The organism is Advenella faeciporci (genome assembly GCF_014652395.1).
GTDB lineage: Bacteria > Pseudomonadota > Gammaproteobacteria > Burkholderiales > Burkholderiaceae_B > Advenella > Advenella faeciporci.
On record NZ_BMYS01000002.1, the window covers coordinates 57,504 to 115,174 of the forward strand.

Annotated in this window: 52 protein-coding genes (2 of these 52 cut by a window edge); 28 read left to right on the forward strand and 24 right to left on the reverse strand. The window is 47.2% G+C overall.

Going from position 1 to position 57,671, the window contains the following annotated elements:
• The 3 genes in view from IE074_RS02100 to IE074_RS02110 are tightly spaced (at most 32 nt apart) and all read right to left on the reverse strand, a layout consistent with a single transcriptional unit that may run on beyond the window.
• Positions 1-1,299: the 5' portion of a tripartite tricarboxylate transporter permease gene (locus IE074_RS02100; RefSeq protein ID WP_189383790.1), read on the reverse strand. Its footprint begins 189 nt before the window's first position; only the first 1,299 of its 1,488 coding nucleotides appear in the window; it begins with the start codon at positions 1,297-1,299; its stop codon lies off the left edge, out of view.
• A gap of 32 nt (positions 1,300-1,331) precedes the next feature.
• Positions 1,332-1,847, reverse strand: coding sequence for a tripartite tricarboxylate transporter TctB family protein (locus IE074_RS02105; protein ID WP_229793855.1), 516 nt, complete (start codon positions 1,845-1,847; stop codon positions 1,332-1,334).
• Positions 1,837-2,790 (reverse strand): Bug family tripartite tricarboxylate transporter substrate binding protein, encoded by a 954-nt coding sequence (locus tag IE074_RS02110; protein WP_189383792.1) that lies wholly within the window; start codon positions 2,788-2,790, stop codon positions 1,837-1,839. Before IE074_RS02110 ends, IE074_RS02105 begins: the two co-directional genes overlap by 11 nt.
• A 179-nt stretch (positions 2,791-2,969) precedes the next feature.
• Here IE074_RS02110 and eco point away from each other — a divergent pair, with 179 nt between their 5' ends.
• Complete coding sequence (eco, locus tag IE074_RS02115; RefSeq protein WP_229793856.1) at positions 2,970-3,449, forward strand: serine protease inhibitor ecotin; 480 nt, start codon at positions 2,970-2,972, stop codon at positions 3,447-3,449.
• A 212-nt stretch (positions 3,450-3,661) separates the two neighbouring features.
• On the opposite strand, the gene IE074_RS02120 is transcribed toward eco, so the two are convergent.
• The gene (locus IE074_RS02120) at positions 3,662-4,789 is read right to left on the reverse strand and encodes an AI-2E family transporter (protein ID WP_189383793.1); all 1,128 of its coding nucleotides are present in this window, start codon (positions 4,787-4,789) and stop codon (positions 3,662-3,664) included.
• A gap of 192 nt (positions 4,790-4,981) precedes the next feature.
• Here IE074_RS02120 and IE074_RS02125 point away from each other — a divergent pair, with 192 nt between their 5' ends.
• The 4 genes from IE074_RS02125 to IE074_RS02140 all read left to right on the forward strand — a co-directional run bounded on the left by IE074_RS02125 (position 4,982) and on the right by IE074_RS02140 (position 10,719).
• Positions 4,982-5,584, forward strand: coding sequence for a transglycosylase SLT domain-containing protein (locus IE074_RS02125; RefSeq protein WP_189383794.1), 603 nt, complete (start codon positions 4,982-4,984; stop codon positions 5,582-5,584).
• A 196-nt stretch (positions 5,585-5,780) separates the two neighbouring features.
• On the forward strand, positions 5,781-6,776 hold the full coding sequence (locus IE074_RS02130; protein ID WP_189383795.1) for a TAXI family TRAP transporter solute-binding subunit: 996 nt from the start codon (positions 5,781-5,783) through the stop codon (positions 6,774-6,776).
• Between the two features lie 92 nt (positions 6,777-6,868).
• Positions 6,869-9,502, forward strand: a complete 2,634-nt coding sequence (locus tag IE074_RS02135; RefSeq protein ID WP_189383796.1) for a TRAP transporter permease — start codon at positions 6,869-6,871, stop codon at positions 9,500-9,502.
• Between the two features lie 185 nt (positions 9,503-9,687).
• A complete protein-coding gene (locus IE074_RS02140) occupies positions 9,688-10,719 on the forward strand; it encodes an NADP-dependent oxidoreductase (RefSeq protein WP_373297746.1) in 1,032 nt (343 codons plus the stop codon).
• 97 nt (positions 10,720-10,816) lie between these two features.
• Here the strand turns inward: IE074_RS02140 and lexA are convergent, their stop codons facing one another.
• Both lexA and IE074_RS02150 read right to left on the reverse strand, forming a co-directional pair.
• Positions 10,817-11,473: a transcriptional repressor LexA gene (lexA, locus tag IE074_RS02145; protein WP_189383797.1), complete on the reverse strand. Its 657-nt coding sequence runs from the start codon at positions 11,471-11,473 to the stop codon at positions 10,817-10,819.
• Positions 11,474-11,553: 80 nt separating this feature from the next.
• Positions 11,554-12,753: an amino acid aminotransferase gene (locus IE074_RS02150; protein ID WP_189383798.1), complete on the reverse strand. Its 1,200-nt coding sequence runs from the start codon at positions 12,751-12,753 to the stop codon at positions 11,554-11,556.
• Positions 12,754-12,852: 99 nt separating this feature from the next.
• On the opposite strand from IE074_RS02150, the gene uvrB reads away from it, so the two are divergent.
• Positions 12,853-14,874, forward strand: a complete 2,022-nt coding sequence (uvrB, locus tag IE074_RS02155; protein ID WP_189383799.1) for an excinuclease ABC subunit UvrB — start codon at positions 12,853-12,855, stop codon at positions 14,872-14,874.
• Positions 14,875-14,960: 86 nt separating this feature from the next.
• On the opposite strand, the gene norR is transcribed toward uvrB, so the two are convergent.
• A complete protein-coding gene (norR, locus tag IE074_RS02160; protein ID WP_189383800.1) occupies positions 14,961-16,502 on the reverse strand; it encodes a nitric oxide reductase transcriptional regulator NorR in 1,542 nt (513 codons plus the stop codon).
• A 152-nt stretch (positions 16,503-16,654) separates the two neighbouring features.
• Between norR and IE074_RS02165 the strand changes: the two genes are divergently transcribed.
• The 4 genes from IE074_RS02165 to IE074_RS02180 all read left to right on the forward strand — a co-directional run bounded on the left by IE074_RS02165 (position 16,655) and on the right by IE074_RS02180 (position 21,560).
• A complete protein-coding gene (locus tag IE074_RS02165) occupies positions 16,655-17,167 on the forward strand; it encodes a hemerythrin domain-containing protein (RefSeq protein ID WP_229793857.1) in 513 nt (170 codons plus the stop codon).
• Between the two features lie 71 nt (positions 17,168-17,238).
• The gene (locus IE074_RS02170) at positions 17,239-19,512 is read left to right on the forward strand and encodes a nitric-oxide reductase large subunit (protein WP_189383801.1); all 2,274 of its coding nucleotides are present in this window, start codon (positions 17,239-17,241) and stop codon (positions 19,510-19,512) included.
• A gap of 184 nt (positions 19,513-19,696) precedes the next feature.
• Positions 19,697-20,926, forward strand: coding sequence for a serine/threonine transporter SstT (gene sstT, locus IE074_RS02175; protein WP_189383802.1), 1,230 nt, complete (start codon positions 19,697-19,699; stop codon positions 20,924-20,926).
• 136 nt (positions 20,927-21,062) lie between these two features.
• Positions 21,063-21,560 carry a hypothetical protein gene (locus tag IE074_RS02180; RefSeq protein ID WP_189383803.1) on the forward strand — a complete coding sequence of 166 codons (498 nt, stop codon included), beginning with the start codon at positions 21,063-21,065 and terminating at the stop codon, positions 21,558-21,560.
• 5 nt (positions 21,561-21,565) lie between these two features.
• On the opposite strand, the gene IE074_RS02185 is transcribed toward IE074_RS02180, so the two are convergent.
• Entirely contained in the window at positions 21,566-22,474 is a 909-nt protein-coding gene (locus IE074_RS02185; RefSeq protein ID WP_189383804.1) for a recombination-associated protein RdgC, read from the reverse strand.
• A gap of 355 nt (positions 22,475-22,829) precedes the next feature.
• On the opposite strand from IE074_RS02185, the gene recA reads away from it, so the two are divergent.
• Both recA and recX read left to right on the forward strand, forming a co-directional pair.
• Positions 22,830-23,894: a recombinase RecA gene (recA, locus tag IE074_RS02190; RefSeq protein ID WP_189383805.1), complete on the forward strand. Its 1,065-nt coding sequence runs from the start codon at positions 22,830-22,832 to the stop codon at positions 23,892-23,894.
• A 73-nt stretch (positions 23,895-23,967) separates the two neighbouring features.
• Positions 23,968-24,663 carry a recombination regulator RecX gene (gene recX, locus IE074_RS02195; RefSeq protein WP_189383806.1) on the forward strand — a complete coding sequence of 232 codons (696 nt, stop codon included), beginning with the start codon at positions 23,968-23,970 and terminating at the stop codon, positions 24,661-24,663.
• A gap of 62 nt (positions 24,664-24,725) precedes the next feature.
• On the opposite strand, the gene argH is transcribed toward recX, so the two are convergent.
• Positions 24,726-26,141, reverse strand: a complete 1,416-nt coding sequence (argH, locus tag IE074_RS02200; RefSeq protein WP_189383807.1) for an argininosuccinate lyase — start codon at positions 26,139-26,141, stop codon at positions 24,726-24,728.
• A gap of 131 nt (positions 26,142-26,272) precedes the next feature.
• On the opposite strand from argH, the gene IE074_RS02205 reads away from it, so the two are divergent.
• Positions 26,273-27,949 carry an NAD+ synthase gene (locus tag IE074_RS02205; RefSeq protein ID WP_189383808.1) on the forward strand — a complete coding sequence of 559 codons (1,677 nt, stop codon included), beginning with the start codon at positions 26,273-26,275 and terminating at the stop codon, positions 27,947-27,949.
• Positions 27,950-28,016: 67 nt separating this feature from the next.
• Positions 28,017-28,355 carry a P-II family nitrogen regulator gene (locus IE074_RS02210; protein WP_169294486.1) on the forward strand — a complete coding sequence of 113 codons (339 nt, stop codon included), beginning with the start codon at positions 28,017-28,019 and terminating at the stop codon, positions 28,353-28,355.
• A gap of 36 nt (positions 28,356-28,391) precedes the next feature.
• Here IE074_RS02210 and IE074_RS02215 read toward each other — a convergent pair whose 3' ends face one another.
• Positions 28,392-28,976 carry a chorismate--pyruvate lyase family protein gene (locus IE074_RS02215; protein ID WP_189383809.1) on the reverse strand — a complete coding sequence of 195 codons (585 nt, stop codon included), beginning with the start codon at positions 28,974-28,976 and terminating at the stop codon, positions 28,392-28,394.
• Between the two features lie 86 nt (positions 28,977-29,062).
• Here IE074_RS02215 and IE074_RS02220 point away from each other — a divergent pair, with 86 nt between their 5' ends.
• Together IE074_RS02220 and IE074_RS02225 are read left to right on the forward strand one after the other, a co-directional pair.
• Entirely contained in the window at positions 29,063-29,788 is a 726-nt protein-coding gene (locus IE074_RS02220) for a pseudouridine synthase (protein ID WP_189383810.1), read from the forward strand.
• Positions 29,789-29,805: 17 nt separating this feature from the next.
• Positions 29,806-30,366: a SecDF P1 head subdomain-containing protein gene (locus tag IE074_RS02225; RefSeq protein WP_189383811.1), complete on the forward strand. Its 561-nt coding sequence runs from the start codon at positions 29,806-29,808 to the stop codon at positions 30,364-30,366.
• Between the two features lie 107 nt (positions 30,367-30,473).
• Here IE074_RS02225 and xth read toward each other — a convergent pair whose 3' ends face one another.
• Positions 30,474-31,247, reverse strand: a complete 774-nt coding sequence (gene xth / locus IE074_RS02230; RefSeq protein WP_189383812.1) for an exodeoxyribonuclease III — start codon at positions 31,245-31,247, stop codon at positions 30,474-30,476.
• 103 nt (positions 31,248-31,350) lie between these two features.
• Between xth and IE074_RS02235 the strand changes: the two genes are divergently transcribed.
• From IE074_RS02235 to IE074_RS02280, 10 genes are all read left to right on the forward strand, one after another.
• Entirely contained in the window at positions 31,351-32,532 is a 1,182-nt protein-coding gene (locus IE074_RS02235) for an acetyl-CoA C-acyltransferase family protein (protein WP_189383813.1), read from the forward strand.
• Positions 32,532-33,311 carry a spermidine synthase gene (locus IE074_RS02240; protein WP_189383814.1) on the forward strand — a complete coding sequence of 260 codons (780 nt, stop codon included), beginning with the start codon at positions 32,532-32,534 and terminating at the stop codon, positions 33,309-33,311. Before IE074_RS02235 ends, IE074_RS02240 begins: the two co-directional genes overlap by 1 nt.
• Before the next feature lie 92 nt (positions 33,312-33,403).
• Complete coding sequence (locus tag IE074_RS02245) at positions 33,404-34,375, forward strand: ABC transporter substrate-binding protein (protein WP_189383815.1); 972 nt, start codon at positions 33,404-33,406, stop codon at positions 34,373-34,375.
• 110 nt (positions 34,376-34,485) lie between these two features.
• Positions 34,486-35,373, forward strand: coding sequence for an ABC transporter permease (locus tag IE074_RS02250; RefSeq protein ID WP_189383816.1), 888 nt, complete (start codon positions 34,486-34,488; stop codon positions 35,371-35,373).
• A 4-nt stretch (positions 35,374-35,377) separates the two neighbouring features.
• Positions 35,378-36,172 carry an ABC transporter ATP-binding protein gene (locus tag IE074_RS02255; RefSeq protein ID WP_189383817.1) on the forward strand — a complete coding sequence of 265 codons (795 nt, stop codon included), beginning with the start codon at positions 35,378-35,380 and terminating at the stop codon, positions 36,170-36,172.
• Between the two features lie 280 nt (positions 36,173-36,452).
• A complete protein-coding gene (locus tag IE074_RS02260; protein ID WP_189383818.1) occupies positions 36,453-37,655 on the forward strand; it encodes an efflux RND transporter periplasmic adaptor subunit in 1,203 nt (400 codons plus the stop codon).
• 8 nt (positions 37,656-37,663) lie between these two features.
• Positions 37,664-40,921, forward strand: coding sequence for a multidrug efflux RND transporter permease subunit (locus tag IE074_RS02265; protein ID WP_189383819.1), 3,258 nt, complete (start codon positions 37,664-37,666; stop codon positions 40,919-40,921).
• On the forward strand, positions 40,918-42,366 hold the full coding sequence (locus IE074_RS02270; RefSeq protein ID WP_189383820.1) for an efflux transporter outer membrane subunit: 1,449 nt from the start codon (positions 40,918-40,920) through the stop codon (positions 42,364-42,366). Before IE074_RS02265 ends, IE074_RS02270 begins: the two co-directional genes overlap by 4 nt.
• A 19-nt stretch (positions 42,367-42,385) precedes the next feature.
• On the forward strand, positions 42,386-43,096 hold the full coding sequence (locus IE074_RS02275; RefSeq protein ID WP_189383821.1) for a pyridoxine 5'-phosphate synthase: 711 nt from the start codon (positions 42,386-42,388) through the stop codon (positions 43,094-43,096).
• Positions 43,097-43,134: 38 nt separating this feature from the next.
• Positions 43,135-43,722 carry a nitroreductase family protein gene (locus IE074_RS02280; protein ID WP_189383822.1) on the forward strand — a complete coding sequence of 196 codons (588 nt, stop codon included), beginning with the start codon at positions 43,135-43,137 and terminating at the stop codon, positions 43,720-43,722.
• Between the two features lie 153 nt (positions 43,723-43,875).
• On the opposite strand, the gene IE074_RS02285 is transcribed toward IE074_RS02280, so the two are convergent.
• The 8 genes from IE074_RS02285 to IE074_RS02320 all read right to left on the reverse strand — a co-directional run bounded on the left by IE074_RS02285 (position 43,876) and on the right by IE074_RS02320 (position 53,792).
• The gene (locus IE074_RS02285; RefSeq protein WP_189383823.1) at positions 43,876-46,257 is read right to left on the reverse strand and encodes a DUF3772 domain-containing protein; all 2,382 of its coding nucleotides are present in this window, start codon (positions 46,255-46,257) and stop codon (positions 43,876-43,878) included.
• 18 nt (positions 46,258-46,275) lie between these two features.
• Positions 46,276-46,590, reverse strand: a complete 315-nt coding sequence (gene mnhG, locus IE074_RS02290) for a monovalent cation/H(+) antiporter subunit G (protein WP_189383824.1) — start codon at positions 46,588-46,590, stop codon at positions 46,276-46,278.
• Positions 46,587-46,868, reverse strand: coding sequence for a K+/H+ antiporter subunit F (locus IE074_RS02295; RefSeq protein WP_189383825.1), 282 nt, complete (start codon positions 46,866-46,868; stop codon positions 46,587-46,589). The genes mnhG and IE074_RS02295 overlap by 4 nt, the downstream gene beginning before the upstream one ends.
• Positions 46,865-47,353: a Na+/H+ antiporter subunit E gene (locus tag IE074_RS02300; RefSeq protein WP_189383826.1), complete on the reverse strand. Its 489-nt coding sequence runs from the start codon at positions 47,351-47,353 to the stop codon at positions 46,865-46,867. Before IE074_RS02300 ends, IE074_RS02295 begins: the two co-directional genes overlap by 4 nt.
• On the reverse strand, positions 47,353-48,990 hold the full coding sequence (locus tag IE074_RS02305) for a monovalent cation/H+ antiporter subunit D (RefSeq protein WP_189383827.1): 1,638 nt from the start codon (positions 48,988-48,990) through the stop codon (positions 47,353-47,355). The genes IE074_RS02300 and IE074_RS02305 overlap by 1 nt, the downstream gene beginning before the upstream one ends.
• On the reverse strand, positions 48,987-49,331 hold the full coding sequence (locus IE074_RS02310) for a Na+/H+ antiporter subunit C (protein WP_189383828.1): 345 nt from the start codon (positions 49,329-49,331) through the stop codon (positions 48,987-48,989). Before IE074_RS02310 ends, IE074_RS02305 begins: the two co-directional genes overlap by 4 nt.
• Positions 49,332-52,259 carry a monovalent cation/H+ antiporter subunit A gene (locus tag IE074_RS02315; protein ID WP_189383829.1) on the reverse strand — a complete coding sequence of 976 codons (2,928 nt, stop codon included), beginning with the start codon at positions 52,257-52,259 and terminating at the stop codon, positions 49,332-49,334. It lies immediately after the preceding gene.
• A 216-nt stretch (positions 52,260-52,475) separates the two neighbouring features.
• The gene (locus tag IE074_RS02320; RefSeq protein ID WP_189383830.1) at positions 52,476-53,792 is read right to left on the reverse strand and encodes an anti-sigma factor domain-containing protein; all 1,317 of its coding nucleotides are present in this window, start codon (positions 53,790-53,792) and stop codon (positions 52,476-52,478) included.
• Positions 53,793-53,865: 73 nt separating this feature from the next.
• Between IE074_RS02320 and IE074_RS02325 the strand changes: the two genes are divergently transcribed.
• The gene (locus IE074_RS02325) at positions 53,866-54,657 is read left to right on the forward strand and encodes an SDR family oxidoreductase (protein WP_189383831.1); all 792 of its coding nucleotides are present in this window, start codon (positions 53,866-53,868) and stop codon (positions 54,655-54,657) included.
• Here the strand turns inward: IE074_RS02325 and IE074_RS02330 are convergent.
• Genes IE074_RS02330 through IE074_RS02340 form a run of 3 tightly spaced genes read right to left on the reverse strand, consistent with a single transcriptional unit; the run spans position 54,643 to position 56,424 of the window.
• Positions 54,643-55,647, reverse strand: coding sequence for a Bug family tripartite tricarboxylate transporter substrate binding protein (locus IE074_RS02330; protein WP_229793858.1), 1,005 nt, complete (start codon positions 55,645-55,647; stop codon positions 54,643-54,645). The two genes, IE074_RS02325 and IE074_RS02330, sit on opposite strands and share 15 nt — an antisense overlap.
• Before the next feature lie 34 nt (positions 55,648-55,681).
• Complete coding sequence (locus IE074_RS02335) at positions 55,682-56,014, reverse strand: hypothetical protein (RefSeq protein ID WP_189383833.1); 333 nt, start codon at positions 56,012-56,014, stop codon at positions 55,682-55,684.
• Complete coding sequence (locus tag IE074_RS02340) at positions 56,011-56,424, reverse strand: hypothetical protein (protein ID WP_229793859.1); 414 nt, start codon at positions 56,422-56,424, stop codon at positions 56,011-56,013. The genes IE074_RS02335 and IE074_RS02340 overlap by 4 nt, the downstream gene beginning before the upstream one ends.
• Before the next feature lie 135 nt (positions 56,425-56,559).
• On the opposite strand from IE074_RS02340, the gene IE074_RS02345 reads away from it, so the two are divergent.
• Complete coding sequence (locus tag IE074_RS02345) at positions 56,560-57,192, forward strand: M23 family metallopeptidase (protein WP_189383834.1); 633 nt, start codon at positions 56,560-56,562, stop codon at positions 57,190-57,192.
• Positions 57,193-57,202: 10 nt separating this feature from the next.
• On the opposite strand, the gene IE074_RS02350 is transcribed toward IE074_RS02345, so the two are convergent.
• The gene (locus IE074_RS02350; protein WP_189383835.1) at positions 57,203-57,400 is read right to left on the reverse strand and encodes a YgaP family membrane protein; all 198 of its coding nucleotides are present in this window, start codon (positions 57,398-57,400) and stop codon (positions 57,203-57,205) included.
• An 81-nt stretch (positions 57,401-57,481) separates the two neighbouring features.
• Positions 57,482-57,671, reverse strand: partial view of an ArsR/SmtB family transcription factor gene (locus IE074_RS02355; protein ID WP_189383836.1) — the 3' portion only. The gene runs 140 nt beyond the window's last position; the window shows 190 of its 330 coding nt (coding positions 141-330); its start codon lies off the right edge, out of view; it ends in the stop codon at positions 57,482-57,484.

Here is a 57,671-nt window from a genome sequence, read left to right on the forward strand (position 1 = left end):
GGGGAAATCATAAACCCGCATGACATAACCCATTAAACCGATAAAGGCCATGCTTGCCAGGTCAAAAACAGAGCCTGATACTCCCCAAATGCCAATCATGGCAAAAATGAGAATGCCGGCATATAACTGTGGTTTCGGAATGAGCAGGAGTTTGACCCAAATCCCAATGAGCGGCAGGTTAAGTACCAGCAACATGACGTTTCCAATATACAGCGAGGCAATCAGGCCCCAGATAAGCTCGGGATTACTGGTAAACAAAAAAGGCCCGGGCTGCAAGCCAAAATTCTGGAAAGCTGCCAGTAATATTGCTGCGGTGGCAGAGGTTGGCAATCCCAGGGTGAGCAATGGAACCAGAACGCCAGCCGCTGCCGCATTATTGGCTGCTTCGGGGCCCGCAACGCCTTCAATAGCACCCTTGCCAAATTCATCTTTGTGTTTGGACAGGTTTTTTTCAAGGGTATAAGACAGCATGGTAGGTATTTCAGAGCCGCCACCAGGTAGCGCACCCATTGGAAAACCAATCGCACTACCACGAATCCATGGCATAAAAGAGCGTTTCCAGTCGGATTTGCTCATCCACATTCCGCCCTTGACGGAAATAATTTCATCGTTCCTGTTCCTGTAGCGGCTGGCAACGTAAATAATTTCGCCCACAGCGAAAAGGGAGACCAGAACAACGGTAAGTTCCATGCCATCCAGCAAGTCTGCAAATCCGAAAGTCATACGTGGCTGACCGGTCATGTTGTCAATACCGATGACACCAAAGGCAAGTCCAATGAACAGGGAAATAAAGCCACGGACCCTGGAGCTGCCCATTACTACAGCCACCGAGGTAAAGGCCAGAATGGTCAAGGCAAAATAATCGGCTGGCTTGAAATAAAAAGCCAGTTCGGCAACATACGGAGCCGCAAAAGTAAGGGCAATCGTGGCTAGCGTGCCTGCAACAAAAGAGCCAATGGCCGCAGTGGCCAGTGCTGCGGCTCCTCTTCCTGCCCTGGCCATTTTATTTCCTTCCAGGGCGGTCATCATGGAGCCGGCTTCACCGGGAGTATTAATTAAAATAGAGGTGGTGGACCCTCCATACATGGCACCATACAATACGCCGGCAAACATAATGAAGGCGGACACCGGTCCAACCGAAACCGTAACCGGTAAGAGCAGGGCGATGGTCAGGGCAGGGCCAATACCAGGCAAAATACCAATGGCGGTGCCAAGTGTAGAGCCTACCAGTGCCCAAAACAAATTGGTAGGGGTAAGGGCAACGTCAAACCCTTGCAGCAGTAAACCCAGTGTATCCATATTTAACTTGAATTATTAATGTAGCAGGAGAATCAAATGCCCAGCAAGGGAATAAAATCTCCCAGCTGAAGCCCAAGCAGGCTAAACAAATACCAACTGGCTGAGCCAAGTATGAAGCCGACGAGCAGGTTCAGTACAATCTGTTTTGAACCAAAAGCCAGCGTTACCAGGGTGAATGACACCATGGCAGTAATGGGAAGTCCCAAAAGCTCAATAATGAAAACCGGTACAAAGGCAGCAGCCAGTGCGATGAAAAACGCCCGTTTATCCATGGGCGTGTCGCCCTCGGCATTTTCTGTATCCTGGGGTTCGAATTTCTCACCACGTGCTATTTGTATAAGCAACAACAAGCCAAGCAGGATCAATCCGATACCTGTTGCGGTCACAAACAGGCCGGGCCCAATGGCGGAGTATCGGGCAGTGTTGGCAAGCTCGTTGGCCGCGTACAGGCAAATAGCACCCATTAGCACAACAACCAGCCCCAGCCACCAGGGTTTTGCCGGTGGCCGGGGTGTTGTATGAGAAGATGTAGCGGTTTTATTGGGCAAGTCCGGCATCCTTCAGGATGGTATTGATACGCTCGCTTTCGCTTTTTATGAAATCACCAAACTCGGCACCTGCCAGGAAAAACTGGTCCCAGCCCTGAGTTTGCATTACCTGTTTCCATTCAGCGCTGTTATTGAGTTGAGTGAAGCGATCCACCCAAAGTTTGTAATTTTCCTCTGGCATCTCGGGGGCACCCAGAATACCACGCCAGTTTGCAATTTCAACATCGAAACCGACTTCCTTGAAAGTGGGCACTTCCAGACCTTCCATGCGTTGTGCCGAGGTGATGCCCAGGATTTTTACCCGATTCGATTTCGCAAACTGCTGAAATTCTGAAATGCCGGAAATGCCAGCCTTGAGGGTACCGTTGACAATGCCGGTAACGGTATCGGCACCGCCGGCCTGAGGAATATAATTCAGATCTTTTACAGGCACGTTACCCGCCTGTGCCAGCAAGGCCAGGGCGATATGATCAACGCCGCCGGCAGAGCCACCGCCTACCGGTGTACCACCCGGGTTTTCTTTGAGTGCTTTCACAAAATCACCCAGATTCTCGTAGGGGGCATCGGGGCGTACGGCAATAACCAGATATTCGGCGGTTAAACGGGCGACTGGCTTGAATTTATTCAGGTCTATGGGTGATTTGTTTAGGGTTATGGCACCTACGGTAATAGCACCAAAAACGGCCAGCGCATTGGCTTTTCCGGTTTGTGAGTTTTGGAATTCTGCCAGACCAATGGTGCCGCCTGCACCGCCTTTATTGGTAAAGTTCACGGGGCCGGTATAAATGCCTGCCTTGTTCATGGCGCTAAACGCCTGGCGACCGGTACCATCCCAGCCGCCACCCGGGTTGGCGGGTAGCATTACACTAACCTGCGCATAGGCAGCACTGCTGAACATGACTGCAGCGGTAAATAGGGTACGCAAAAAATTGTTTCGTTTCATGTCTGCTCCAGTAAATGTGGATTATTGTTTGTTACGCTTTTCAGGCTAGAATAGGTTGAAGCTATTTCTTTGTCAATAAGGGTTAAACAGATAAACCCGCAGATAACCCCGGCGATTGGATTGTCCTGATCGCCATTTATTTTGTAATTGAAAAATCCAACAACAGGTGAACCTTGAATATGAGTAATCTTAAACTGTTTAATTTGTTTTTTTGTATGGGGATGATCGCGTTTAATGTTAACGCAGCCAGCCTGGATCCTAAAGTGCCTTATCCGGCAGCCAAGCCTGACCAGTTACGGCAAGTCATTGATCTTCCTGCCGTTCCAGAGGAAGAAAACATGAAAGTGCAATTGATAGTGGGAAAGACTTTAAAGGTTGACTGCAACCGGCATGTTTTTGGTGGAGAACTGAAAGAGCATAATCTTGAAGGATGGGGTTATCCTTATTACAGCATTGAAGCGTTAAATGGCCCCATGGCAACTATGATGGCTTGTCCGGATCAGGACCTGACAGAACAGTTTGTCCAGCTTGGTGGCAATGACTTTTTGCTTGACTACAATAGCCGCCTGCCAATTGTGGTTTACACACCGGCTGACGTGGAAGTGAAGTATCGCATCTGGCAGGCAGGCGATAAAGTGGAAACAGCCACTAAAGAATAGTCCTCAGGTAATAGCCGCTGGCATTATCTCTGCCACTTGATATAGACCTGATTCAGATTTATCAAGCGTCATCGTAAAATCCCGGTTTTAAAGGGTATCGCAAAGGGGTTTTGGCGACACCCTTTTTAGGGCAGTCAGAACCTCATAGTGATTGTGTGTTTTTATTGAACAGGTAACCCTGTTTTAAGGGACAATGGACAACAGGCAATACCCTAATGACGCTCTTCATTTTCAGGTGTCGACGCTGCCGGACTTTCCGGTTCTTTATCAGGGTCGGGTGATAAATCAAGGGAAGAAGGGAAAAGATCCCAGCATGCCATAAAGAGTGCGGCCAGCAAAGGGCCAATAACGAAGCCGTTAGGACCAAAGACCGTCAGGCCGCCAATCGTGGAAATCAGGATGACATAATCGGGCAGTTTTGTATCTTTTCCAACCAGTAAAGGCCTAAGCACATTATCGGTAAGACCAATTACCAGTACCCCAAACAGTATGAGGGTTATACCATGCCAGGTTTCGCCGGTGACAAGAAAATAAATAGACACTGGAAGCCAAATGATGGCGGCGCCAATAGCAGGCAATAAGGACAGGAAACCCATGATGGTTCCCCACAATAAAGAACCCTGAATGCCCAGCACACTGAAAATGAACCCACCCAATGCACCCTGGGTGGCTGCAACCAGGATATTTCCTTTTACAGTTGCTTTGACGACAGTGGCAAATTTGTTGAACAAATGTTGTTTTTGATCGTGCCCAAGGGGAATCATGGATTTGATTTTTCGCACCAGGTAGCCGCCATCCCTGAGCAGGAAAAACAGCAAATACAGCATGATGCCGAATGTGATCAGGAATTGAAAGGTGTCCTGGCCAATATTCAGGGCCTGGTTGGCCAGAAATTTACTGGCCTGCGCCGCCGCTTCAGTCAGTTTCTCCCGCAGACCGAAAAGACTGTGAATTTCGTAACGATCAAGGATATCTTTAAGGAAAGGGGGAAGGTTTTGAATGATTTGTTCAAAATACAGCCCCAGATTAAGTTCACCGGATTGAACTCTTTGATATAACAGAGAAATTTCTTTTATTAGAGAGGTGGTGATGGCAATGAGCGGAATGATGACCAATAGCAATGCAATAACCAGGGTAACCAGTGCTGCTGTATTGGGGGCCTTGGGTATTTTTTTAAGGAGCCATAAGTTAAGAGGCCTGAACAGTACACTGAAAATGACTGCCCAGAAAATGGCGCTGTAATAGGGCAAGAGTAACCATATAAAGCCAATGGAAACCGCAGTCAGCAAAATAAGGAAAAAGTGATATTGGGTACTGTTTTTATTTTGAATTGGCGACATTGTGTTTCCGTACTATAACGGGTTGATAAGTAGTCAAAGAAGAAAGCATTTTTCAAAGCCCACTAAAAATGCCAGTATAGTTGATTTTCCGTATTTTTCCATAAGGTGAGGCAGATGGTCAGCATGCATCTATTGCTTTACAATAATTATAATTATTATGTATTGCTCTATCACAGGAAAGTATTGGATACCATGAGGGGTTTAACAAAAAACAGCATTTCAAAAACCGGCATTTCGTCATTGTTTTTATTGCTGCTGTCGGCGTGCAGTACCACACCGCCAGCCAACCCGGAGAATATCTGTGAGATTTTCCGGGAAAAGCCGTCATGGCACGAAGCTGCGCTCTCTACCAAAGAGAAGTGGGGAGTGCCGGTTCATGTTCCCATGGCCATGATGTATCAGGAATCCACTTTTCGTCACGATGCCAGGCCGCCCAAAAATTATGTGCTTGGTATTATTCCCTGGGGCAGGGTAAGCTCTGCCTTCGGTTATGCCCAGGCAAAAGATGAAGTATGGAGCGATTATCGTAAAGAATCCAATCGCTGGAGTCCAGACCGTGATGATTTTTCAGACGCCCTTGATTTTATGGGCTGGTATATGAGTAAGGCCCAAAAGGTAAACGGTGTTTCCAAGTGGGACGCCTATGCCCAATACCTGAATTATCATGAGGGCTGGACCGGTTACCGCAACGGTAGCCACCAAAGTAAAAGATGGCTCCTTAATACGGCACAAAAAGTCAAAGACAGGGCATCACGGTACAGTGCCCAGTATGCGGCCTGTGCAGCTGGTTTATAAATTTAATGATGAACCTGTTCCCTTACCCGAATAGTTTGAACTTGATTAGTTTATAGTTAGCTGAATTTGTCTGGTTTTGTGTGATAGATAAGGGTTTATTAGTGTTTCCCTGAGTGATTAAGCCGTGATATTCGTGTACTATCAGGCAAATGGTTAGTATTTAGCCATTGTATTCAACATATAGCGGGGACAATTCATGAATAAACTTTTGAAAAAATCTTTAAGCAAACGCTTTGCCCTGTCAGCCAGTGCGCTGACATTGTTTTCTGTTATTGCCGCTCCGGGGGCAGCAATTGCCCAGCAAAAATTTGTCAGTATCGGTACGGGTGGTGTCACGGGTGTGTATTATGCTGCAGGTGGTGCCATTTGCCGACTGGTCAATAAAGACCGCGCCGATCATGGCTTGCGTTGCTCCGTAGAGTCAACCGGTGGTTCGGTCTTTAACGTCAATACGATTAAAGCGGGCGAACTGGACTTGGGCGTTGTGCAATCTGACGTTGGTTACAATGCCTACAAAGGCGAGGGTCAGTTCAAGGAGCCTTTTGAAAAACTGCGTTCAGTGTTTTCCATTCATCCAGAGCCGTTTACGATTCTTGCCCGCAAAGAAGCCAATATCAAGTCATTTGATGACCTGAAGGGTAAACGTTTTAACGTCGGCAACCCAGGTTCGGGTACACGTGCGTCCATGGAGCAGTTGCTTAAGGCAAAGGGCCTGGACATGACGTTCTTTTCGCTTGCCTCGGAGTTGCGACCCGATGAGCACGGTTCGGCACTGTGTGACGGCAAAATTGACGGTTTCTTTTATGGCGTAGGTCACCCTTCAGCAAATATCCAGGATCCAACCACAACTTGCGGTGCGCAATTGGTTCCCATTACCGGCCCCGAGGTTGATAAACTGGTTGAAGCCAATCCATACTACGCCAAGGTTTCCATTCCGGGTGGTCTTTATCAAAATAACCCTGACCCAACTGAAACCTATGGTGTATTGGCTACCTTCGTAAGTTCTGCCGATGTTCCCGAAGAGTCAGTGTATAACGTGGTCAAAGCCGTGTTTGACAACTTCGAGGACTTCAAAAAACTGCACCCGGCACTGGCGCATCTTAATAAAGAAGACATGGTTAAAAACGGTCTGTCTGCCCCTTTGCATCCTGGCGCTGAAAAATACTACAAAGAAAAAGGCCTGATCAAGTAATAATAATATTGTTTTTTAAGGTCACTGGTCTGGAATTTATCTTTAGAGCATTCCAACAGTGACCTTTTGTTGTATATAAATGAAGGGAAATTATGAGTACTGATATAGACGCAAAAAAAAATGCAGCACTCGAACAAATGGTCGCCGATGTTGACAGAGGTGGACGACATGTGGGCGGTGTTGCGGGTGGTGTACTGGCCGTTGGTGCGCTTATATGGTCATTTTTTCAGCTATGGTACTCTTCACCATTGCCATTTACATTCAATTTCGCTATTTTCAACGATACCGAAGCTCGTTCAATTCACTTGGGTATTGCCATATTTCTTGGTTATCTGGCCTACCCATTCAATAAAAAAGCATCCAATTACATGCCTTGGTACGATTGGGTATTTGCCATTATGGGCGGTTTTTGCGGTGCCTATCTTTATTTGTTTTATAACCAGTTGGCTATGCGCCCTGGTTTGCCAACCACGGTAGATGTGGTCTCTGCAAGTATTGGCCTGCTCCTGTTGCTGGAAGTGACCCGTCGTGCCTTGGGTGCGCCGATGACTATTTTGGGTGCGGTTTTTCTGCTGTATGTTTTTTTAGGTCCGTACCTGCCCGATGTCCTGGCCCACAGAGGAGCATCGGTAGAACGGTTGGCGTCACACATGTGGCTAACCACTGAAGGCGTTTTCGGGGTCGCGCTGGGCGTATCGGTTTCATACATTTTCATTTTTGTATTATTGGGCTCTTTGCTTGACCGCTGTGGCGCCGGCAACTATATGATGCAGGTGTCATTTGCCTTGCTGGGTCATTTACGTGGTGGCCCGGCCAAAGTGGCTGTGGTGTCATCGGCGGTTAACGGTATCGTGTCGGCGTCTTCTGTTGCGAATGTGGTAACCGGGGGTATTTTTACCATTCCGCTTATGAAAAAATCAGGTTATGGGGGGATTCGTGCCGGTGCTATTGAGACCGCCTCTTCCGTTAACGGCCAAATCATGCCACCGGTAATGGGAGCTGCTGCTTTCCTGATGATTGAATATGTCGGCATTCCTTATACCGATGTCATTAAACATGCACTTTTGCCAGCCAGTATTTCCTATGTGGCCCTGTTTTATATCGTTCACCTTGAAGCCCTGAAATTGGGTATTGAACCCATGATGAGTGCGGGCAAGCCTAAAACCGTCACGCAAAAACTGGCCGGGTGGGGTTTGGGTATTTCGGGAACACTTATCGTTATGGGCCTGGTTTACTGGATCGGCGTGGGTGTACAGCAAATAGCCGGCGCTGCCGCCATCTGGATTCTGCTTGGCCTGTTGCTGGCACTGTATGTTTGGCTTTTGCGCATTACCGCCTCACATCCCGATTTGCCAACGGAAATTGATATTGCCAATCCGGTCAGGCCGGAAGCATGGCCAACAGTGCGTGCGGGCCTGTATTTCCTGATTCCTATCGGTATTTTGGTTTGGTGCCTTAGCGTAGAACAGCTTTCAGCAGGCTTATCTGCTTTCTATGCAAGTATGTCAATGATCTTCCAGATGCTCACTCAGCATCCGATTATTGCCTGGTTCCGCAAGAAAAACCTTTCCTCCGCTGCCAAACAGGGGGTTTCAGAAACCCTGACCGGCCTAGAGGAAGGCGCTCGTAACATGATTGGTATTGCCATTGCCTGCGGTACCGCCGGGTTAATTGTGGGGGCTATTACCTTAACCGGTCTGGGACTGCGCATGACGGCTTTTGTAGAGCTGGTTTCTATGGGTAATGTGCTGGTCATGCTGTTCTTTACCGCTGCGGTTTGCCTGATCCTGGGATTAGGGATGCCAACCACGGCAAATTACATTTTGATGGCCACCCTGATGGCACCGGTTGTGGTTGAACTGGGCGCGCAAAATGGCATTATCATCCCGTTAATTGCCGTGCATATGTTTGTGTTTTATTTTGGCATTATGGCCGATATTACACCACCGGTAGGTTTGGCCACCTTTGCCGCGGCAGCCATTTCAGGGGAAGACCCGCTTAAAACAGGGGTTATGGGGGTTATCTATGCCATGCGTACCGTCATTTTGCCTTTTATCTTTATCTTTAATCCCCTGATTTTGTTAATTGGTATCGGAAGTGCGTGGGAGCTCATTCTGGTGGTTTTTGGTGCAACGCTGGCTTCGCTTACTTTTGCAGCGGCAACCATGTTCTGGTTCAGGATTAAATGCACCTGGATAGAAGTAATTTTGCTTCTGCTGGCTACTTTCCTGTTGTTCAGGCCCGATTGGTTCATGAATAAACTGGCTGATGAGTATGTATCGCGTCCCGTGACAGAACTCTATACGGTAGCGGCAGATCTGCCTGAGTCCACCCGGTTTGTGGCCGTTCTGCAGGGCTTCAGTATTGAAGGCGATGAAATTGTCAAAACAGTGGCGGTCAATTTACCAGCCCTGGTTGAAGGCGATGACCCCTCTAATAAAGAACTGGCTGGCAGGAAGCGTCTGAACGGTGCCGGACTTAATTTCATGGTATTGGGAGACCAGGTTCAGTTGGCCAGTGTCCGTTTTGGCAGCAATGCCCAGAAGTCAGGCTGGGATGCAGGGTGGGATGTACTGGAGCTTAAAGTTCCAAACCCAGCTCGTCCTTCTGAACTGTGGTTCTTTGTACCTGCGCTCATTATCATTTTGCTGGTTTGGCTGGCGCAGGGAAGAAGGATGAAAAGGTTGCCTGGCCATGCTGGCAGAGTGCATACCAGTCTGGCTTAGGTATTAAGCAGCGTCTATAAGCCCCAAATAAAACACCATATTCTATTATTTATGATCAGGATATGGTGTTTTGAATTTTATTTGCGCTTCAGACATAACTGAAAGCAGGTATCATGCTGCAAAGCAAGCAATATTTTATTCCATATTCACGAATGATTTTAACCAATTAAACAAAGGAAGTATCTATGTCCGGGTTCCCCTATATGAACAGGCAGTATCTGTTTGATAAATATCCAAATGCTGTGGTGACTTCTGATTGCTTTAAGCTGCAAGATGAGGTAATTACCCAAATTGATGATGGGGAAATCCTGGTGCGTAATCACTACTTATCCCTTGATCCCTATATGCGCGGAAGAATGAGCAAAGCCAAAAATTATGCGGCTGCGCAAGAACTGAATACAGTCATGCAAGGCGGGACAGTTGGTGAAGTGGTGGAATCAAAACATCCTGGCTTTAGGGCGGGTGAAACGGTTCTATGTACCGGAGGCTGGCAATTGTATTTCCGCGCAAGCCCTTCAACAGAGAACAACCATATACGTAAAATTGATGTTTCACGCATTCCCATGAGCGTTTACTTGGGTGCGGCAGGTATGCCAGGCATTACTGCCTGGTATGGTCTGAATAAAATACTTAACCCGAAGCCTGGCGAGACACTGGTGGTAAGTGCTGCTTCGGGCGCGGTAGGTAGTGTGGTGGGGCAACTGGCCAAACAAAAAGGATGCCGCGTTATCGGCATTGCCGGCGGCCCTGAAAAATGTGATTACGTGGTTGAAATTCTGGGTTTTGATGACTGTATTGATTACAAAGCCTACCCTGATACCGAAACCCTGTCACATGAATTGAAGCAATTGGCACCTAATGGCATCGATGCCTACTATGAGAATGTGGGCGGCTATATCATGGATGCTGTACTTGAAAATCTTAATCCGTTTGCCAGGGTAGCTATTTGTGGTCTGATTGCCGGTTATGATGGCCGCTCCATTCCGATAAACAACCCAAGAGCCATTTTGGTTTCCAGAGCAAGTATTACCGGTTTTATTGTTTCAGATCATTTGGATATTTGGCCTCAGGCACTGGCTGAATTGGCCGAAGCCGTTGCCAATGGTGTCCTTATTTTCAAGGAATCGGTAAGCATTGGGCTTGAAAGTGCTCCTGAAGCATTTTTAGGGTTGTTGCAGGGGCATAATTTTGGAAAACAATTGGTTAAGCTTGTTTGAGGATTATATTTTTTAACCTGGCTTTATGTTGAAATGGAAACAGGCATGCTCCCTGGGCTCGAAGGACCATGCCTGAATGTTTTATTTCAAGAATTAATCAATTCAGGTTGTGGGTTCTGATCAGGCCAACAGCTATACCTTCAATGGTGAATTCCTGGTTGGGACGCACAATAATGGGTGAGAAGTCGGGGTTTTCAGGTAAAAGTTCGATATGCGAGGCTTTTTTTATGAAACGTTTAACGGTTACTTCGTTTTCGATTCGAGCCACGATGACCTGACCGTTGCGTGCTTCCGGGTATTTTTTTACTGCCAGCAAGTCGCCATCAAGAATGCCGATATCTTTCATGCTTTGGCCTTTTACCTTAAGCAGGAAGTCGGGTTGTTGCATAAAGAGGGCAGGGTCCACGTTAATTTCACGATCAATGTGTTCTGCCGCAAGAATAGGATTGCCCGCTGCTACATGACCCACTACCGGTAGAAGTATTTGAGAGACTTTGTCCAGAAATGATTCTTCTGGATTGATATTGGGGCCAGGATTGGCCGTTGCCAGACGGATGCCACGGGAGGCGCCGGCCGTCAAGATAATGGCACCTTTTTTGGCCAGGGCCTTTAGATGATCTTCGGCAGCGTTGGGGGATTTGAAACCAAGTGTTTTGGCGATTTCAGCACGCGTGGGCGGGAAACCGGTTTTTTGAATATTTTGCTGGATTAGATCCAGAACCTGTTGTTGTCTTGCGGTTAGTTTAATTGTCATGCTGTATATGCCATAAAATCGGACTGTATATTCATACAGCCCGATTTTGCTTCATTTACAGCCAAAATGCAAGTGCTTGTTTATAAAACCTGTGCAATTGCCTTGGCAACGTAATCAATATTGCGGCTGTTAAGTGCGGCAACGCAGATACGGCCGCTTGATACGGCATATACACCGTGTTCATTGCGCAAGCGATCTACCTGATCTGAAGTGAGGCCAGAGTAAGAAAACATGCCGCGCTGTGAAAGGACAAAATCAAAGTTTTGTGTCACACCGTGCTCTTTCAGTTTGGCAACCAGTTGCTGGCGCATGTTACGAATGCGGTTACGCATTCCAGACAGTTCTTCCTCCCAAAGGGAAAACAATTCAGGGGAATTAAGCACACTGCTTACAATGGTCCCCCCATGGGTGGGCGGGTTAGAGTAATTGGTGCGAATGACACGCTTGACCTGGCTTAAAACGCGGGTGGACTCATCTGCGCTGCTGGTGATCAGGGTTAATGCTCCAACCCGTTCTCCGTAAAGGGAGAATGACTTGGAGAAAGAAGAGCTGATAAACATGGAGATGCCTAAATCTGCAAACAGGCGAACTACTTTTGCATCTTCCTCAAGGCCATCACCAAAACCTTGGTAAGCAATATCAAGGAAAGGGATAAGGTCTTTTTCCTGGACAAGCTGGACAATTTGTTTCCACTGCTCAAGGGTAGGATCTACACCGGTTGGATTGTGGCAGCAAGCATGCAAAACAACGATTGATTTTGCTGGCATGTTTTTGAAAGATGCCAGCATGCCTTCAAAATCCAGGCCATGGGAAGCGGCATCGTAGTAGGTATAGTTTTCGACTGTAAAACCGGCGCGCTCAAAAAGAGCACGGTGATTTTCCCAGCTTGGGTTGCTGATGAATACTTTTGAATCGGGGGTGATTTGCTTAAGGAAGTCTGCGCCAATTTTAAGGGCACCGGTTCCACCCAGGGCCTGGAAGGTGAGGGTTCGTCCTTCTTTGGTCAACGGTGACTCTTTACCCAGCAGCAGTTCCTGTGCGCCCTTGTTGTAATTCTTGAGACCTTCGATAGGCAGGTAGCCGCGTGCCGCAGCCGCTTCAATGCGGGCCACTTCTGCTTTATGCACGGCTTTCAATAAAGGAATGCGTCCTTCATCGTCATAATATACGCCTACGCCCAAATTGACTTTGGAAGAGCGGGTGTCAGCGTTATATTGTTCGTTCAGGCCAAGAATAGGGTCGCGAGGAGCCAGCTCGACAGATTCAAAAAGTGTGGTCATCTTCTGATATGCGGCGGATTTGCCGAAGTTGTTAAATAAAGAGGATAATGTATGATTGCAAGTTTGTTTTCAATCAGATCATTAAAGTAAAAGTCTAGCATGAGTGAACCAGGTTTCATAGAATATCCGGGCAGTCCTTTTAAGCTGTATCAGCCATACCCACCCGCCGGAGACCAGCCCAAGGCCATTGAGTCCTTGACTGAAGGGATTCGGGATGGTCTGATGTTTCAGACTTTGCTGGGTGTGACGGGTTCGGGGAAAACCTACACAATGGCCAATACCATCGCACAACTTGGCAGACCGGCCTTGGTTCTGGCACCCAATAAAACTCTTGCAGCACAATTATACGCTGAAATGCGCGAGTTTTTTCCGCATAATGCCGTTGAATATTTTGTTTCTTACTATGACTATTACCAGCCTGAAGCCTACGTACCTACCCGTGACCTGTTCATAGAAAAAGATTCTTCCATTAACGAGCACATAGAGCAAATGCGGCTTTCGGCAACCAAAAGCCTGCTGGAAAGGCGGGATACGGTTATTGTTGGAACCGTGTCTTGTATTTACGGTATTGGCAATCCGGCCGACTATCACGCCATGGTGCTTATTTTGCGTGCCGGAGACCGGATTCCACGGCAAGAGCTTTTGGGTAGACTGGTCGCCATGCAGTATGAGCGCAACGACGTTGATTTTGACCGGGGGGCTTTCAGGGTTCGTGGTGAGGTGATTGATATTTTCCCTGCGGAAAGTGCCGAGCTGGCTTTACGGTTAACGCTTTTTGATGATGAAATTGAAACGCTTGAGCTTTTTGATCCGCTGACGGGCAAGGTCAGGCAGAAAGTGCCGCGTTTTACGGTGTACCCCAGTTCGCATTATGTAACCCCACGCGATACGGTATTGCGTGCCATTGAAACCATCAAGGCCGAGTTGCGCGACAGGGTTCAGTTTTTTATTGATAACAATCATTTGGTAGAAGCGCAACGAATAGAGCAACGCACCCGTTTTGATATAGAAATGCTGCAGGAGTTGGGCTTTTGCAAAGGAATCGAGAACTACTCCCGACATTTGTCTGGTGCTGCCCCCGGAGAACCACCACCCACCCTGATTGATTATCTTCCTGAAGATGCACTGATGTTTTTTGACGAAAGTCACGTCATGATGGGACAGTTGCGCGCCATGTATCGCGGTGACCGCTCACGCAAGGAAACGCTGGTGCAATTCGGTTTCAGGCTTCCCTCCGCCCTTGATAACCGCCCGCTTAAAATGGAAGAATTCGAGCAACGTATGCGGCAAAGTGTTTTTGTGTCTGCCACACCGGCCGATTATGAAAAAGAGCATTCCGATAATATTGTGGAGCAGGTGGTTCGTCCGACCGGACTAATAGACCCTGTTGTTGAAGTGCGGCCGGCAAGCACACAGGTTGATGATTTGCTGGGCGAGGCAAAATTGCGCATAGCCCAGGGTGAACGGGTCTTGGTGACCACGCTAACCAAGCGCATGGCCGAAGATTTGACTGATTACCTCACCGAAAACGGGCTTAAAGTGCGTTATCTGCACTCTGATATTGATACGGTTGAGCGGGTTGAAATTATTCGGGACTTGCGCCTTGGGCATTTTGATGTGCTGGTGGGAATTAACCTTTTGCGCGAAGGACTGGATATTCCTGAAGTGTCTTTGGTTACCATTCTTGATGCAGACAAAGAAGGTTTTTTGCGTTCCGAGCGCAGCCTGATTCAAACCATTGGGCGGGCTGCACGTAACCTGAATGGCAAGGCAATTTTATACGCAGACCGAATTACTGATTCCATGCACAAAGCAATGGGTGAAACGGAAAGGCGCCGTAACAAGCAAATGAAGTATAACGAAGAGCACGGTATTACACCCAAAGGCGTTAGCAAGGCTGTCAGGGAAATGATTGATGGAGTGATTTCCAATGCCGCGCAGGCAAACCTCAATAATGAATTGGAATTCATGGATGTCATTGGTGATGAAAAATCCCTGGCCCGTGAAATCAAGCGTCTGGAAAAGCAAATGCATGATCATGCCCGTAATCTTGAGTTTGAACAGGCAGCGGCTGCACGCGATACCTTGACCCGACTCAAGCAAAGGGCTTTGTTAAGTTAAATGGATCATTCATTAACATACAGGTTTTTTTAACTTGAAAAAGGCGTTGTTATTGTCGCCTTTATGTCGTTAGCCTGCCGTTTCTGTTATTTCATCCCCAGCCGTTTAGCCATTTTGTGGAGATTGCTTGCATCCATGTCCAGTAAACGTGCTGCATTGGCCCAGTTTTGCCCGCTTTGTTCCAGGGCGGCTTGAATAAGATCGTGCTGGAAAGTCTTGAGCGCCTCATTCATGGGCTGTATGACTGGTTTTGGGCTGACGGGTGGTGTCATGACGGCAGGAGGCTGTATTTCAAGCTGACTGAATATGACTGGATGATTGTTAACGATATCCAGATACTGGGGTTCGATGCTTAAAATGCTATTTCGGGAAGCACCACTACCCAACATTTTAATCGCAGCCCTGCTGATGATATGTTCAAGTTCCCTGACATTGCCGGGCCAATCATAAGCCATTAAGGCTTGCTCGGCCTCTTTGGTCAGCCGGATACTGCGCAAGCCAAGTCTGGCCCGATTGAATTCCAGAAAATACCCTGCCAGCATCAGGATATCCTTGCCCCGTTCACGTAAGGGAGGGATATGAATGGGGTAAACCGAAAGGCGGTGATACAAGTCTACCCTGAAACTGCCATCCAGCGTACTGGCCTTGAGGTCACGATTGGTGGCTGCCACAATTCTCACATCGACTTTTTTGGATTTGTCAGCGCCCAGGCGCTGTATCTCACCATTTTGTAAGGTACGTAACAGCTTCGCCTGAATATTCAAGGATAATTCACCTACCTCATCCAGGAAAATCGTGCCTCCATGGGCAGCCTCAAAGCGACCGGGTCGCTCTGTTTCGGCACCTGAAAAAGCGCCTTTGACATGCCCGAACAATTCACTTTCCGCCAGGTTTTCGGGCAGGGCAGCACAGTTAACGTGAATCATGGGTTTGTGATTGCGTTTTGAATGGCGATGAATATGTTGGGCAAACAGGTCCTTGCCCACGCCGGTTTCGCCTAGTAGCAAAACCGGCAGGTTGGCATCGGCAATTACGTTTAGTTCTTGCATCAGTTTCCGGATAGGGTCGCTTTGCCCAATGATTTCCTGTTCAGCTTTAATGGCAGTATTTTGGCCGGAAGTGATATTAAGCTGCCGAAGGTTTTTATTGTCTTTTTCAAGTTGTGTCATGCGTATGCAGGTTTGAATCAGCAGGGCATAGCGGGCAAGAATATCAATGGACTCATCAGTAAAGGTGTCTTCTATGGCATCCAGGGTGATGGCGCCCCACGGTTTTCCTTCTATGTACAGGCTCATGCCCAGACAGTCATGAACTAACAGGGGCTCTCCGGCCCGGTCATCAAGCAAGCCATCGTAGGGGTCGGGCAAAGGGGTGTCAGGTTCGAACAGGATTGGTTCCCGTCTGGACAGGATGGCAGCAAAACGGGGGTGTTCTGCTATCTTGAAGCGACGACCAAGAGACTCATGAACCAGACCCTTGGCAGAAACCAGCTTAAGTGCATCATCATCAATGGCCAATAGACCAACCGCTCCGCAGTTGAATTGGGTTTTGATAGTCTGAACCAGTCTTTCCAGTCTTAATGCAGCTGGCAACTCATCATTCATATCGGCAAGAATGCTATATAACATGGTTTTTTTTACCCTTTTATGGTTGATTTTACCATAACTGAAAAAGGTATTATATACCATTAATTTTACAAGCCATTGATATACCACTTAAAAAAAATTTGGCACGAATATTGCTTATAGCTCTATGTGTATTTACGACAGGAGTTTGCACAATGAGCGTTCTATTAAAAAGCAAAATGGAATCGGATCATGTGCCTTCTATTCTTCAAAGACTGAAGCTTGGCAGTGAAGAGCCGGATGTGCTAATTCCGTACATCCAGATCAATTTTCATGATAAGCATCGGGCCCAGTTGCCCGCGCTGATCGAGCTGTCAAGAAAAATAGAAATGGTACATGAAGATGATCCTGAGTGTCCCGCGGGATTGGCCGATGTCCTGACAAGCATCTGGCAGGAACTGGATAGTCACATGCTGAAAGAGGAAAACGTCCTTTTTCCCATGTTGAGCAAGGGCATGAAGGATATGGCTAAGGCTCCGATTTCGGTCATGCTGCTTGAGCATGAACAGCACGAAGAAGGAGTTGACAGGTTGCTGAAATTGACCAAAAACCTGTTCTTGCCTGATAGCGCATGCGGTTCATGGGAGAAATTATATTCTGGAATAGGGGAGTTTATTGAAGATCTGCGATTGCATTTAGCGCTTGAGAATCAAGTCTTGTTTAAATAAAAGCAAATTTCTGGCTGAAGCTGGCTATTCATGAAACATAACGCCAACACAGTTAATTTAAGGAATTAAAAATGGGTAGTTATAAAAAATTATGGTGGACGCTAATCGCGATTCTTGCGGTTACGTTCAGTATTCTCGGATATTTCGGGGTTGAGGTATATCGCAATGCCCCACCTATTCCCGGAAAGGTAGTGACGGCTTCCGGTGATATTCTGTTTACCAAGGAAGATATTCTTGATGGTCAAAATGCCTGGCAAAGTGCTGGTGGCATGCAGGTTGGCTCTATTTTTGGCCACGGTGCATTACAGGCGCCCGACTGGACTTCAGATTGGCTGCATCGCGAATTGATTGCGTGGCTTGATCTGGCTTCACAGGACGAATATGGTATTCCCTATGAGCAAACCTCAGAAGAGCAAAAAGCGATTCTGAAAGTCAAGCTTAAAGCGGAGTATCGCACCAACACCTATGATCTTGAAAAAGATGAAGTGGTGGTGTCAGATCGGCGTGTAGCTGCGATGAAAGACACGGCCAATTACTATGTGTCATTGTTTGGTGACGACCCGGCACTGGATGGCTCGCGCGAAAGCTTTGCCATGAAAACCAATACACTGCCTGATGAACAAGACCGTTTTGATATGGCCAAGTTCTTCTTCTGGACCGCATGGACCGCATCGACAGAGCGTCCTGATTACAACAATGCCACTTATACCAACAACTGGCCACATGAGCCTTTGATTGATAACGTACCGACTGCTGAAAACGTTATTTGGTCAATTATCAGTGTGGTGGTCTTGATTGCCGGCGTTGGTTTCCTGGTATGGGGATGGGCTTTCCTGCACAAGGAAGATCATGAAGAGCATAAGGCACCTGCCCGTGATCCTATTACAACATTCGTTTTGACGCCATCACAAAAAGCGCTGGGCAAATATTGTATTTTGGTTGTTGCATTATTTGTTTTCCAGGTGTTTATGGGTGGTGCAGTGGCCCACTATACCGTAGAAGGTCAGACTTTCTATGGCATTGAGCTGTCAAAATGGTTCCCGTACTCACTGTTAAGAACCTGGCACCTGCAAACGGCCTTGTTCTGGATTGCAACCGGATTCCTGGCTGCTGGTTTGTTTCTGGCTCCAATCATTAATGGTGGCAAAGATCCAAAATACCAGAAACTGGGTGTCGATATTCTTTTCTGGGCACTGGTTGTCCTGGTTGTAGGCTCTTATATCGGTAACTACCTGGCAATTTCCCATATCATGCCGCGTGAACTGAACTTCTGGTTTGGTCACCAGGGTTATGAGTACCTTGAACTGGGTCGTTTCTGGCAAATCGTTAAATTCATTGGTGTGGCCTTCTGGCTGGTGCTGATGATGAATGGTGTTGTTAGCGCGCTTAAACAAAAGGGTGACAAGCATCTGCTAATCCTGTTTACCGCTTCATGTATTTGTATTGGTTTGTTCTACGGTGCCGGTTTGTTCTACGGCGAACGTTCTCACATCACCGTCATGGAATACTGGCGCTGGTGGGTAGTTCACCTGTGGGTTGAAGGCTTCTTTGAAGTGTTTGCAACCACAGCCCTGGCCTTTATTTTCTCTTCCATGGGCCTGGTTTCAAAACGTATGGCTACTGCTGCCAGCCTGGCCTCGGCATCATTATTCATGCTGGGTGGTGTTCCCGGTACTTTCCACCATATGTATTTTGCGGGTACAACCACACCTGTCATGGCCGTTGGTGCCTCTTTCAGTGCGCTTGAAGTTGTTCCATTGGTTGTCCTGGGTTATGAGGCCTGGGAAAACTGGAGGCTCAAAACCAGGGCACCCTGGATGGAAAACCTGCACTGGCCATTGGTATTCTTCATTGCTGTTGCGTTCTGGAACATGTTGGGTGCCGGTGTGTTCGGTTTCATGGTTAACCCACCTATTGCGCTGTATTACATCCAAGGTCTGAATACAACCGCGGTTCACTCTCATGCAGCCCTGTTTGGCGTCTATGGATTCCTGGCGCTTGGCTTTGTTTTACTGGTCTTGCGTTATATTCGTCCAAACATGGTATTTAGCGCCGGCCTGATGAAAACCGCTTTCTGGTGCCTGAACCTGGGTCTGGTTGGCATGATCGTAACCAGCTTGTTGCCAGTGGGTCTTATTCAGTTTCACGCCAGCCTTAGCGAAGGTATGTGGTATGCACGCGGTGAGGCTTTCCTGCAGCAGGATATTCTTGAAACCTTGCGCTGGATCCGCACCTTCAGTGACGTTGTATTTATCGTGGGTGCCCTGGCCGTTGCATGGCAGGTATTCATTGGCGTCACCGGCAAATCCGAGCAAGTTGAAGCCAAAAAGGCTTACGCTTCTTAAGTTAATATTTAACTTGATTTGATTAATGGCCCGATCCTTGGGGATCGGGCCATTATTGTTGAAATTGCGTTGATGTATTATTCAATGAATTATAAAAATATGTTAGATTTACGCATTTTCCGATTATGTTTTTTTTGAATTTAATCGGTTTTATTCTTAATTTCGTTTTTATAGGTGCTGCATCATGGACCTGGCAGGTCAGGAAACGGGAAACCCCGTCTTGAATTTTATAAAAAATGGCAGTCTTGTGCTTCAGATTGTCATTGGTCTGGTTGCGGGGATCATGCTGGCTACCATTTGGCCATCGGCTGTTTCTTCAATCAGTATTTTGGGAACCCTGTTTATCAATGCGCTTAAATCAATTGCGCCAGTCTTGGTTTTTATCCTGATTATGGCTGCCATTTCGGGCCATCGGAAAGGTACGGAAATTCAGATCAAGCCAGTGCTGCTTCTGTATGTGGCAGGAACCTTCTTTTCTGCCCTGGTTGCGGTTGTTGCCAGCCTTATGTTTCCTTCCGTGCTCAATTTGCAGATCGAATCGGCCCAGTTAACCCCCCCCGGTAACGTGCTCGAGGTGCTCAGGAATCTGGCGTTAAGTATCGCGACCAATCCTGTACAGGCTTTGCTGGAAGCAAACTATATTGGCATCCTGGCCTGGTCTATTGCCTTTGGCATGGTACTGCGTCATGCCAATAACAGCACCAAGGTTTTTATCTCTGATTTTTCTGATGCGGTGACCGCTGTGGTCAGGATGATTATCCGCTTGGCTCCGCTGGGTATCTTCGGTCTTGTGGCAACCACGATTGTTGAGTCAGGTGCTGGCGAGTTGCTTCGTTACGCACATTTATTGTTGGTATTGCTTGGTTCAATGCTGTTTGTGGCTTTGGTTGTCAATCCCGTCATTGTTTTCATCAAACTCAGGCGCAACCCATATCCTTTGGTATTCCAGTGCTTGCGTGAAAGTGGTATTACGGCCTTCTTTACCCGTAGTTCGGCGGCCAATATTCCAGTTAATATGGCCTTGTGCGAAAAGCTTGGCCTTGACAGGGAAACCTATTCAGTTTCCATTCCCTTGGGTGCAACCATTAATATGGCGGGGGCTGCCGTTACTATTACGGTACTGACTCTGGCTGCGGTAAATACCCTGAATATCAGTGTTGATTTCCCGACAATTGTGTTGCTGAGCATTGTTTCAACCGTGGCGGCATGCGGGGCATCCGGTGTGGCAGGTGGTTCCTTGCTGCTAATCCCAATGGCCTGCAGCCTGTTTGGCATTTCCAATGATGTTGCCATTCAGGTGGTGGGCGTGGGTTTTGTAATTGGTGTATTGCAGGACTCTACTGAAACAGCCCTTAACTCTTCCACCGATGTGCTGTTTACGGCTGCAGCCACGTTGCCCAAAGAACAGTCATGACAACCGGCTGCCAGTGAAGAGTGACGACCATTTTCTATTGGGGGAACTGTTCAGAGACGGTATATTGATGTAGACTTTTTCCCTTGCCACCATAAAAAGGTGGTGTACCCTGTTTGTATTACTCAAAAGCACTCTTATGCATTTTTCACAGTCCTCAAAAGTTCTTATAGGTATTATTCTTGTTTTTACCGTTGCCTCGGTGGTTATCGTTGGCAGGCTGGAAACACATTATGCTTCAGAGGCTGTGAAAATGCAGCAGGCTTCCGCAAAACACAATGAGGCCATTATCAACTCATTGACCAACATGACCCAAAACGTCAGTTTTTCTAAAGAAGAGCCTGCCATGATTTATACCGGTTATATCATGGGGGCAGGGTATTCGGCTTATCAGTTTCGGGCTACGCAAGACCAGACATTACGGGTCAATCTGAAAGGGGATGATTTTCTGGATATTGTTTTATTTGGTCCAGAGACTAAAATCCTGGAGCGGGATACCGATTTCATCATTCCTGTTGAGGGGCTTTACGAACTGCGGGTCATGTTCAAGGAAAATATGGAAATCCAGCAGGAAAAGGCCGCGCTTGACAATATAGCGCAGGCAGTTCCCTATACCATCACATTAACCCTGAAATAGCAATTTTATTGTGGGCCGGATTTTTTTTCACCGCCCAGGGCACCCACCAGGTCATCCAGTAAATTGGCCAGTTCGGCACACATCAGTGTCATGTCGGCATCAAAGCGTTCGGTGTCATCCATATTTGAAAAATCGCTGCCTTCCGTCAGGATATCCAGTGGCGTGACTCGTTTGATATCCAGGGATTCGTTCAGGATAAATGAAACCCTGTCAGCCCAGGTAAGCGCCAGGCGAGTGCATTGCTTGCCCGCTTCTATGTGTTTGGTAACGTCTTCCTTTTCTGGTGTCTGGCGCACGTAGCGGACAGTAGCGCGATTTTCTGCGCTAGAACGCAATTCGACATCCTGGTCGATGCTAAAGTTTGCCGGCGCCTCGTCCTGGAGCAGCCATTCAGTCATGGCGGCAGAGGGGGATTGCTCGGTAAACAGGCTTTGAACGGGTAAAGGATCCAATACTTTTGCCAGCATGCCAATAACTTCATCAGATTTGGCTGCTGCGGCAGCATCAATAATTAACCAGTGGTTTTTGGTGTCTATCCATACTTTGGTATCACGAAAAATGCTAAAGGCCTTGGGCAATAACTCCTCGGTAACCTGTTCCTTGATTTCCTTAAGCTGTTTGCGACCAGGTCTGTAGCCTTGCTGCTCTTCAATTTCCTGGGCTTTTGCTTTGGTAAACTGGTTAATGACTGTTGCAGGCAGCAGTTTTTTTTCTACGCGCAATGCCAGCAGGTACTGACCATTTAGCGCGTGAACCAAAGCGCCATTATTGCAGGGTGATACCCAGCCCATGTTTTGCATATCCGAGCGGTTGCCAGGCTGAAAAAGCTGTTTCTCGAGCTTGGCCTCGAGATCCTGGACAGAAATTTGCCAAATGGGCGATAGACGAAAGACTTTCAGGTTTTTGAACCACATATTTTTCTGCCAAAAGTATCGATTTTAACGTATGAAGGCAAAAAAAACCTGCCAGGGTTGCTGGCAGGAAAATACGGGAACGTGTACAACGCAAAAGTTGCGGGGCGCTGTACAGCGATGAGAAAAAAAACTGTTGCCAAAAAGGAGCTTGGAATTTGACCAGGCAGTTTGTTCCCATTTGGTAACTATAAGGATAACATCTGACAATGTCCTGAATTGATAAGGTAAACAGGTTAATATTTATTGTTTGGTGAAATTATGCAAATAATATCACTACTGTCTATGCATACAGTATAATTTAATGCGATAATGTTCAATTGAATTTATTTTGAAGTCACCCAATTAAGGACCCTCCATGGACGACAAACAATCCAAAACAGCATCAGCAGAACGCGCAAAGGCCCTGGCGGCCGCCTTGTCCCAAATAGAAAAACAGTTTGGCAAAGGCTCTGTCATGCGCTATGGCGACAATGAGGTCGCGCACGATATCCAGGTCGTTTCCACTGGCTCCCTGGGCCTGGATATCGCACTGGGTGTTGGTGGTTTGCCACGCGGTCGGGTTATTGAAATTTATGGCCCTGAATCTTCCGGCAAAACAACACTGACTTTGCAGGTTATTGCTGAAATGCAAAAAATTGGCGGTACCTGCGCCTTTGTCGATGCCGAACATGCCCTGGATGTCCAGTATGCTGCAAAATTAGGGGTCAACTTAAGTGATTTGCTTATTTCCCAGCCAGACACCGGTGAGCAGGCCCTTGAAATTACCGATGCACTGGTTCGCTCCGGCTCGGTAGACTTAATCGTTATCGACTCGGTGGCTGCCTTAACTCCCCGTGCCGAAATCGAAGGTGACATGGGTGACAGTCTGCCAGGCCTGCAGGCCCGCTTAATGAGCCAGGCATTGCGTAAATTAACGGCCTCCATCAAACGCACCAATTGCATGGTTATCTTCATTAACCAGATCCGCATGAAAATCGGTGTCATGTTTGGCAGCCCTGAAACCACAACCGGTGGTAATGCCCTTAAGTTCTATGCCTCAGTCCGTCTTGATATCCGCCGTATCGGCTCCATCAAGAAAGGAGATGAAATTATCGGCAATGAAACCCGGGTTAAAGTAGTTAAAAACAAGGTTTCACCTCCCTTTAAACAGGCCGAGTTCGACATCATGTATGGTGCCGGTATTTCCCGTCAAGGTGAAGTCATCGATCTTGGTGTTCAGGCTGGCATTGTAGACAAAGCCGGTGCCTGGTATAGCTACAATGGCAATAAAATCGGCCAAGGCAAAGACAATGTTCGCGAGTATCTTAAAGAACACCCTGATATGGCCTTTGAAATTGAAAACAGGATCCGTGAAAACCTGGGCATTATTTCCCAGGCACAATCCATAGCGCCTACCAGTGATGAGGCTGAAATTGAATAACGCTGTCCACAGAACACGTTTTAAGTCATGAATCCGCTCTCATTCCCACGCTCCCGCGTGGGAATGCATATCGATGAATCACCATTACTTTAATGATTTAGATGATGACAATGATGATTTTGAAACGGTTCGAGTTTCAAAATCATCATCTGTGCCTGCAGCATCCAGCGCTGCCAGGGCGGGGAGCTCGAGCGGCCCTTCCGAGGGCAAGGGGCCGTTTACCCGCAGGGCCAGCCAGCCATCACAAAACAATAGCCAGGAAATAGTCCGAACCTCTGATTTGCAAAAAGCAAAAAAAGCCACCAAAGCCGCCAATAAAAAAACAGGCATCTCTTTGCTGGCAAGAGCAATTAACCTGCTTTCCCGGCGCGAACATTCCGAACTTGAGCTAAGCCGAAAACTGCTTCCTCATGCCGAGTCCCTAGAAGAGCTAGAGCAAGTGCTGGCTCGCCTGAAAAAAGAAAACTGGCAATCAAACCAGCGTTTTACCCATACTTTTGCACAACAAAAATCATCAAAATGGGGTGCGGCAAAAATTCTTCAAGAGTTAAAACATCATAAGCTCAATGCCGAAGACATTTCCGACATCAAAGAAGAACTGGAGCAAACCGAACAACAACGCGCTTATGAAGTCTGGTTCAAGAAGTTCCGGGGGGTAAAGTATGAAACCCCCCAGGAATACGCCCGCCAAATACGCTTTTTACTGTCCAGGGGGTTTAGTTCAGAGGTGGTGCGGAAGATAGTGGGCGGGGGATATTTTGAAGATTAATCCTGCCACCCAGCTATTGAAACGCCATGGTCTTTTCGTCTGGAACGCCTATCACCCGCCCATCAGCCGCGGGTTTCTGCCAGAATTCGCTCGGCTTCTTCCTTGACCCTTGCCGGTGCGGTGCCACCAATATGATTGCGTGAAGACACGGATCCTTCCAGTGTTAACACTTCAAATACATCGGCTTCAATGCTGGCGTTGAATTCCTGCAATTGTTCAAGGGTTAAGTCTGCCAGGTCACAATTGCTTTCTTCACATTTCCTTACGGCCAAAGCAACGGTTTCATGGGCATCCCTGAAAGGCAGACCCTTTTTAACCAGGTAATCGGCCAGGTCAGTAGCGGTAGAAAAGCCCTGCAGGGCCGCGGCACGCATGTTTTCAGGCTTGACCTTGATGCCACCTACCATGTCCGCAAAAATGGTCAGGGTATCACGTAAGGTATCGGCAGAATCAAACAAGCCTTCCTTGTCTTCCTGGTTGTCTTTGTTGTAGGCAAGCGGCTGGCCTTTCATAAGGGTAAGCAAGGCAATCAGGTTGCCATTGACACGCCCCGTTTTACCACGCGCCAGTTCAGGTACGTCGGGGTTTTTCTTTTGCGGCATGATAGAGCTGCCGGTGCAGAAACGGTCGGCCAGTTCAATAAAGCCAACACGGGGGCTCATCCACAAAATCAACTCTTCTGACAGGCGTGAAATATGGGTCATCACCAAAGAAACTGCCGCACAGAACTCGATGGCAAAGTCACGGTCGGAAACGGCATCCAGAGAGTTGCGGCAAACACCGTCAAACTCAAGGGTGCGCGCCACACGTTCACGGTCAATCGGATAAGAAGTGCCTGCCAGGGCTGCAGCGCCCAAGGGCAGTTGATTAACCCGTTTACGGCAGTCTTGCAGGCGTTGGGCATCACGGGCAAACATTTCGGCGTAGGCCAGCAGGTGGTGGCCGAAAGTGACGGGCTGGGCAACTTGCAAGTGGGTAAAGCCTGGCATGATGGTATCGTGGTGATCTAGCGCCACGGTTGCAAGCGCCTGGCGCAGTTGCACCAGTAGCTGGCCTGAGATGTCAATTTCCTCGCGCAGCCACAGCCGGATATCAGTAGCAACCTGGTCATTACGTGAGCGCCCGGTATGCAGGCGCTTACCGGCATCTCCAATCAACTCAACCAGACGTTTTTCAATATTCAGGTGAACATCTTCAAGATCAAGCAGCCATTCGAACTGACCCTGTTCAATTTCAACCATGATTTGTTGCATGCCTTTTTGAATATTGGCAAGGTCTTGAGCAGAAATTACCCCAACATGAGCCAGCATATCAGCATGAGCCAGGGAGCCCTGGATATCAAAGCGGGCCAGCCGTTTGTCAAAATCAACCGAAGCGGTGTAGCGCTTGACCAAATCTGATACCGGTTCGCTGAAACGGGCAGACCAGGCCTGTGCCTTGTTGTCAAATTGATTTTGCGGAGATGTATTGTTGGTCATAATTATGCAGGAATAGGATAAAAAGTAAAAAATTGGAAGAAGAAATTTATACTAATTATAAGTATTTTATTCGTTGAGAAAGCGCAACTGTGTTTTAATTAAAAGTTTAATGGATATTTGACTTTTCTATCATGGAAGCACCTATTTTAATCGGTTTGGCTCAAATTAATGCAACGGTTGGGCGTTTTGCAGACAATGCGGCGCTTATCTTGCAAGCCGCACAAAAGGCCTATGAGCATGGTGTGGATGTACTTGTTTTGCCTGAACTGGCGCTGGTGGGCTATCAACCTGAAGATTTGCTGCTGCGACCTGAGTTCATTAAGGAGCAGGCTTCCGAGTTTGAGAAATTATGTGCCAGACTGGCGGGTTTGACCAACCTGCATATATTAATAGGTCATGTAGTCAAGACTGCCAAAGGCATACACAATTGTGTCTCGTTGGTGGTTAATGGCAAGATTGAAGGGGTTTATTTCAAGCAGGAATTGCCCAATTATTCTGTTTTTGATGAAAAGCGTTATTTTACTGCCGGCACTGAACCCTTTGTTTTTACGCTTAAGGGACATTGTTTTGGTGTGGCCATCTGTGAAGACACCTGGTTGCCTAATGTGCCCCAACAGGCGGCCCAGGCTGGGGCGCAAACATTGCTGGTGTTAAATGCATCACCTTACACCATGAATAAAGATGACCAGCGTATCGAGGTCATGCAGAAAAACATCTGTGAACACGATATGGCCGTTGTCTATTGCAATATGGCAGGAGGACAGGATGAGCTGGTTTTTGACGGCAACTCTTTTGTGCTTGATGCACAGGGACAGCTGATTCAGGAACTGAATACTTTTGTCCAGGCCCTGGGTGTCGTGAAATTAAAAGAAAAAACATTAACAGCAGAGCAAGCCTTGCCACTTGCACTGCCGCAGGATGGCAATTCCTTGCCATTTCATGGTGTACTCAAAAACAATGCCGAACCACTGGAGTCTGAAATCTGGCGCGCATTGGTGTTGGCAACACAAGACTACCTGGGCAAAAACTTTTTTAAAAAAGCCTTGCTGGGTTTGTCAGGGGGTATTGATTCGGCCGTGGTGCTTGCTGTAGCAGTAGATGCCATTGGTGCCCAAAATGTACAGGCGGTCATGATGCCGTCAGAATATACGGCAGATATTTCCGTGACCGACTCCCAGGACATGGCACAGCGATTGGGCATTAGTTACCATGAAGTTGCCATTGCCAGCATGTTCGAAACTTATTTGAATGCCTTGTCACCCATCTTCGCCAATGTTCCCGTTGATACTACCGAGGAAAACCTTCAGGCACGTATTCGTGGCACATTGTTAATGGCCATCTCAAACAAGTTTGGCTCGGTTGTTTTAACAACCGGGAATAAATCCGAACTGGCTACCGGCTACTGTACATTGTATGGAGATATGGTGGGGGGGTTTGCCATACTTAAAGATTTGCCCAAAACCTGGGTTTACCGCCTTGCAAAATGGCGTAACACCATTACTGCCGTCATCCCCGAAAGAATCATCACCCGTCCCCCTTCAGCCGAGCTAAGACCTGATCAGACCGATCAGGACAGTTTGCCTGAATACGATATTCTGGATGGCATCATCGAACGAATGATGGAGCAGGATCAGTCATCAGAAGAAATTATTGCGGCAGGCTATGCCCGTCAAGAAGTTGAAAAAGTAGCCCGTCTGCTGAGAATTAATGAGTACAAACGCCGGCAGGGTGCGCCCGGTCCTAAATTAACGCGAAGGGCATTTGGACGTGACTGGCGCTATCCAATTACCAATGGATATCATTTCTAGCATTATCAAATGGCTTGGTCAGGTTAAAATCCAAAACAATGAACATGATAATTGAAGGACAGACAAGGTGAAATTAGTAACAGCAATAATCAAACCTTTTAAACTCGATGAGGTTCGCGAAGCCTTGGCTGAAATTGGGGTTAGCGGCCTGACGGTAACCGAAGTCAAAGGTTTTGGTCGCCAGAAGGGGCATACCGAACTTTACCGTGGCGCAGAGTATGTTGTGGACTTTTTGCCAAAAGTAAGAATAGAACTTGCGATACCAGACAGTCAGGTTGATGCTGCCCTTGAGGCCATCGTAAAGGCGGCTCGGACAGGCAAAATCGGAGATGGCAAAATTTTTGTCACCCATATCGAAAAAGCCGTTCGGATTCGTACCGGCGAGCTTGATGACCAGGCGCTCTAGAAAATAAGCGGGTCTGGTATTCAAGCCCAGGTATTTTTATGCTACATTCTGTTTTTTGTTTTGACTGGCGGCAGGAATGATTTCATTCCAGAAGGCAGGTAAAAAACATTCGGTCACCAATAGGGGCTGCCTGTTTTTCCAGAATGTTGAACGTCTGGCAAGTGTTGGTTTGGCAGGAACAGGGTGTAAAACCTGGGCCAGAGTGCTGTATATGGGCATGGTTCTTTTAACAAGTCCGCATTCGAAGTTTGACCGTGCAATGGCACGATCAGTGTAAAGAATATCTGCCAAAGGACGGGTTCTTAATTTCCTGATGCCTTGCCAAACGCCATGCGAGGCTTTTAACGGAGTCAGACTGCGTGCGGCAACCGCTGGAATGCCATTGATGGACATTATAATTTCCCGCACCCATACTGGACTGGATATAAACTGCCTGCAAGTGCCAGCCTCATCGTAGGGCAGGCTTTGTATGCATTCTTTCAATATCCTTATTTCAACAATGCCGAGTTGCCGCAAACCGCCAGTTAGTGCCCCTGGTCGAAACAACCATTGCTTTTGTATGCCTTCAAGTTTTGGAGGAGGAGCAAGTAGCCAGTTTGGAGTGTCTGTATAAGTGTTCATTACCACAAATGTTCATTTTTTATAAATGGAATATATCAATAATTCACTCAGCATTGAGTTGAAATGCAAAAAAAATTGAGAAATAAATGGAAAAAGCAAGAATTTCTAAACTCATGTCCGAAAAAGGGATGTGTTCACGCCGTGAAGCGGATGCCTACATAGAGCGTGGGTGGGTAAAAGTGGATGGCAGGGTGGTGGGTTTGGGTGACAAGGCCTATCCCAACCAAACAATCACACTTGATAAAATGGCGCAGGCAAGACAAACCGCAAGGGTAACCATTATCCTTAATAAGCCGGTTGGCTATGTGTCTGGACAGGCTGAAGGTGGGTATCGACCCGCTGCCAGTTTAATTACCCCCGAACGTCAGTTTGATAAAGGTCGTCAACGGTTTGAACCAGGCCATCTTCGTGGTCTGGCACCCGCTGGCAGGCTGGATATCGATTCACAGGGTTTGCTGGTATTAACCCAGGATGGCCGTATTGCCAAGCAGCTGATTGGTGAAGATTCAGAGGTGGAAAAAGAATATCTGGTCAGGGTTGAAGGCAGAATTCAGGGCAATGGCCTGAGTCTGCTGAATCATGGCCTGACATTGGACGGACAGGCCTTGCGTCCGGCAGAAGTTTCATGGTTGAATGATGATCAGTTAAAATTCATTTTGCACGAAGGCAAGAAACGGCAAATTCGTCGCATGTGTGAATTGGTGGGTCTTAAAGTGGTTGGTCTTAAACGGGTTCGTATGGGCAATGTCACCTTGGCAGACTTGCCTGTAGGGCAGTGGCGATACTTGAAAGGGCACGAACGCTTCCTTTAACATTGATTGGAAATAGTATGAGTATAAAAAAATTTGTAAATCTCACTATACTTGGGGCAACTTTTCTACTTGCCGGTTGCGAGACCATAGAGTTATTTCCTGATGATCGCAAAGGAGGAACCCTGCTGAGCGATGTCCCGGTCTTGCCTGTTGAGCAAGAGCCTCTCAGGCAGCCGTCGGGGTTGCCCCAACAGCCTGCAGGGGTTGCTTCTTCCCTGGTGATATATGTTTCATCCATGACACCTCTGGCGGGCTATATTCCCGTTCAGCAAAGTGGTCAGCTGGTCTATGTGGATCCAAGCCAAACCTTAATCAGGAATGACTTGCAAAATGTCATTGCCAAACAGGATGGCGCGGGTAATGTATATGTTGACCTGCACTTTTCCGGGCAGGGTAGTGCAAAACTTGCCGACTTTACCAGTCGTAATATTGGTAAAAACCTAACCGTTACCATGAATAACAAGCTTGTTTCCATCCTTGCCATTAACGAGGGCATAAGCACGGGGCATTTATTTGTTCCCATGACGACTGCTGCCCAGGCCAGTGACCTTGAACAGCGAATCCAGGATGGTGAATAATTAAAAAAAGCCAGTAATAGTGAACTGATGTCGATGGGCCCAACAAGCGGGTTTATTGGATGCGGGTGGCCTGAGTCTGGTGTTGCGCCAAACCCGGGCCATTTTCATCAAATGGTAATTGTGGCAATGACAGGGGTATGATCTGATGGCTGTTCATTCCTGCGTGGTTGTTTGTCTATCACGCATTCCGTACATAAATCCCGCAATGGCCTTGAAAGCAGGATATGGTCAATTCGTAAACCGGCATTGCGCCTGAAGCCCATCATGCGGTAATCCCACCAGCTGAATGACTTTTCTTCCTGCTCAAACAGGCGGAAGGAATCACTTAATCCCAAATCGAGCAAGCGTTGAAAAGCCTCGCGTTCGGAAGGTGAAACCAAAATATCGCCACTGTATTTATCATGTACATCACGATCTTCCGGTGCTACATTGTAATCTCCTAAAACAGCCAGATTCGGGTATTTCTGAAGTTGTTGTTCCAGATACTGGTGCAAGGCCCTGAACCATTCAAGCTTATAGGTATATTTATCACTTTCCAGTGAGCTGCCATTTGGACAGTAGGCACAAATGATGCGTATATCTCCGATTGCAGAAGGAACGGTAATACTGATCAATCTTTGCTGCTCATCAGGGAAAAACGGATTGTTCAGTGTAATATCAAGTGGCGTCTGTTTGGAAATTATGGCTACGCCGTTATAGGTTTTCTGACCTGTCCAGGCACACTGATAGCCCAGCTCTTTAAACGCATCTAGCGGAAATTTATCGGTTTCCTGCTTCAGTTCCTGAAGACACAGTGCATCAACGGGGTTTTCCTGTAGCCAGGCAATCACTTGCGGCAATCTTACCTTCAGTGAGTTGACGTTCCAGGTTGCTATTTTCATGTATTAATAAATCCTTTGAGATAGAAGGCGATCTGGGTTAAATTTAAAGGCTATTTTAGTTCAAAATAATATTTACGTTTTTTTTACCAAAAGGAGTGAAGAGATGAGCGGGATTTTTGTGGTTTCTGGTGTAAGAACGGCTATTGGTGATTTTGGTGCTTCCTTAAAAGATGTGCCCCCATGCGACTTGGGTAGCACGGTGATTAAAGAAGCGCTTGCCAGGGCAAGTCTTTCTGGTACCGATGTGGGTCATGTCGTCGTTGGGCATGTCGCCAACACCGAGCCTCGTGACATGTATGTTTCCCGTGTGGCATCCGTGAACGCGGGCGTCTCTATCGAAACGCCCGCGTTCAATGTGAACCGTCTTTGCGGGTCTGGCTTGCAGGCCATTGTTTCTGCCGCCCAGTCCATCATGCTGGGAGATGCTTCAGTTGCCGTGGCTGCCGGTGTTGAAAACATGAGTCGGGCACCCTATATATTGCCGGCCCACCGTTTTGGTGCCCGTATGGGTGATAGCGTTGCCATGGACATGATGACCGGGGCCCTGTCAGATCCTTTTGAAAAAATCCATATGGGCGTAACCGCTGAAAATGTGGCGAAAAAATTCAATATCACCCGCGAAGAGCAGGATGAGTTGGCCATGGAGTCTCATCGCCGCGCCATTCATGCCATTGATAACGGCTACTTTAAAGAGCAAATTGTTCCAATCGTGCAAAAAACACGTAAAGGTGATGTAATATTCGATACCGATGAGCATGCCCGTCGTGATATCACTCTTGAAAGCCTGTCAAAACTGAAACCGGTTTTTGTTCGTGAAAATGGTACGGTAACTGCTGGAAATGCCTCAGGCATTAACGATGGTGCTGCGGCTGTGGTTCTCATGAATGCTGAAGAGATCAAGCAGCGCAATGTGAAGCCGCTTGCCCGTCTGGTGGCTTATGCGCATGCAGGCGTAGAGCCTGGGCTTATGGGTATTGGTCCGGTACCGGCAACGCAAAAAGCATTGGCCAAGGCAGGCCTTACCATTAATGATATTGACATCATCGAGGCTAATGAGGCATTTGCGGCACAAGCTTGTGCCGTCAGCAAGGCGCTGGGCTTTGATCCGGCAAAAGTCAATCCCAATGGCAGCGGTATCAGTCTGGGGCACCCCATTGGGGCAACAGGCACTATTATTACAGTAAAAGCCTTGTACGAGCTGCAGCGTATTCAAGGTAAATACGCATTGGTTACCATGTGTATTGGTGGTGGCCAGGGTATTGCAGCGATTTTTGAGCGAGTTTAATGGCAAGCAGAAAACTGGAACCCCATCCTGTGCATGACGCACCCGCAATGTCTGAACAGGATGGCATACGTTATTTACATTTCGACAGTGTCTGGATGCAAGGTGCAATGCAGGTTTCCAAGCCTTCTCACCTTGTTTTTGAATATACCGAGCAAATGATGGCCTGGTTATTGTTCCTGTCACCACCTAAAGATAAAAGCATTGGTATTTTGGGTTTGGGGGCAGGCGCCTTAACGCGATTTTGCCTCAGGCATACGCAAAGCCAGGTCATTACCGTAGAGTGGAATCCGATGGTAACGGCTATATGCCAGTCTTATTTCCGTCTGGGCCATCACAAAAGACACTCCATGATTCATGATGATGCCCATGAGTGGGTTACCGACCCGCTCAATCACGACAGTTGTGCTGTGCTCATGGTTGATTTATACGATTATACGGCCCAGGGGCCAGTATGCAATTCATTGTTGTTTTACCAGGGTTGCCGTCGTGTGCTGGGTGATCTGGGTATTGCGGTCATCAACCTTTTTGGACATCATCCCAGTTTCCATTCCAATATCAGGAATATCAACAAAGCCTTTGCAAACCGGGTAATCATGTTTCCTGAAACCGAAGATGGAAACCGGATCGTTTTGGCTTTTACCGGACCGCCACTTGAAATTGAGGAAGAGGTTTTGGCTGCCCGTGCGGCCGATGTTGAGCGCCGCTATGGTTTGCCTGCCACAAAGTGGATAAGGGCTTTGTCTGGAGAACCTCAAACCGATGGTTTGTTGAGGTTTTAACTGCGATATCCTGGCACATGCTGGTTTTTACCAGTATTACGGGTAAATGGCATGTGTGAGAATTCAGAATTACTGTTTAGTCTGGAGTTGTCATGTTTTTGAAAAAATTTAAATTGGGTTTTGGGGCTGCTTTATTGGCAGCAGTATTGGCATCTAATCTGGCTTACGCCCAAGAAAAGTCTGTAGCCATTACCGCCATTGTCGAGCACCCCGCGCTTGATTCAGTTCGTGACGGTGTTATAGAAGCACTTGAAAAAAATGGCTATATAAAAGGTAAAAACCTGGAGTTGGATTACCAGAGTGCACAAGGCAACACTGGCACGGCAGCACAAATTGCCCGCCAGTTTATTGGTGACAAGCCCGATGTCATCGTGGCAATTGCCACACCTTCAGCTCAGGCCGTTGTTGCCGCCACCAAGCAAATTCCAGTGGTGTATTCCGCAGTTACCGACCCGGTAGCGGCACAACTGGTTTCAACCGTCGAGGCATCTGGCAGTAACGTTACAGGTGTGTCCGATGTGCTTGAGCTTGAAAAGCAGGTGGACTTGATCAGGCGCGTAGTGCCTGATGCCAAGAAAGTTGGAATGGTATATAACCCAGGTGAGGCCAACTCTGCTGTTGTCGTCAAACGACTGCATGAGTTGCTGCCCAAAGAAGGTATGGAGTTGATCGAAGCGGCGGCCCCCCGGTCTGTTGATGTGGGCTCTGCCGCACGAAGCCTGATTGGCAAGGTGGATGTTATTTACACCAACACGGACAACAACGTCGTGTCTGCCTATGAGGCACTGGTTAAAGTGGGGAATGAAGCTGACATCCCCCTGATTGCCTCTGATACTGACAGTGTCAAGCGTGGTGCCATTGCAGCCCTGGGTATCAACTATAAAGATCTGGGTATCCAGACAGGTGAAATCGTTGTACGTATCCTGAAAGGTGAGAATCCAGGCACTATTCCTTCACAAACCAGCTCAAAACTGGAGCTTTATGTGAATCCTGCCGCGGCCAAAAACCAGGGGATCGAATTATCTGAAGAGCTCTTGAAATCAGCCGCTGTTGTTGTGGAGTAAAAATCGCTGAATTACAAATCCTGTTTTATCAGGATTTGTAATTCATACTGGAATTTAGTGGTATTGATGTGTATCGTTGTACCTTATCCGACCAATAATTACTCATAAACATGTCTTTATTTTCCTCTCTTGGTGCGTTTGAACTGGGTTTTATTTACAGTCTTGTGGCACTTGGTGTTTTTATTTCCTTTCGAATCCTGCGCTTTCCTGACCTGACTGTTGATGGAACGTTTGCAACGGGTGGAGCTATTGCTGCCCTGGTCATCAGCCTGGGTGGAAATCCTTTTCTGGCAACGGCTTTTGCCATGCTGGCCTGCGCGTTTGCCGGCATGATAACCGGTTGGCTTAATGTGAAATTGGGGATTATGGATTTGCTGGCCAGTATTCTCATGATGACTGCCCTGTACTCCATCAATCTAAGAATCATGGGGGGGCCGAATATACCGCTAATCACCAATGACACCGTCTTTTCTCTCCTGCAGCCCACATCCCTCGAGGACTATTTCTGGCGCCCGCTTCTTTTATTATTGGTTGTGCTAATTGCCAAATTGCTTTTAGACCGCTATTTTGCCACTCAATCAGGGCTGGCCATGCGCTCAACCGGTTCAAATCTCAGGATGGCCAGGGCACAGGGTATTTCAACCGACCGCATGATTATGTTGGGCATGGCCATCTCAAATGCCCTGGTTGGACTGGGGGGGGCATTATTTGCCCAATCTCAAGGCGGATCTGACATTTCAATGGGAATAGGTACTATTGTGATTGGTCTGGCAGCGGTAATTGTTGGGCAAAGCATCATTCCTGCCCGCAGGTTTGTTTATGTAACGCTGGCGGTTATTATTGGCGCCGTGCTGTATCGCTTTTTCATTGCGCTGGCCTTAAACAGTGACTTCATCGGGCTTAAGGCGCAAGACCTTAACCTGGTTACTGCCTTGCTGGTTACTTTTGCACTTATTTTGCCGAAACTTAATAAAATGCTGAAAGCGAAAAAAGGTTAACGATATGCTGAAAGCAGAAAATTTACGTATTACTTTTAATCCGGGCACGCCTATTGAAACCCGTGCCTTGCAAGGCATGTCACTAACCATCCCGGAAGGGCAGTTTGTTACGGTCATTGGTTCAAATGGCGCCGGGAAATCCACTTTTTTAAATGCCATTGCCGGTGAGGTCATGGTAGATTCAGGTCGTATCCTGCTTAATGATATTGATGTCACCCGTGTGCCCGGCTGGCAGCGTGCAAGCAATGTGGCGAGAGTATTCCAGGATCCTATGGCAGGAACCTGCGAAGACCTGACCATCGAAGAAAACCTGTCTTTGGCTTATAACCGGGGGCAATCAAGAGGCCTGAGCCATGCCATCAAGCCGTTCATGAAAGCGCTTTTCAGAGAGCGCCTGGCTATTCTTGGGCTAGGGCTTGAAAATCGTCTTACCGATCGCATAGGGCTGCTTTCAGGTGGGCAGCGGCAGGCGGTCAGTTTGCTGATGGCCGCCTTGCAACCCAGCAAGATTTTATTACTTGACGAGCATACTGCAGCACTAGACCCAAGAACGGCTCACTTTGTACTTGAATTAACGCAAAAACTGGTTGAAGAGCAAAAATTAACCACCATGATGGTAACCCATAGCATGAGGCAGGCCCTTGAAACCGGCGAAAGAACCGTCATGTTGCACCAGGGCCAGGTCGTGCTTGATGTTAGCGGAGAAAAGCGCAAGGGAATGAGTGTTTCCGATCTTCTTCAAATGTTTGAAAAAGTCAGGGGTGAACAGGTTTCTGATGACGCTCTTTTATTAGGTTAGTCAAAACAATTTCATTATGCTGATCTAAAATGCGCGATTATTGCATCGTTAAAGCGTTTGCTTAGCCTGTTTCATGCTGTTGCCAGCAACTTTTTTTATATTTGAATGGCCAAATAAATACCTATAGGGTTTAACTGTTGCTTAGGCAAATGTTTTTTCCTGTAATGGGTTGAATGTTGCTTAGGCAATTATTTTTCCTCTATAATTTAAAGTATCTTTTAATTGAATCAACATTTTCAATAAAAATATCCTTAAAGGGTATTTTTCGGGTCACAGTCAAATGAGAATAAAATCAACCTTTGCCAGTCATAAAATTGCGGCATTGCTTGCATGTTCGGTGCTTCTATTAAGTGGTTGCGGAAAAGAAGAGGCGGCTAATCCCGCCGCAGCCGGTGGGCCTCCTGTATTTCCTGTTTCTACTATTAAAGTAGAGCCTGATGAGGCCCGTATTTACACCACATTATCCGGTCGGGTAGCGGCTATTAAAGATGCTGAAGTTCGCGCCCGGGTTACCGGCATTATCCAAAGTATTGAATTCAAGCAGGGAAGTGTTGTAAAAGAAGGGCAGTTGCTGTTTAAAATAGATCCGGCCACCTACCAGGCAGCGGTCAATCAGGCTGCCGCAGCGCTTGAGCAGGCTGAAGCGAATGCGCAAAGTGCGCGGTTACTGGCAAAACGTTATTCAACCCTGGTCAAGTCTGCTGCGGTAAGTCGTCAAGAGTACGATAATGCAGTTGCGCAGGCTGCCCAGGCGGAAGCGGCAATCAGTCAGGCCAAGGCCGCCCTTGATGCTGCTCAAATTAATCTTGGTTACACGGATGTCACTTCACCCATCGATGGCATCATCGGTGAAGCATTTGTTACTGAAGGTGCTTTGGTGAGTGCTGCCAGTGGTACTCATCTGGCTACTGTGCAACAGATTGATCAGGTTTACGTAGACTTCTCACAAACAACTGGTGAATTAAGCAATCTGCGCAAAGCCCTGGCTGACGGCCAGCTTAAACAGACGGAAACGGGTATGGCAGTTGTCCAGCTTGAAATGGGTGATGGCTCTCTTTATCCGGAAAATGGCAAGCTGCTTTTTACCGGAGTCACGGTAAACCCGACAACCGGTCAGGTTACCTTGCGTTCTGTTTTCCCTAACCCGCAACATCTTCTGTTACCAGGCATGTTTGCCCAGGTAAGGCTGGAACAGGGCGTTAATCCACAGGCACTGATGGTGCCAAGCCAGGCCTTGCAACGCACACCAGACGGCCTGGTAAAACTGTTGTTGGTTAAAGATGATAAAGTCGTCTCTGTCGCGGTTGAAGAGGGCAATTCAGTTAATGGCAATACCATTATCAATAAGGGGCTGAGCCCTAATGACGAAGTCATTGTCGAGGGCTTTCAGAAAGCACAGCCTGGCGGCACGGTAAAACCCATTCCCTGGAAAAAAACCTCAGGTGAAGAAACAGCCGACTCCAATAAATCTGCCGAAAACTGAGAAGATATATGTCTAACTTCTTTATTAATCGCCCGATTTTCGCCTGGGTTGTTGCCATTATCATTTTCTTCGCAGGCGTGATTGCGATCCCGTTCATGCCGGTGGCGCAATATCCGGAAGTTGCTCCGCCCACCATTAACATTAGTGCCACTTACCCAGGCGCTTCTGCTGAAGATGTAGCGCAACAGGTTACCAGCGTCATTGAAAATGAGCTGAATGGAGCGGAAAACCTTCTCTATTATTCATCAACCAGTGATGCTTATGGCCGCTCAGACATTGATGTCGTTTTCAAGCCGGGTACCGATCCAAATATGGCCCAGGTTGAAGTGCAGAACAAGGTGGCCAACGTCTCATCCAAACTGCCTCAGGCAGTAATGGATCAAGGCCTCCGGTTCAGCAAGAGTTCGGCCGGTTTCCTGCTGATTGTTGCCCTTAGTTCCACTGACGGCTCGACCTCTGCGGCCGAGCTGGGTGACTACATCACCCGAAATATTCAAAACTCGATTTCCCGAATAGAAGGGGTGGGCACGTTCCAGCTTTTTGCCGCACCCAGAGCCATGCGTATCTGGACCGATCCTGCCAAGTTAACCAGTTATGGCATGACCATGTCAGATGTGAGTGCCGCGTTGGCAGCACAAAACAGGGCAATTTCAGCCGGTACCCTGGGCGCACCTCCAACGCCTGAGGATCAGGCAATTAGCGCCATTGTATCCACCAACGGCCAGCTGGAAACTGCTGACGAGTTTGCCAATATCGTTTTGCGTGCCAATCCTGATGGTTCTATTGTTCGTGTCAAAGATGTGGCCAGGGTTGAAATCGGTTCAGACTCGTATCAGTTTAGTTCCCGCCTGAACGGGGCGCCATCTGCCTCTTTCGCCATTTCCCTGGCGCCTAATGCCAATGCCCTTTCAACGGCTAAATTAATCAGGGATGAAATGGAGAATCTGTCACGCTATTTCCCTGAAAACGTGACTTACAGCATTCCTTACGATACCGCACCCTATGTTGACGCATCTATCACACAAGTTGTGAATACACTGATAGAGGCCATGATCCTGGTGTTTATCGTTATGTTCGTGTTTCTGCAAAATATCAGGTATACGGTCATTCCCGCTGTAGTGGTGCCAATTGCCCTTATGGGTACAGTGGCTACATTGCTGTTTATGGGCTACTCCATTAATACCCTTACCATGTTTGCCATGGTTCTGGCGATTGGTATTTTGGTGGATGATGCGATTGTAGTGGTTGAAAACGTTGAACGGATCATGTCAGAAGAAGGGTTATCACCCAAAGATGCCACCTATAAGGCTATGCCACAAATTGGCGGTGCCATTGTCGGTATTACACTGGTCCTGATGACCGTATTTGTTCCACTGGTTTTCATGAGCGGCTCAGCCGGTGTTATTTATCGCCAGTTTGCGGTATCCATGATTGTTTCAATCGGCTTCTCGGCTTTCCTTGCTTTAACTTTTACGCCCGCTTTGTGTGCAACCATTTTAAAACCCGTTGCCAAGGGGCATCATGAAGTCAAAAAGGGTTTTTTTGGCTGGTTTAATCGCGTCTTCAATAAAATAACCAGCGGTTATTCAGGCTGGGTTGGTGCTTTTATCAGAAAAGGCGGACGCATGATGCTGATCTATCTGATTCTTTCAGTTGGCATGGCATATATGTTCTTGCGTTTGCCCAGCTCATTCCTTCCCGATGAAGATCAAGGTTTTCTGATTGCCAACATTGAATTGCCATCAGGTGTTTCTGCCAACCGGACCATTGAAGTCATTGATACGGTAGAAAACTATTTTTCCAAACTGCCTGAAATGCAAAACATCATTACGGTTCAGGGCTTCAGTTTTAGCGGCACTGGTCTTAATTCGGCCATTGCTTTCATACCACTTAAAGACTTTTCCGAACGACAGGGGCCAGGGCAATCTGCCCAGGATCTTTCTGCCAAAGCAACAGGCAGTCTGTTATTTGGCATTCCCGATGCCATGGTTTTTGCTGTCATTCCACCTGCTATTCCCTCGTTGGGAACGGCAACCGGTTTTGACTTAAGACTGCAAGACAGGGGATCATTAGGTCAAGTGGTTTTACGTGATGCAGCCAATCAATTGCTTGGATTGGCCCAGAAAAGTGAAATTCTCACCCAAGTACGTATTTCCGGTCTTGGTCCCGGGCCACAGCTAAACGTGAATATTGATCGTGAAAAGGCGGCGGTACTTGGCGTTAACATGACTGAGGTTGCCAATGTATTGGGCAGCGCCATCGGTTCGGGTTATTTGGGTAAATTCCCCAATACCGGATGGATGCAAAACGTTTGGGTTCAATCTGATGCCCAGTTCCGCATGACACCCGAGGATATTCTCAGGCTCAAGGTACATAACGCCTCAGGCGAGCTTGTGGACATGTCTTCTTTTGTCAAGCTTGACTGGAGCCAGGGCCCAACCCAGGTCAGTCGCTTTAACAGCTTTGATGCCATCACCATTAGCGGACAAGCCAAACCGGGTTATTCCAACGGTGAGGCCATGGCCGAAATCGAACGCCTGATTGCGCAATTGCCCTCTGGCATTGGCTATGAATGGGCCGGGTTGTCATTTCAGGAAATCCAGGCAGGAAATCAGGCCCCCATTACTATGGCCCTGTCCCTGATTGTGGTTTTCCTGGTTCTGGCCGCCCTGTACGAAAGCTGGACAATTCCGGTGTCTGCCATGCTAATTGTTCCACTGGGTATGTTGGGTACGGTTGGTCTGGTTACCTTGTCGGGCATGTCCAATGATATTTACTTCCAGGTGGGCATGATTACCGTTATTGGTTTGTCAGCCAAGAATGCCATTCTGATTGTAGAGTTTGCCAAAGATGCGTATGCCTCGGGCCGGGATTTGGTTGAGTCAACCATGGAAGCGGCACGTCTGCGTTTCAGACCAATTATCATGACTTCTTTTGCTTTCATTCTGGGTGTGTTACCGTTGGTGTTGGCAGATGGCGCAGGGGCAGCAGGTCAACGTGCCGTAGGTGTTGGTGTGATTGGTGGTATGCTGGCGGCCACGCCTTTCTCTGTGCTCTTTGTTCCCGTGTTTTTTGTTGTTGTCATGAAAATTTTCAAAACACGGCCACGCTTGTTAGGTGAGCAGGCCCAGTCTTTTGAAACTGAAAAAGAAGCTTATGCTTATCGGCACGAGATTTATAAAGATGTTGCCGAAATAGAAACGCTGGATCAGTCAAATTCAGGCGGCAAGAAAGATCAATCCTCTGAGGGTAATCCTGAAAAATGAATATCGTAAAACATTTCTCTCCAAAGTTGTCGGTAGTCTTGTTGGCAACTATATTGGCTGGATGTTCGTTAAGTCCAAATTACGAACGTCCTGGCATGCCTGTGCCTGATCAGTTTCCAGGGCAAGGCAGTTCACCTGCACAATCCGACGGTATTCAGCATACAGCTGACCTGGGATGGGAAACTTTTTTCAAGGATGAGCGCCTTAAGGCACTTATTCCAATAGCCCTTGAAAATAACCGTGACATGCGGATAGCCATTCAACGGGTAGAAGAGGCCCGTGCCTTGTACGGTATTCAGCGTAGTGACCGCTTTCCTCAAATTGGCGTCAATGCGCAGCAAACGGCTCAGCGCATGCCGGAAGATATGCGCGCAGGTGGCGCATTATCTCCGTCGGTCACTCGTAGCAATATTGCCGGTATTGGCATGACCAATTTTGAACTTGATTTTTTTGGCCGTCAAAGAAGTCTGTCTGAAGCGGCATTTGAACAATACCTTGCAACGCAACAGGCACGCACGACCGTTCAAATCAATCTGATCGGTCAACTGGCCTCCACATATTTCACCCTCAGAAATCTTGAGGCGCAAAAAGAACTGGTTAACAAAACCATCAAGTCACGTCAGGGAACGCTTAATCTGGTTCAAAGCCGTTACAGTGGTGGTGTAGCCTCTATACTTGATGTCAATCAGGCAAAAACCACGCTTGAAGCAGCAAAAGCATCGCTGGCGGAAATTACCCGTGGTGAAATGCGAGCCAGAAATGCCTTGCAATTAATTCTTGGTCAGCCTGTTCCTGCCAATTTACCACCAGCAGCACCATTTACCAGTGATGTTGTCATGGGTAAATTGCCAACCGGCTTGCCTTCAGCGTTGTTAACCCGTCGCCCAGACATACTTGCGGCCGAAAACAGGTTGAAAGCGGCTAATGCCAATATTGGTGCTGCTCGCGCTGCCTTCTTTCCATCAATTTCGTTAACCGGGCTCTTAGGTATTGCCAGTCCCGATCTGGGTTCCCTGTTTGATGGTGGCAATGGCATGTGGTCGTTTAATCCGGTCATTAATATTCCCATATTCACCGCTGGCAAATTAAGTAATAACCTTAATCTGGCTGAAGTACTCAGTGACATCGCCGTAGCTGAATATGAAAAATCCATCCAGACCGCTTTCCGTGAAGTGGCCGATGCCCTGGCGGGTGAGTCTACTTACCAGTCACAACTTGAGGCTTTAAGGGCACAACAGGCTGCAGCCTATGAAACGCTTAAAATTGCCAATTTGCGTTATTCAAGCGGTATAGACAGTTTCTTGCAGGTACAATCAGCAGAGGTTGCTTTGTTTACTGTACAGCAAGGTTTTTTGCAAACCGGGTTTGATTCCATTCAAAACCGGATAGAACTTTATAAAGCACTGGGTGGTGGTTGGACACAAACCTCCGTTATTTCAAAATAAATTTAGCATTCCGTATTGTATGATTGATTTAGGTGTAAATATTGATCACGTGGCTACTATCAGGCAGCAACGCCATAGTGTGTATCCAGACCCCATCAAGGCTGCCCTGTTGGCCGAACAGGCCGGTGCCGATGTCATTACCCTGCATCTGCGGGAAGATCGCCGCCATATTCAGGACAAGGATGTATACGAAATTCTTCCCCTGCTAACCACCCGGATGAATCTTGAGTGTGCCATTACTAATGAAATGCTGGATATTGCGTGTGATGTCAAGCCGCACGATGTCTGTCTTGTGCCGGAACGTCGTCAGGAATTAACCACGGAAGGCGGGTTGAATGTTCTTGAATCTTTTGAACGGGTGAAAGCGGCTGTTTCCAGATTGCATGATGCCGGCTCACGAGTCTCTTTATTCATAGACCCCAACATTGATCAAATCCATGCCGCTGCGAAGGCAGGAGCCACCGTGATTGAATTGCATACGGGTACTTATTCCGAAGCAATCGGAGATAAAGTAGAGGCAGAGCTTGAGCGTTTAAGGATAGCCATTGCAGAAGGGCTTAGGGCAGGCCTGAAAGTTCATGCCGGCCATGGATTGCACTACCAGAATGTCCAGGCCATTGTTGCATTGGGGGGTATATCAGAGTTGAATATTGGTCATGCCATAGTGGCTCAGGCCATTTTTGACGGCTGGGAAAAGGCGGTCCGTGACATGAAAGCGTTACTGCGTTAACCCCCTATTAATTGAATAATATTTATACAGGTTTTGCCATGAATGAAGCCATTAATTATCTTCTGAATCGTAACTCCATGAAAATGGTTACCTCTCCAGCTCCTTCTGACAAGGATTTGGCACTTATACTTCAGGCAGCGATGTCTGCCCCTGATCATGGTGCGCTTCGTCCATGGCGATTCAAGATTATCCGTGGCGAGGCTATTAAAAAATTTGCCGATTTTTCTATTGGTTTAAGACAGGCCAGCAACGAGCCTTTCAATCCCGACAAAGAAGCGGCAACACGCCAGTGGCTTGCTGAGGTCCCATTGATTATTGCGGTGGCTTGCCATATTGATTATAGCAATACAAAAATCAGTGAATCCGAACGTATGCTTGCTACAGGCGCAGCTGTCACCAATATTTTGAATGCGGCACATATGCTAGGGTATGGCGCATTCTGGAGCACTGGTATTGCCACTTATATTGATGAGTTTCAAACCGGTTTGGGATTCGACGCACTTGATTATCGATTCATGGGCTTTTTGGCTATTGGTACCCCTAAAATGCCTGTACCGCAAAAGGAACGTTTAAGTTACGAATTTTTTACCGAAGAATGGACAGGCCCGATTTCTGAAAATAACTGATATAAAAGGGTAATAAAGGGGTTGTGCATGCATTCTGTCATTTCCCCTTCATGACAAACCAGCCCAGGAATCAGCTTTAGAAATACAATTTCCGCCAATAATTCAACCAGCATTTAGAGCATTTGTGTCGCAAAAATGGCCAAAATACTTGTTTTAATTAACATTGCCTGGGGTGTGGTTTATTTGCTCAACTTGCAAAGGCATGCTTAGCAGGATATTTTCCTGGTGAAGTTTGTTTATTATTTCAAATAGCAATTCACTTTTAATGCGTCCTGCCAGGCGGGGACTAATCACAAAACAAGTGGCTATCATGATCAGGTTGCCACCCTCAATGCCGTCAAGACGAATATAAGGTTCCAGGCCCTGATCCTCAAGAACATCCTCATTGTTTTCAAAAATCGATAAGATGATATCCCTGACTTGGGCAGGATTAACTGACAGCGGCAGGGGAAGACGGATTTGTACACGTCCTTCGCTTTTACTAAGGGTCATGTTTCTGACAGACTTGGTAATGAATTCGGAATTTGGGACGATTAAGGTAGAGCGGTCACCCAGCTGGATTTCAGTTGCCCTGACGTTGATACGGCGGATATCACCTTCTTGCGTGCCAATAACCACCCAGTCACCGACCTTGACCGGTCTTTCTATCAACATGATCAAGCCAGAGATGAAGTTCTGTACAATGGCCTGAAGACCAAAACCGATACCCACTGAAAGGGCACTGGCAATCCAGGTCAGTTTTTCAAGACTGATTCCCAGGGTAGATAACATCAGGCTTACGGTGATAATGGCAACAATGTAACCAAGTACGGTCACAATACTTAAGCGCACGCCTGAATCGATATTGGTATTGGGGAAATATTTGCTGACAAGCCAGTTCTTAAGCAGACGGCCAATAATAGCTCCGCCCAGAATGATCATGATTGCGCTTAACAACATACCGGGCGTAATGAAGTTTTGCCAGGTTTGCAAAAATTCATCCAGTTTTCCATCCCGGTTAAACAAGCCGGTAAGACTGTTACCAAACGGAACCAGCAATATCATGACCAATGCATAAAACAGCAGCAGCTTTGTAATGCCAGACAAAATGGTTGAAAGCTGATTCAGGAAATTGGGTGTGATTTCATATTGTTCCACCAGACGTTTGCCAATAAGTCCCTGTGCTGCAATGCTGGCCTGGAACAAATCCTCACTTAGTTTAAATAATATATAAAAGGTCGACAGAATGATGACACCCCAGAGCAGCTGGGTAATCAGAAAAGAACCCAGGGCAACCAATCCAACAAGCGTAAAGACCAGTGTACCAATGACAATAATCCAGCACAGGACACGAAGAACGACTGGCCATACTGTGGCTGGGACCTGACTCGTCACATCTTGATTGTCAAGTGGAGTAATACGGTAATGGCGGGCAATTTTGCCTAGAATCAGAAAACCCAGCACCACCATGGAAAGGTTTGAAATAACCCTGAGACCCACTTCTGTCCCAAGAGAAATGCCAACCTTCGAACTGCTAATAATTATTGCCTGATGTACCACAATGAGTGTGGCAATTAACCAGGGATAGGGCTTGAGCGCATTGACCAGCGCGTTGCTAAGTGGCGGCAAGCGCCAGGACTCATGACGTACAGAGAACAGAGCATTCCCCAGACCTGTAATCAGTGAAGCGAAAATAATAGTGTAGATCACGGAAACCAGATACGCCTGTAGATCTGGGCTGACAATACCGTTCCAATTAAGACCGGCATATAAAAAATAAGTGGATAAACCAGTAATAATCACATTGTTAAGGATAATTCCAAGTGCTACCAGGGAGCGTCTGGCTCGTCCCGTCGGGATTTTCTCCATCGCAATCAGGCGAATCAGATTTTGCAAAAGCCGATTAAGCACAAAAGCGGTAATCAAAGAAAGAAAAATGCCCGCATAAAAGAAATTTTTATTTTCAGGCTCAAGGGCCTTCATGAAAACAGCAAAGACAGAGTCCGTAAATTTCTGTACCCTGGGGAAATCCGAGGACCAGGAGCGTGAAAACCCTTCCCAGAATGAAAACTTAAGTGGAGATTTAACCCTTTCAAACAATTCAGCCTGAAACTTGGCCCGGCTTTCCGCCATTAACTTCAAGCTACGCTGATCTCCCTCACTAATCAGTAACTTGGCAAGTTTGATATTGGCATCAATTCGTTCACGCTCTTTTTGCAAAGCGCTGCGCTGAGCCTCTATGTCTCTTGCTTCAGGGGTGATTGGGCCTTGCGATTCATCTGGTTTTGGGGCATCTGCCAGATTGCTTAATTTTGCGTCTATATCGGCCAATTCCTGGGTTTTGGTGCTAATAATTTGCTGGGCACCACCCTGGATTGTCTTTAATTTATCCAGTATTTTCTGAATGCTGTCATTATTTTCAATTGATTTCGGAAGTTCTTCAAGACTTGCCTGGATCTCTTCCAGAACCGGCAGTTTTTGCCCATTTTCCGCATAAACATTTGTACTGAAAGTCAGGAACGCGATAAAAATAGACAGGATGAGTCTAGGTAGCATAACGTTTGAATATAAGAGTTATTTTCCGATACGTTCAAGGCGCAATATATAAGAGCGCATCAACAACATTGCTGTGACTGGCGAAGTAAGAAATAAAAAGACAACAATTAATATTTCATGGAAAAAAACCCGGTCGGCCAGATGAAAAGAAACCAGTATAGATGCCAACAAGGTGAACATGGCACCAAAAGTGTTACCTAATGTAGGTGCATGAATACGGCTTTTGAAGTCTTCAAACCGAAGAAGTCCGATTGATCCGATAAGGGTTATAAGACCACCTGCCACTAGAAAAATAGCGGCAGGGATGGCAATCCAGGCAGGAATATCACTCATGGCTCGATAACCTCACCACGCAGCAGGAATTTTGATAATGCTGAAGAAGATACAAAACCCAATAAACTGATGAGCAGTGCAATGTCAAAGTACCACGAAGTCCTGTAAAGCATGCCCAGCACTATAATCAGCAACATGCAGTTGATATACATGGTGTCAAGACCCAACACACGGTCTTGGGGCGTTGAGCCTTTGACGAGTCTGATAAAGGCACAAAAAGTGGCCAGTGAAAAGCAGCAAATGGCAAAATAACATGCCCAGGTCAGTATCAAGTTCATTCAAATATCTCTATCAAATTGGCTTCGTAACGATGCTTGATGGTATGAATCCAATCGGATTCTTCTTTCAGGTTAAGAACGTGAAGGCGCAGGATAAAATCATCTTCAGTCAGGCCAGACCATACAGTACCTGGTGTGTAAGTGATAATGCACGATAAAATGGCCAAACCATGAGGATCACGTATATCTAGTGGAATATTGATGAAGCCTGGCGTACGATAGGCACTTTTTCCTTTCAGGATTAATATTCCCACGACCCAATTGGAATAGGCAATATCAACAATAACCATGAATATCAATTTGAGGATAGTTAAGGTTTTTTTGGGGTGGCCGTGTAAAGGGCGCAGGCGCTGCGAAGCGACAACAAGCCCTAGTGACAGTATTGAACCCAGTACAAACTGGCCGATACTAAGAGCATTGGCCAACAGCATCCAGACAAGCAAAAGAAATGCAGACATGGGTAACCAGAAAAAGAACTTTTTCATTATTGTCCCCCTGCAATGGCTTTGTTGGATGCTTGTGTAATCACGGCATTGATATATTGATTGGGATCATCAAGTGAACTTGCCGTCTCAGTCAGAAAATCCATGACAGGTCCGGCAAAAATTGAAAGCGCAATACAGCTAAGCAATAAAACACTCACAGGAATGGCTTCACGAATGCTAAGTTTGGGTGTTTGCAAAGTACCCGAATTCCAAAAAAGCCGTACTCCTGATCGGCCCAGTGCAATCACTGTTGCCAGACCAGATGCCAGCATGGCTATGACGAGTAACCAGGCACTGATGGAAGGTCCCGTTAAATTGTTATCGGTTAGTTCAAGTGCTGAAGACAGCAAGGCAAACTTTGCAACGAAACCGGAAAAAGGCGGCATGCAGGCAATGAGAATGGCACAGGTAAAAAAGGAGAGGCCAAGAAAAGCCAGGGCAGCAGGAATCGCTACGCCAACTACATCACCGGAATAATCGGATGTTTTGTCTTCATCAAGGCCAAAGGCTTCAAAACTGACAGACAGCACATTGGATCCAAAAGATTCAGTGCGTTTGATCAACTCAACCAGCATGAAAAAAGCACCCGTGGTAAGCACGGAACTGATAAGGTAGAAAAGGGAAGGCCCCGTTAAGGTAACGCCCGGCATTCCCAAGGCAGTAAGCAGGGTTCCTGAAGACAGGATAATACTGTAACCAACCAGTCGTCCTGTATTTTTTTCTGCCAGAATACCCAAGGTCCCAAATAAAAGGGTTCCCAGACCAATGGCATACATCCAGTCGCCACCAAAGGCAGCAGGCGCTCCGGTAGGTAAAAGCAGGGAACCCATTCTGACCAATGCATAAATACCCACCTTGGTCATGATGGCAAACAGCGCGGCAACAGGAGCGCAGGCGGCCGCATAAGCATTGGGTAGCCAAAAATTAAGTGGCCAGGCTGCTGCCTTGACTAAAAATGCAATGCCCAGAATGGCGCAGGCGGTTTCAAACAGCTTGCGATTTTCCGCATCCAGCATTCCGGCTTTGATGCCAAGATCGGCCATATTAAGCGTACCGGTAACCCCGTAAATAAGAGAAATGCTAATGAGCAGTAAAGAAGCGCCAATCAGATTGACGGTAATGTAATGCAAACCTGAAGAAACCCTACGGGAGCCGGAACCATGCAGCAGCAAACCATAGGAGGCGGCCAGGAAGATCTCGAAAAAGACAAACAGGTTGAACAGGTCACCGGTTAAAAACGCACCGTTAAGTCCCATCAGGATGAACTGGAAAAGAGGGTGGAAATGAATACCAACCCGATCCCAGAAAGCTGTTGAGTAAATAAGCGCGGATATACCCAGTACAATGGTAAGAACCAGCATAACCGCTGAAAGCTTATCCACCACAAACACAATACCAAAGGGTGCTATCCAGTTACCCAGCAAATACACGCCAATATCATTGTTCCAATCAGAGGAAATGCTGCCCGCGGTCATGAACAGCAACGTTACCGCAACCGCAAACTGGATAGTGAGCGACAGAAAGGCCAGCCCGGTAAGAGCTTTACGACGGGAGTCTTTCAGAAGCAACATGAGGGCGCCTGCCATCATGGGAACTGCAACAGGCAAAATGGGTAAATGATCCAACCAACCCATCATGAATTGTACTCCGTACCATCGACGTGATCGGTATTGGACAGCCCACGCAAGGCAAGTAACACCACCAGATACAAAGCTGTTGTGGCAAATCCGATAACAATAGCGGTAAGTACCAGGGCCTGGGGAACAGGGTCTGCATAACTGGAAACATCAACAACCGTACCTGACTCGATAATGGGAGGCGCACCAACAGATAGGCGGCCCATTCCAAAAATAAACAGGTTCACGGCGTAGGAAACCAGGGTAAGTCCCATAATAACCTGAAAGGTGCGGGGTCTTAGCAAGAGCCATATACCCGATCCGGCCAGTACCCCTATGGCTAATGAATAGATAATTTCCATTTAATTGACTCGATCTGAAAAATTAAGTTGAGTGCTGGCTCCGGCATTGGTTTCCATTTCTGCTGCAGGTGTTTTACGATAGAAACGCAGGGACTGGTGGGCAAGGGCAACCAGCATGAAGGTTGTTGCACCCACAACCAGTGCATAAACACCAATATCAAAAAGGATAACACTGGAAAGATGCAACTTGCCGATGACAGGCAAATAAATATCCCAGCTAATGGCAGACAGGAAAGGCTGGCCTACCCACCACGCCAGCATGGAAGACCCACCTGCAATTAACAAACCAATGGAAATCCAGTATTGTGGCCTGACCCTTGAACGTGTTTCAACCCAGTGAATACCGCTGAGCATATACTGAAGGATAATCCCCGTGGCAAAGATAAGTCCACCCACAAAACCACCTCCTGGCAGATTATGACCGCGCAGCAGGAAATACAATGAAATAAGGGTGATTACCGGCAACATTAGCCTTCCAAGCACATTGGGGGCCAGTAAAATGCCTTTGGGCAAACTGTGCTCATTTGTGAGGCCATTGCCATCGATTGTTTGAATCTCATGACGGTTTTCAAGGGCATGAATGCTTTCCTGTGGCGGGCGGAAGCGACGCAGCAGCGCATAGACGGTAATGGCCACAATACCCAGAACGCTGATTTCACCGTAAGTATCAAAACCACGAAAATCGACCAGAATGACGTTAACCACGTTATTTCCACCGCCTTCAGGCAGGGCTTTTTCAAGGAAAAAGGCGGACAGACCTTCGGGTTTGTCCCGGGTTAGCATTATGTAGACCAGCGCAGATAATCCCAGTCCGCTGCATATTGCAATGGCCAAATCACGAAACCGGCGTATAAATGCCTGTAACGGGGTTACCTGGGATTCTTCGATGACGCGGCGGGGCAGCCAACGCAGGCCCAGCAAAATAAGAACAACAGTAACGGTTTCAACCACCAGTTGCGTAAGTGCCAGGTCGGGTGCCGAAAGCCAGGCAAAAGTTACACAGGTGATAAGCCCGGCTCCTCCTGAAAGCGCCAGGGCACGAAAACGGTTGTACTTGGCCAGATAGGCGGCACCTATGGCGCAGGCACCTCCTACCATCCAAAGAAGGGCAAAAGCAGGGTCAAAAGAAAAAGGTTGCTTAAGATATAGCCAGTTTCCACCAAGCAGTGGCAACATGCCGACTGCCAGGGTAATAACCACAATCCATAGTACCTGTGGTTGCAAACGCTTGCTGGAAAACCATTCAAGCAAAATGTAGGCCACGTTATCAATGCCATTCATGACTGCATCAAAGGATTTTCTGCCATCAAAACGATATAAAACCGGCGTTTGCCCAGGATAAGAACGAAACAGGGGCTTAAGTACATATAGTAATGAGATGCCGCCGATCAGGGCCAGGATACTCATAATTAACGGAAGGTTAAAGCCGTGCCAGATAGCCAGGCTGTAAGCAGGTAAATGGTCTCCTAAAATAGCGGTGGCCGATACCCTGAGAATCGAACCGATGATTTGCTCGGGGAAAATGCCGATAAGTATGCAAAGCAGGACCAGGACAGCACTTGGAAAAAGCATCCAGTGAGGGGGGTCATGCGGCTTGCGGGGCAAATCGGTGGCAGGTTTGCCAAAAAACACCTGAGTGATAAAACGCAGGGAGTAAGCAACACTGAATGAGCTGGCCAAAACAGCCAGGCCTGGCAACAAGTAACTTGAGTAAGAGGTTTGGTCTACGAACAGCGTTTCGGAAAAGAACATCTCTTTGGAAAGAAAGCCGTTAAGTAAAGGCACGCCAGCCATGGCTGCCGCAGCCACAATTGCCAAAGTGGCCGTGATGGGCATGGCTTTTCGCAGCCCTGACAGCACCCCCATGTCACGCGTACCGGTTTCATGGTCAACAATCCCGGTAGCCATAAACAGGGAGGCCTTGAAGGTGGCATGGTTGATCATGTGAAAAATGGCGGCAATCAGGGCTAATTCGCTATTCAGTCCCAGAAGCAGGGTGATGAGACCCAGATGGCTGATTGTGGAGTAGGCAAGCACACCTTTCATGTCCTGCTGGAAAGTGGCGGCAAAAGCACCGATTAGCAATGAACACATTCCGGCACCGCCAATGATCCAGAACCATTGATCGGTACTGGCAAGCACTGGCCAGAAACGGGCCAGAATAAAAACACCGGCCTTGACCATGGTAGCCGAATGAAGATAAGCGGATACCGGGGTTGGAGCGGCCATGGCATTGGGAAGCCAGAAATGGAAAGGAAACTGGGCACTTTTGGTAAGCCCGCCCAGGGCAATCAGCACGAGAATGGGGATATACCAGGGGTGATTTCGGATCAGGTTGCCCGAAGCAAGTATTTCGCTTAGCTCATAACTGCCAACAATGTGGCCAATCATTAACATGCCGGCCAGCAGGCAAAACCCGCCAGCGGCAGTAATGGTAAGCGCCATGCGTGCACCACGACGTGCGTCTTGCCGGTGATGCCAGTAGGCAATAAGCATGAATGATGAAAGACTGGTAAGTTCCCAGAATATGACCAGTTGAATGACGTTGCCCGAGAGGACAACCCCCAGCATTGACCCCATAAATGCCAGGAAAAATGAAAAGAATCTGGGTACTGGATCGGCAGGATCCATGTAGTAACGGGCATACAAAACAACCAATGCCCCCATAATGGTTACCAGAAGCGCAAACAGCCAGGCAAAACCGTCCATTCTGAATGTCATGTTGACACCCATGGAAGGTAACCAGCTTATATTGTGAACCAGAACCTCTCCGTTGAATACGGCTGGTGCGGTATAAATAACCAGCCCCGCACAGACAAGTGCAATAATGCCCGCAAGCCAGGATTCCTGGTTTCTGGCATTATGGGGCAAAATGGCAGCCAATATACTGCCAAGGAAAGGGAGTACGACAATTAAAACAAGGGGCATTTGACAGGGGGATCAAAAATTGAATTGTTACAACCTTGATAATACGATATTTTTATATGTTACTTGTCTCAGATTTGCATATAATTCAAAATATTTTTCATATAAATCATTTTTCCAGCCTGGTTGCAGTTATTTATAGGGATTTTCACGTTATTTAGTGATGATTATGATGAATTCATGACAAGGCAATCAGTATTCATGGTTTTCAGAAGATATTTAATTGCTTAAGTCAATCAATCGGCCTTGATATAAAATGGACCCTGTTGGTTTACCGGAGGTAGAGCCGCCAACTGGTTCAAGACTAATCTGAAAAAGCTGTCCGGGGATTACATTACCCAAGGTTTCAGGACTGATCGTGAAAATGGTACTAGACTTAATGGTGCCCAAGGAACGGTAGTCATGGTTGGCCGTATTTGATTGTGTCCAGACCTCCAATTCAAGATTTTCGGCAATACCTTGCTGAACCATTGGTTTAAACTGGGCAACTCCAGCCTGATTAATCTTCACTACCCAGGCTGGCTGGCTGTTTTGGCCGGGTGCTGACAAAATTGCAATCATTCTGGCCAAATTGGATGATGATGGAAAAATGCCGATCAGAATCAGTAAAGCAGCAGCCAGCACCAGACTTGTGATCTGCCATAATCTCAAATTGTGACTGGTTTTTTTGCCAATTTCCCTGAGGCGCGCCAGCAAACCGGACAGTCCGGGCGTGTCCTGCTCGTGGATGGCATCAAGAATGCCACTGACTTCTTCGGTATTTTGCATATTATGCTTAATACTGCTCCATAAACGAGGATGCAAGGGTTGTTCGGGCAATTGATCGAGGTAATGGGTGAAATGATCTTCCCATATCAGTGCAATACTGGCAGCAGTGCTGTCCTGATTAAAAAGCTGTAGCACATGACGCTCTTCTTCACCGCTAAGCCCGCCTAATACGTATTCGCCAATTTTTTCATTATCGGCGTGGTAAGGAAAATTGCCCAGTTTTTTGGATAAATGCCGCAACCCCAATAAAATATTTTCCTTAAAACGGCCCAGTGGCATATTTAGCAGAGTAGCTGTTCCGGCTTGTTCCCCAGAACTGAAATACATATTGATCAGGCAGCTTTGTGGTTCAAGCGGCAATTCTTCGAGAAAAGCATGAAAACCTGCGTGGGGAGCTTGGGATGCATGTATTTCAGCCTGCAAATGACTCAGCGTTTCCACCAGCGCAGAATCCCTGTTTTGCAAGGCTGCTTGAATGTTATCGTAATTTTGCTTATACAAGACACCGATATGGTAGCGCAGGATGCTGTATACCCATCCCTTTGCCGGGCCGGCTTCTTCATTATAAGTATGGGCGTTTTTCCAGATGGTGACAAAGGCACGCTGAACCGCCTGTTCCGCATAGTTTAAATTGCCAAAAATGCGGAATGCCAAGGCCAGCATTTGAGGGGCATCGTGTTTATATAAACTCTGTAGAGCGCTTTTTTGTCCTTTTCCGCAGGCTTTTAGCGTCTTTTCATATTGAAAAGAAGTAGACTTGTTAAACATGTTCTTTTCCCAGTCTTTATATTTACATTACAAAATATTTTTTCGAGTTTAACCTTAAAAACAATTTTATTGTATGTCTTTCAATACCGATACCCATTCCTACCTGAAACAATTTAATCTGGATGACAGGGTTGCCTTTCTGACTGGCTCAACACGAGGGCTTGGCCTGGAAGTTGCCAAAGCAATGGCCCAAAGTGGTGCAACCGTGATTATCAATGGCAGAACACGGGAAAGCGTCGCCGAATGCATAAAAAAACTGACTGATGAAGGAATAACGGTGCGAGGAATTTGTGCGGATATGTCTGATTTTGCACAAATTGACGCTGCGTTTGAAAAAATAGAACAGGATTACGGTTGCTGCGATATTCTGGTGAATAATATGGGGATGCGTATTCGCAAGTCTCTGGCTGAAAGCACATTACCCGATATTCTGACTCTTATTCAGGCCAACTTGACCGCTGCCGTTTATACCTCCAAGAAGGCAGCCGAATTAATGGCTGGAAACGGTTTTGGGCGGATTATTTCCATGACATCTATTGCGGGTGAACTGGCGCGTTATGGTGATGCCGTCTACCCGGTTACTAAAATGGGCTTAACCGGCATGATGAGGGCCCTGGCTGTGGAATATGCCCGCCAGGGAATTACCAGCAATGCGATTGCCCCTGGCCCTTTTGCCACTGAAACCAATAAAATCCTGGCCGAAGACAAGGAAAAGGGTCCGGCTTTCGTGGCCCGGGTGCCCATGCGACGCTGGGGCAGGCCCGAGGAAATTGCCGGTGCCGCGGTTTTCCTGGCCTCGGGACTTGCCTCTTATATCAATGGCCAGGTTATTACCATTGACGGGGGCATGTCAGTTAATTTTTAAATCAAGCTTTTCAATGAGTGGCTGCCAGCGCGCCTTTTCCTGCTGCATGTACTCCCTGAACTGTTCGGGTGTACCGGGGATTGGATCCATATACTGGGCCTGCAACTTCTCTTTTACTGCGGCGTCATTCAGGGCTTCAACCAAGGCTTTGGCCAGTTTGTCCTGAATGGTTTTGTCCACTTTGGATGAAATAACAAAGCCAGACCATGCAGAGCCTTCAATACCCGGCACACCTGCCTCTGAAACAGTCGGGATATCGGGTAAGGCACTGACCCGTTCTGCTGTTGTTTGGGCCAGGGCAGTAAGCCGGCCATCCTTTACCAGTGGCAGAACGGCAATGGGCGCCAAAGCTGTAAATTGAGTGTCACCCGCCAGCAAGGAATTCATGGCGTTAGGCGATGATGCGTATGGCACAGCGGTTGCGACACCATTAAAAGCCTGCAGCATCAATTCCATCGATAAATGAGAACCCGTGCCGGTTCCTGGTGTGGCGTAATTGAATTTATCGGGATTTTCTTTGATTTTATCAATCAGTGCCTGCAGGGTTTTTATGCCAGAATCACTTTTTACTGCAATGATATTGGGTTGCGTAACCGCCATGGTAAGCGCAGAGAGATCTTTTTCGGGGTCGTAACTTAAATTATTATAAATAAACTGGTTGTTTACCAAAGGACCGGTAATCGATATGCCAAAGGTGTATCCATCGGGTTTCGCATGAGCTACTGCAGCTGTACCAATATTGCCACCTGCACCAGGCTTGTTGTCAATGACAATTACCTGACCCAATGTGTCTGACGCTTTTTCTGCCACAATTCGCGCAATCTGGTCCGGGGTTGATCCTGCACCAAAAGGAACAATAAGCTTAAGCTCATGCTTGGGCCAGTTGCCCGTTTCGGCAAGGGCCGCAGAGGAGCTGGAAAAACCTATTGCTGCAAATGTAAGAAGAGACAGGCTTTTTTTGATCAAATGAACAAGACCGGTGTTTGACAATGTAAATCTCCTTGGTGACTGTTTAGACATAGGCTTAGGGCTTTCCCATTAAAATGCCAAAGTATTTTTCCAGTAATTCTGCACTTTGATTGTCCTTGTAAATCATGTAGCCTTTATCCCTTACGGCTTTGTACTTTTCATAGGGAATACTGTTTTCAAGCTCGGCAAAACGTGATTCACACACCGGGAACATATCCTTCTCAGCAGGCTCTTCCTGGTGTTGCAATAGATACTCCCGGGTCATGCAAAAAATAATGGCTTTTTCTTTTTCATACTTGGGATAGGTTTGTTCCTGTGCATGGCTGGCGGCCATCATGACAACAAAGCCAATTAGGGCGCCGGGAATGTTGAGTATTATTTTTCTCATTGTTCTGCTTCTCCGGCATCTAGTCCAAGCATGATTTTGGATGTGGTGGCAAAAATTTCCTTGTCTTTGGGAGAAAGACTGTTGTAGACGTCCTCAAGTACGTATTTCTGGCGGTATGCCCGCTGAAAACTTTCATATAAATGGGTTTGCTGCGCCAAATAATCGGCAAGTGGCACTTTTTTAATGAATTCCCCGTACCTGAATTCACATAGCCTTAAGGAGTCCGATGCATCAAGTGCCTTATCACTGTCAGTAAGCACATTGGTTTGGCCCGACAAGATGCCTTCCATGCAAAGGGAAATCAAGTCAGTCCTGACCTCCGTAGGATAGGGTTCCGGACTGCATCCTGACAGGGTAATGGCACCAAAAAGCAGGGCAATGAATGGTTTTACGGTTTTTATCAATTTCACGGTTGGTTTTACCCGGAATGTCTACTAATATAAGGGGAATGACTGCGATTATATAGCGATTGGGTGTCTTGAAAAGTTCATTCTTGCTTATACTGGCTTTATTGTGTCTTGAATAATTAAACCAGGACTATTCTATTGAATAAATTTTTGCTGCTTTTGCTGCTTGGCCTTCCATTTGGTGCATTCGCCCAAAGCAGTGCCGACATTGACCTGAGTGACATTCCAGAGTTGGATAATGACGTCATTGTAATGGGGACTTGCAACCACTGCAGCAAGAATATAACCCTGCAGAATCTGATGGCAAATCCATTGCCCAATGCGCGTTTTTCATCTGCGTATGGCTGGCGGATGCACCCGGTTTTTCAGGAAATGCGATTGCATACGGGGGCTGACTTTGCTGCGCCAGCAGGAACGCCGGTTACTGCCATGCAAGCAGCAAAAGTGGTATACGTGGCCAGCCGGGGAGGGTATGGAAAAACAGTTGTGCTAAAACATGATAATACCTACAGCACACTTTACGCTCACCTTGAGCGCTATGCGCCCGGACTGGTATTGGGTTCGCATGTAAAGAAAGGGGATTTAATAGGTTTTGTGGGATCAACCGGTAACTCGACGGGGCCGCACCTGCATTATGAAATCAGAAAAAATGGGCAGCCTGTTAATCCGTCTGATGGCAAAGAAATGCAATTGCCTGCAATTATAAAAGTAAAAGGACCAGGCATTAGCGTTAAGCAAAAAAATGCCCGGATCCGAACCATCTTGAAATGAACGGGTACAATTATTTTTTATCCAGCGGACAAGCCGTCTTGACACCAATGATAGCGTAAAGAGGGCAAAAATTAAGCAAGCCGGTGGCCAGGGGAATGATACCTAAATAGCCCCACCATCCGATGGTTCCGGTAATGGCCAATACAATTAAAACCACGCCCACGATAATACGTAAAAGTTTATCGATACCGCCAACATTTTTATTCATGATATAGCCCTTTTTAATGGATTAACAAAAAACTGACAATTTGAATTTATGTTGAACACAAGGATTTACATGGAATGTGCATCAGGATTCAGTTGTATCACTGCAGTATAAACGATGCAATGTTTCAAGCATAGCTATGGCTTTGGGGTCTGCAAGGGAGTAGTAAACATTCCTGCCTTCCTTGCGTGTTTGTACAACCCCGTTTTTTCTGAGTACTGTTAAATGCTGCGAAAGATTGGGTTGATGAATATCCAATAGTGCCTCGATCTCA

Coding starts and splice junctions, on each gene's coding strand:
- IE074_RS02110 (WP_189383792.1), bottom strand. CDS start 2,790: ATGAAACGAAACAATTTTTTGCGTACCCTATTTACCGCTGCAGTCATG.
- eco (WP_229793856.1), top strand. CDS start 2,970: ATGAGTAATCTTAAACTGTTTAATTTGTTTTTTTGTATGGGGATGATC.
- IE074_RS02120 (WP_189383793.1), bottom strand. CDS start 4,789: ATGTCGCCAATTCAAAATAAAAACAGTACCCAATATCACTTTTTCCTT.
- IE074_RS02125 (WP_189383794.1), top strand. CDS start 4,982: ATGAGGGGTTTAACAAAAAACAGCATTTCAAAAACCGGCATTTCGTCA.
- IE074_RS02130 (WP_189383795.1), top strand. CDS start 5,781: ATGAATAAACTTTTGAAAAAATCTTTAAGCAAACGCTTTGCCCTGTCA.
- IE074_RS02135 (WP_189383796.1), top strand. CDS start 6,869: ATGAGTACTGATATAGACGCAAAAAAAAATGCAGCACTCGAACAAATG.
- IE074_RS02140 (WP_373297746.1), top strand. CDS start 9,688: ATGTCCGGGTTCCCCTATATGAACAGGCAGTATCTGTTTGATAAATAT.
- lexA (WP_189383797.1), bottom strand. CDS start 11,473: ATGACAATTAAACTAACCGCAAGACAACAACAGGTTCTGGATCTAATC.
- IE074_RS02150 (WP_189383798.1), bottom strand. CDS start 12,753: ATGACCACACTTTTTGAATCTGTCGAGCTGGCTCCTCGCGACCCTATT.
- uvrB (WP_189383799.1), top strand. CDS start 12,853: ATGAGTGAACCAGGTTTCATAGAATATCCGGGCAGTCCTTTTAAGCTG.
- norR (WP_189383800.1), bottom strand. CDS start 16,502: ATGTTATATAGCATTCTTGCCGATATGAATGATGAGTTGCCAGCTGCA.
- IE074_RS02165 (WP_229793857.1), top strand. CDS start 16,655: ATGAGCGTTCTATTAAAAAGCAAAATGGAATCGGATCATGTGCCTTCT.
- IE074_RS02170 (WP_189383801.1), top strand. CDS start 17,239: ATGGGTAGTTATAAAAAATTATGGTGGACGCTAATCGCGATTCTTGCG.
- sstT (WP_189383802.1), top strand. CDS start 19,697: ATGGACCTGGCAGGTCAGGAAACGGGAAACCCCGTCTTGAATTTTATA.
- IE074_RS02180 (WP_189383803.1), top strand. CDS start 21,063: ATGCATTTTTCACAGTCCTCAAAAGTTCTTATAGGTATTATTCTTGTT.
- IE074_RS02185 (WP_189383804.1), bottom strand. CDS start 22,474: ATGTGGTTCAAAAACCTGAAAGTCTTTCGTCTATCGCCCATTTGGCAA.
- recA (WP_189383805.1), top strand. CDS start 22,830: ATGGACGACAAACAATCCAAAACAGCATCAGCAGAACGCGCAAAGGCC.
- recX (WP_189383806.1), top strand. CDS start 23,968: ATGAATCACCATTACTTTAATGATTTAGATGATGACAATGATGATTTT.
- argH (WP_189383807.1), bottom strand. CDS start 26,141: ATGACCAACAATACATCTCCGCAAAATCAATTTGACAACAAGGCACAG.
- IE074_RS02205 (WP_189383808.1), top strand. CDS start 26,273: ATGGAAGCACCTATTTTAATCGGTTTGGCTCAAATTAATGCAACGGTT.
- IE074_RS02215 (WP_189383809.1), bottom strand. CDS start 28,976: ATGAACACTTATACAGACACTCCAAACTGGCTACTTGCTCCTCCTCCA.
- IE074_RS02220 (WP_189383810.1), top strand. CDS start 29,063: ATGGAAAAAGCAAGAATTTCTAAACTCATGTCCGAAAAAGGGATGTGT.
- IE074_RS02225 (WP_189383811.1), top strand. CDS start 29,806: ATGAGTATAAAAAAATTTGTAAATCTCACTATACTTGGGGCAACTTTT.
- xth (WP_189383812.1), bottom strand. CDS start 31,247: ATGAAAATAGCAACCTGGAACGTCAACTCACTGAAGGTAAGATTGCCG.
- IE074_RS02235 (WP_189383813.1), top strand. CDS start 31,351: ATGAGCGGGATTTTTGTGGTTTCTGGTGTAAGAACGGCTATTGGTGAT.
- IE074_RS02240 (WP_189383814.1), top strand. CDS start 32,532: ATGGCAAGCAGAAAACTGGAACCCCATCCTGTGCATGACGCACCCGCA.
- IE074_RS02245 (WP_189383815.1), top strand. CDS start 33,404: ATGTTTTTGAAAAAATTTAAATTGGGTTTTGGGGCTGCTTTATTGGCA.
- IE074_RS02250 (WP_189383816.1), top strand. CDS start 34,486: ATGTCTTTATTTTCCTCTCTTGGTGCGTTTGAACTGGGTTTTATTTAC.
- IE074_RS02255 (WP_189383817.1), top strand. CDS start 35,378: ATGCTGAAAGCAGAAAATTTACGTATTACTTTTAATCCGGGCACGCCT.
- IE074_RS02260 (WP_189383818.1), top strand. CDS start 36,453: ATGAGAATAAAATCAACCTTTGCCAGTCATAAAATTGCGGCATTGCTT.
- IE074_RS02265 (WP_189383819.1), top strand. CDS start 37,664: ATGTCTAACTTCTTTATTAATCGCCCGATTTTCGCCTGGGTTGTTGCC.
- IE074_RS02270 (WP_189383820.1), top strand. CDS start 40,918: ATGAATATCGTAAAACATTTCTCTCCAAAGTTGTCGGTAGTCTTGTTG.
- IE074_RS02275 (WP_189383821.1), top strand. CDS start 42,386: ATGATTGATTTAGGTGTAAATATTGATCACGTGGCTACTATCAGGCAG.
- IE074_RS02280 (WP_189383822.1), top strand. CDS start 43,135: ATGAATGAAGCCATTAATTATCTTCTGAATCGTAACTCCATGAAAATG.
- IE074_RS02285 (WP_189383823.1), bottom strand. CDS start 46,257: ATGCTACCTAGACTCATCCTGTCTATTTTTATCGCGTTCCTGACTTTC.
- mnhG (WP_189383824.1), bottom strand. CDS start 46,590: ATGAGTGATATTCCTGCCTGGATTGCCATCCCTGCCGCTATTTTTCTA.
- IE074_RS02295 (WP_189383825.1), bottom strand. CDS start 46,868: ATGAACTTGATACTGACCTGGGCATGTTATTTTGCCATTTGCTGCTTT.
- IE074_RS02300 (WP_189383826.1), bottom strand. CDS start 47,353: ATGAAAAAGTTCTTTTTCTGGTTACCCATGTCTGCATTTCTTTTGCTT.
- IE074_RS02305 (WP_189383827.1), bottom strand. CDS start 48,990: ATGATGGGTTGGTTGGATCATTTACCCATTTTGCCTGTTGCAGTTCCC.
- IE074_RS02310 (WP_189383828.1), bottom strand. CDS start 49,331: ATGGAAATTATCTATTCATTAGCCATAGGGGTACTGGCCGGATCGGGT.
- IE074_RS02315 (WP_189383829.1), bottom strand. CDS start 52,259: ATGCCCCTTGTTTTAATTGTCGTACTCCCTTTCCTTGGCAGTATATTG.
- IE074_RS02320 (WP_189383830.1), bottom strand. CDS start 53,792: ATGTTTAACAAGTCTACTTCTTTTCAATATGAAAAGACGCTAAAAGCC.
- IE074_RS02325 (WP_189383831.1), top strand. CDS start 53,866: ATGTCTTTCAATACCGATACCCATTCCTACCTGAAACAATTTAATCTG.
- IE074_RS02335 (WP_189383833.1), bottom strand. CDS start 56,014: ATGAGAAAAATAATACTCAACATTCCCGGCGCCCTAATTGGCTTTGTT.
- IE074_RS02350 (WP_189383835.1), bottom strand. CDS start 57,400: ATGAATAAAAATGTTGGCGGTATCGATAAACTTTTACGTATTATCGTG.